47 protein-coding genes, 1 tRNA gene, 1 pseudogene and 1 other annotated feature (1 of these 50 running past the window's edge) are annotated in these 57,671 nt (G+C 65.4%); of the genes and pseudogenes, 14 read left to right on the forward strand and 35 right to left on the reverse strand.

What is annotated here, in order from left to right:
* The 9 genes and pseudogenes from L6Q67_RS15370 to L6Q67_RS15410 form a co-directional block, all read right to left on the reverse strand.
* Window positions 1–422, reverse strand: a pseudogene (locus L6Q67_RS15370) (transposase); the annotation flags it as partial.
* Window positions 28–144, reverse strand: a sequence feature (AL1L pseudoknot). Its footprint overlaps the pseudogene before it by 117 nt.
* 309 nt (window positions 423–731) lie before the next feature.
* Window positions 732–2,411 carry an anti-phage dCTP deaminase gene (locus L6Q67_RS15375; protein ID WP_296571462.1) on the reverse strand — a complete coding sequence of 560 codons (1,680 nt, stop codon included), beginning with the start codon at window positions 2,409–2,411 and terminating at the stop codon, window positions 732–734.
* Window positions 2,412–2,534: 123 nt separating this feature from the next.
* Window positions 2,535–2,610, reverse strand: a tRNA-Thr gene (locus tag L6Q67_RS15380).
* 116 nt (window positions 2,611–2,726) lie between these two features.
* Entirely contained in the window at window positions 2,727–6,536 is a 3,810-nt protein-coding gene (locus tag L6Q67_RS15385) for a PilC/PilY family type IV pilus protein (protein ID WP_296571114.1), read from the reverse strand.
* Window positions 6,537–6,564: 28 nt separating this feature from the next.
* Window positions 6,565–7,233, reverse strand: a complete 669-nt coding sequence (locus tag L6Q67_RS15390; protein WP_296571117.1) for a hypothetical protein — start codon at window positions 7,231–7,233, stop codon at window positions 6,565–6,567.
* Between the two features lie 19 nt (window positions 7,234–7,252).
* Complete coding sequence (locus L6Q67_RS15395) at window positions 7,253–8,479, reverse strand: hypothetical protein (RefSeq protein ID WP_296571118.1); 1,227 nt, start codon at window positions 8,477–8,479, stop codon at window positions 7,253–7,255.
* Window positions 8,454–8,885 (reverse strand): hypothetical protein, encoded by a 432-nt coding sequence (locus L6Q67_RS15400; protein WP_296571121.1) that lies wholly within the window; start codon window positions 8,883–8,885, stop codon window positions 8,454–8,456. Before L6Q67_RS15400 ends, L6Q67_RS15395 begins: the two co-directional genes overlap by 26 nt.
* Before the next feature lie 12 nt (window positions 8,886–8,897).
* Window positions 8,898–9,494: a GspH/FimT family pseudopilin gene (locus tag L6Q67_RS15405; RefSeq protein WP_296571123.1), complete on the reverse strand. Its 597-nt coding sequence runs from the start codon at window positions 9,492–9,494 to the stop codon at window positions 8,898–8,900.
* The gene (locus tag L6Q67_RS15410; protein ID WP_296571126.1) at window positions 9,491–9,916 is read right to left on the reverse strand and encodes a type IV pilin protein; all 426 of its coding nucleotides are present in this window, start codon (window positions 9,914–9,916) and stop codon (window positions 9,491–9,493) included. The genes L6Q67_RS15405 and L6Q67_RS15410 overlap by 4 nt, the downstream gene beginning before the upstream one ends.
* A gap of 490 nt (window positions 9,917–10,406) precedes the next feature.
* Here L6Q67_RS15410 and L6Q67_RS15415 point away from each other — a divergent pair, with 490 nt between their 5' ends.
* Window positions 10,407–10,775, forward strand: coding sequence for a hypothetical protein (locus L6Q67_RS15415; RefSeq protein ID WP_296571129.1), 369 nt, complete (start codon window positions 10,407–10,409; stop codon window positions 10,773–10,775).
* Here the strand turns inward: L6Q67_RS15415 and L6Q67_RS15420 are convergent.
* Window positions 10,728–11,636, reverse strand: coding sequence for a LysR family transcriptional regulator (locus tag L6Q67_RS15420; RefSeq protein ID WP_296571131.1), 909 nt, complete (start codon window positions 11,634–11,636; stop codon window positions 10,728–10,730). The genes L6Q67_RS15415 and L6Q67_RS15420 overlap by 48 nt on opposite strands.
* 186 nt (window positions 11,637–11,822) lie before the next feature.
* Here L6Q67_RS15420 and L6Q67_RS15425 point away from each other — a divergent pair, with 186 nt between their 5' ends.
* Both L6Q67_RS15425 and aceB read left to right on the forward strand, forming a co-directional pair.
* Window positions 11,823–12,515 carry a haloacid dehalogenase type II gene (locus L6Q67_RS15425; RefSeq protein ID WP_296571134.1) on the forward strand — a complete coding sequence of 231 codons (693 nt, stop codon included), beginning with the start codon at window positions 11,823–11,825 and terminating at the stop codon, window positions 12,513–12,515.
* A 40-nt stretch (window positions 12,516–12,555) separates the two neighbouring features.
* Window positions 12,556–14,154 carry a malate synthase A gene (gene aceB / locus L6Q67_RS15430; protein ID WP_296571136.1) on the forward strand — a complete coding sequence of 533 codons (1,599 nt, stop codon included), beginning with the start codon at window positions 12,556–12,558 and terminating at the stop codon, window positions 14,152–14,154.
* A 147-nt stretch (window positions 14,155–14,301) separates the two neighbouring features.
* On the opposite strand, the gene L6Q67_RS15435 is transcribed toward aceB, so the two are convergent.
* The 5 genes from L6Q67_RS15435 to L6Q67_RS15455 form a co-directional block, all read right to left on the reverse strand.
* Window positions 14,302–15,084, reverse strand: a complete 783-nt coding sequence (locus tag L6Q67_RS15435) for a PEP-CTERM sorting domain-containing protein (protein WP_296571139.1) — start codon at window positions 15,082–15,084, stop codon at window positions 14,302–14,304.
* Between the two features lie 272 nt (window positions 15,085–15,356).
* Window positions 15,357–15,653, reverse strand: a complete 297-nt coding sequence (locus L6Q67_RS15440; protein ID WP_296571141.1) for a DUF167 family protein — start codon at window positions 15,651–15,653, stop codon at window positions 15,357–15,359.
* 7 nt (window positions 15,654–15,660) lie between these two features.
* Window positions 15,661–16,233 carry a YggT family protein gene (locus tag L6Q67_RS15445; RefSeq protein ID WP_296571143.1) on the reverse strand — a complete coding sequence of 191 codons (573 nt, stop codon included), beginning with the start codon at window positions 16,231–16,233 and terminating at the stop codon, window positions 15,661–15,663.
* Between the two features lie 12 nt (window positions 16,234–16,245).
* A complete protein-coding gene (gene proC / locus L6Q67_RS15450) occupies window positions 16,246–17,058 on the reverse strand; it encodes a pyrroline-5-carboxylate reductase (protein WP_296571145.1) in 813 nt (270 codons plus the stop codon).
* A 33-nt stretch (window positions 17,059–17,091) separates the two neighbouring features.
* Window positions 17,092–17,787: a YggS family pyridoxal phosphate-dependent enzyme gene (locus L6Q67_RS15455; RefSeq protein WP_296571148.1), complete on the reverse strand. Its 696-nt coding sequence runs from the start codon at window positions 17,785–17,787 to the stop codon at window positions 17,092–17,094.
* A 95-nt stretch (window positions 17,788–17,882) separates the two neighbouring features.
* Here L6Q67_RS15455 and L6Q67_RS15460 point away from each other — a divergent pair, with 95 nt between their 5' ends.
* Complete coding sequence (locus tag L6Q67_RS15460) at window positions 17,883–18,926, forward strand: type IV pilus twitching motility protein PilT (protein WP_296571151.1); 1,044 nt, start codon at window positions 17,883–17,885, stop codon at window positions 18,924–18,926.
* Between the two features lie 61 nt (window positions 18,927–18,987).
* Window positions 18,988–20,121, forward strand: coding sequence for a PilT/PilU family type 4a pilus ATPase (locus L6Q67_RS15465; protein WP_296571153.1), 1,134 nt, complete (start codon window positions 18,988–18,990; stop codon window positions 20,119–20,121).
* Between the two features lie 166 nt (window positions 20,122–20,287).
* On the opposite strand, the gene L6Q67_RS15470 is transcribed toward L6Q67_RS15465, so the two are convergent.
* The 3 genes from L6Q67_RS15470 to L6Q67_RS15480 are packed head-to-tail and all read right to left on the reverse strand — an operon-like array spanning window position 20,288 to window position 22,803.
* Window positions 20,288–21,460 (reverse strand): THUMP domain-containing protein, encoded by a 1,173-nt coding sequence (locus tag L6Q67_RS15470; protein ID WP_296571156.1) that lies wholly within the window; start codon window positions 21,458–21,460, stop codon window positions 20,288–20,290.
* Window positions 21,461–21,482: 22 nt separating this feature from the next.
* Complete coding sequence (locus L6Q67_RS15475; protein ID WP_296571157.1) at window positions 21,483–21,899, reverse strand: CopD family protein; 417 nt, start codon at window positions 21,897–21,899, stop codon at window positions 21,483–21,485.
* A 22-nt stretch (window positions 21,900–21,921) separates the two neighbouring features.
* Window positions 21,922–22,803, reverse strand: coding sequence for an SDR family oxidoreductase (locus tag L6Q67_RS15480; protein ID WP_296571161.1), 882 nt, complete (start codon window positions 22,801–22,803; stop codon window positions 21,922–21,924).
* Between the two features lie 42 nt (window positions 22,804–22,845).
* On the opposite strand from L6Q67_RS15480, the gene L6Q67_RS15485 reads away from it, so the two are divergent.
* The 5 genes from L6Q67_RS15485 to L6Q67_RS15505 all read left to right on the forward strand — a co-directional run bounded on the left by L6Q67_RS15485 (window position 22,846) and on the right by L6Q67_RS15505 (window position 29,892).
* The gene (locus L6Q67_RS15485) at window positions 22,846–23,874 is read left to right on the forward strand and encodes a CDP-6-deoxy-delta-3,4-glucoseen reductase (RefSeq protein ID WP_296571163.1); all 1,029 of its coding nucleotides are present in this window, start codon (window positions 22,846–22,848) and stop codon (window positions 23,872–23,874) included.
* Window positions 23,875–23,898: 24 nt separating this feature from the next.
* The gene (locus L6Q67_RS15490; RefSeq protein ID WP_296571165.1) at window positions 23,899–25,038 is read left to right on the forward strand and encodes an EAL and HDOD domain-containing protein; all 1,140 of its coding nucleotides are present in this window, start codon (window positions 23,899–23,901) and stop codon (window positions 25,036–25,038) included.
* 188 nt (window positions 25,039–25,226) lie between these two features.
* Window positions 25,227–27,326, forward strand: coding sequence for an ATP-binding protein (locus tag L6Q67_RS15495; protein WP_296571174.1), 2,100 nt, complete (start codon window positions 25,227–25,229; stop codon window positions 27,324–27,326).
* 57 nt (window positions 27,327–27,383) lie between these two features.
* Window positions 27,384–29,594: an EAL domain-containing protein gene (locus L6Q67_RS15500; RefSeq protein WP_296571177.1), complete on the forward strand. Its 2,211-nt coding sequence runs from the start codon at window positions 27,384–27,386 to the stop codon at window positions 29,592–29,594.
* A 76-nt stretch (window positions 29,595–29,670) separates the two neighbouring features.
* The gene (locus L6Q67_RS15505) at window positions 29,671–29,892 is read left to right on the forward strand and encodes a hypothetical protein (protein WP_296571179.1); all 222 of its coding nucleotides are present in this window, start codon (window positions 29,671–29,673) and stop codon (window positions 29,890–29,892) included.
* A gap of 20 nt (window positions 29,893–29,912) precedes the next feature.
* Here L6Q67_RS15505 and L6Q67_RS15510 read toward each other — a convergent pair whose 3' ends face one another.
* Together L6Q67_RS15510 and L6Q67_RS15515 are read right to left on the reverse strand one after the other, a co-directional pair.
* Window positions 29,913–30,830 (reverse strand): SPOR domain-containing protein, encoded by a 918-nt coding sequence (locus L6Q67_RS15510; RefSeq protein ID WP_296571182.1) that lies wholly within the window; start codon window positions 30,828–30,830, stop codon window positions 29,913–29,915.
* Window positions 30,827–31,363: a DUF2802 domain-containing protein gene (locus L6Q67_RS15515; protein WP_296571183.1), complete on the reverse strand. Its 537-nt coding sequence runs from the start codon at window positions 31,361–31,363 to the stop codon at window positions 30,827–30,829. The genes L6Q67_RS15510 and L6Q67_RS15515 overlap by 4 nt, the downstream gene beginning before the upstream one ends.
* A gap of 159 nt (window positions 31,364–31,522) precedes the next feature.
* On the opposite strand from L6Q67_RS15515, the gene L6Q67_RS15520 reads away from it, so the two are divergent.
* A complete protein-coding gene (locus L6Q67_RS15520) occupies window positions 31,523–32,272 on the forward strand; it encodes a YdcF family protein (RefSeq protein ID WP_296571186.1) in 750 nt (249 codons plus the stop codon).
* Here L6Q67_RS15520 and L6Q67_RS15525 read toward each other — a convergent pair.
* The 10 genes from L6Q67_RS15525 to L6Q67_RS15570 form a co-directional block, all read right to left on the reverse strand.
* Complete coding sequence (locus tag L6Q67_RS15525) at window positions 32,262–33,059, reverse strand: enoyl-CoA hydratase (protein WP_296571189.1); 798 nt, start codon at window positions 33,057–33,059, stop codon at window positions 32,262–32,264. The genes L6Q67_RS15520 and L6Q67_RS15525 overlap by 11 nt on opposite strands.
* A gap of 140 nt (window positions 33,060–33,199) precedes the next feature.
* On the reverse strand, window positions 33,200–34,396 hold the full coding sequence (locus tag L6Q67_RS15530) for an acetyl-CoA C-acyltransferase (RefSeq protein ID WP_296571192.1): 1,197 nt from the start codon (window positions 34,394–34,396) through the stop codon (window positions 33,200–33,202).
* Window positions 34,397–34,412: 16 nt separating this feature from the next.
* Window positions 34,413–36,797 (reverse strand): 3-hydroxyacyl-CoA dehydrogenase/enoyl-CoA hydratase family protein, encoded by a 2,385-nt coding sequence (locus L6Q67_RS15535; protein ID WP_296571194.1) that lies wholly within the window; start codon window positions 36,795–36,797, stop codon window positions 34,413–34,415.
* Window positions 36,798–36,927: 130 nt separating this feature from the next.
* Window positions 36,928–37,608, reverse strand: a complete 681-nt coding sequence (locus tag L6Q67_RS15540) for a TetR/AcrR family transcriptional regulator (RefSeq protein WP_296571196.1) — start codon at window positions 37,606–37,608, stop codon at window positions 36,928–36,930.
* A 65-nt stretch (window positions 37,609–37,673) separates the two neighbouring features.
* Complete coding sequence (locus tag L6Q67_RS15545; RefSeq protein WP_296571198.1) at window positions 37,674–38,954, reverse strand: OmpP1/FadL family transporter; 1,281 nt, start codon at window positions 38,952–38,954, stop codon at window positions 37,674–37,676.
* Window positions 38,955–39,073: 119 nt separating this feature from the next.
* On the reverse strand, window positions 39,074–39,481 hold the full coding sequence (locus L6Q67_RS15550; RefSeq protein ID WP_296571200.1) for an acyl-CoA thioesterase: 408 nt from the start codon (window positions 39,479–39,481) through the stop codon (window positions 39,074–39,076).
* Between the two features lie 20 nt (window positions 39,482–39,501).
* The gene (locus L6Q67_RS15555) at window positions 39,502–41,436 is read right to left on the reverse strand and encodes a 3-hydroxyacyl-CoA dehydrogenase NAD-binding domain-containing protein (RefSeq protein WP_296571202.1); all 1,935 of its coding nucleotides are present in this window, start codon (window positions 41,434–41,436) and stop codon (window positions 39,502–39,504) included.
* Window positions 41,436–42,719: an acetyl-CoA C-acetyltransferase gene (locus L6Q67_RS15560; RefSeq protein ID WP_296571205.1), complete on the reverse strand. Its 1,284-nt coding sequence runs from the start codon at window positions 42,717–42,719 to the stop codon at window positions 41,436–41,438. Before L6Q67_RS15560 ends, L6Q67_RS15555 begins: the two co-directional genes overlap by 1 nt.
* A gap of 2 nt (window positions 42,720–42,721) precedes the next feature.
* The gene (locus tag L6Q67_RS15565) at window positions 42,722–45,211 is read right to left on the reverse strand and encodes an acyl-CoA dehydrogenase (protein WP_296571208.1); all 2,490 of its coding nucleotides are present in this window, start codon (window positions 45,209–45,211) and stop codon (window positions 42,722–42,724) included.
* A gap of 77 nt (window positions 45,212–45,288) precedes the next feature.
* Window positions 45,289–45,957: a TetR/AcrR family transcriptional regulator gene (locus L6Q67_RS15570; protein WP_296571212.1), complete on the reverse strand. Its 669-nt coding sequence runs from the start codon at window positions 45,955–45,957 to the stop codon at window positions 45,289–45,291.
* A gap of 381 nt (window positions 45,958–46,338) precedes the next feature.
* On the opposite strand from L6Q67_RS15570, the gene L6Q67_RS15575 reads away from it, so the two are divergent.
* The 3 genes from L6Q67_RS15575 (at window position 46,339) to L6Q67_RS15585 (ending at window position 51,034) form a co-directional block, all read left to right on the forward strand.
* Window positions 46,339–48,183, forward strand: a complete 1,845-nt coding sequence (locus L6Q67_RS15575) for a bifunctional diguanylate cyclase/phosphodiesterase (protein WP_296571215.1) — start codon at window positions 46,339–46,341, stop codon at window positions 48,181–48,183.
* 152 nt (window positions 48,184–48,335) lie between these two features.
* On the forward strand, window positions 48,336–49,802 hold the full coding sequence (locus L6Q67_RS15580; protein WP_296571218.1) for an aminoacyl-histidine dipeptidase: 1,467 nt from the start codon (window positions 48,336–48,338) through the stop codon (window positions 49,800–49,802).
* A 44-nt stretch (window positions 49,803–49,846) separates the two neighbouring features.
* Window positions 49,847–51,034, forward strand: coding sequence for a PQQ-dependent sugar dehydrogenase (locus L6Q67_RS15585; protein ID WP_296571221.1), 1,188 nt, complete (start codon window positions 49,847–49,849; stop codon window positions 51,032–51,034).
* Between the two features lie 118 nt (window positions 51,035–51,152).
* On the opposite strand, the gene L6Q67_RS15590 is transcribed toward L6Q67_RS15585, so the two are convergent.
* The 5 genes from L6Q67_RS15590 to L6Q67_RS15610 all read right to left on the reverse strand — a co-directional run.
* On the reverse strand, window positions 51,153–52,655 hold the full coding sequence (locus tag L6Q67_RS15590; protein WP_296571223.1) for an aldehyde dehydrogenase family protein: 1,503 nt from the start codon (window positions 52,653–52,655) through the stop codon (window positions 51,153–51,155).
* Between the two features lie 48 nt (window positions 52,656–52,703).
* Window positions 52,704–53,183, reverse strand: coding sequence for a TerB family tellurite resistance protein (locus L6Q67_RS15595; protein WP_296571225.1), 480 nt, complete (start codon window positions 53,181–53,183; stop codon window positions 52,704–52,706).
* A 16-nt stretch (window positions 53,184–53,199) separates the two neighbouring features.
* The gene (locus L6Q67_RS15600; protein ID WP_296571228.1) at window positions 53,200–54,174 is read right to left on the reverse strand and encodes a YCF48-related protein; all 975 of its coding nucleotides are present in this window, start codon (window positions 54,172–54,174) and stop codon (window positions 53,200–53,202) included.
* Between the two features lie 14 nt (window positions 54,175–54,188).
* Window positions 54,189–56,552 (reverse strand): efflux RND transporter permease subunit, encoded by a 2,364-nt coding sequence (locus L6Q67_RS15605; RefSeq protein ID WP_296571231.1) that lies wholly within the window; start codon window positions 56,550–56,552, stop codon window positions 54,189–54,191.
* A gap of 67 nt (window positions 56,553–56,619) precedes the next feature.
* On the reverse strand, window positions 56,620–57,671 hold the 3' portion of the coding sequence (locus L6Q67_RS15610; RefSeq protein ID WP_296571233.1) for a DUF1302 domain-containing protein. Its footprint extends 727 nt past the window's final position; the window shows 1,052 of its 1,779 coding nt (coding positions 728–1,779); its start codon lies beyond the right edge, outside the window; its stop codon occupies window positions 56,620–56,622.

Below are 57,671 nucleotides of genomic sequence, written 5' to 3' on the forward strand. Positions count from 1 at the left end.
GCGTGCCACCCGACGTCGATACGCCGACGGGGCAACCTGCAAAACCTTGCAGATCGGCTCGACCCCAAGGCGGTCCCGGTGCATGTCGATGAAGTCGTGGGTCACTTGTTGCGGCGGTCGAGCTCCGCCTGCGCGAAATACGCGCTGGCCAGGCGCAGGATCTCGTTGGCCCGCTTCAGCTCCCGGACTTCCCGCTCCAGTTCCTTGATGCGCGCGGTCTCGGCACTGCTGACCCCGTCCCGCTGGCCGGTGTCCCGCTCATGCTGCCGAACCCAGGCATGCAGTGTCTGGGCCGTGCAGCCGATCTTCGCTGCAATCGACTGGATCGCTGCCCATTGCGACGGGTGCTCGCTGCGCTGCTCGAACACCATCCGCACTGAACGCTCGCGCACTTCCGGGGCGTATTTCGTTGTCTTCTTCATGGCTCCATCTTCTCAAGAGTGGGAGCCTCCGCGAAACCCGGGGCGATTCAGTGTGAACAAAACTACTAGGTCAGAAAAACTTCGTGCGCCCGATGAGCCGATCCTCGATCACCGAGACGTCAACTGCTCGATCACAGGAGCGGGGAGCGGGGGCGCCGTGAACGCTGATCACCAAGCGAAGCACTGGCTGGAACCTTACTGGGACTGGTGGCGACATGAACAGAGGAACGCCACCATCCTGAACTGGAGGCTCTCCGAACAGTTGAAGCTGTACAGAGTGATGATCTTGACGCTTGTCCTTAGACATGGCTAGTTTCCAAGTTTAGGTGAGACATCAAGGAGTCGGGTATCTAGCTCTGAAGATTTTAGTTCTCTTAGTGCGAGCCCCTCAAGCGTCGAGACGGCCTCAAGGGTCACAGCCGTGACTGGTGCCACAGATCTGAACTTGAGCATTCTGCCCGTAGAAGGATCCTTACGCCCTCTGGGTCCTTCACTGAAGAGGTCCAGAAATCGAGCTGGCGCAACCCCGTCGAACGGAACGATGCGCACCTTACCCTGGTCGCTCTCCGACTCAGTTATAGCATCTGCATGTAACCGCGTGGCAAGACTTTTTCGGTAAGGTTCTATGAACCGCACTTCAGTGATTCCCGCGGCGATGATGTGTCGGGCGCACGAGTGGCACGGATACGTCGTCACATACAGCTTGCCCCCTTTTACCCGGGCGCCCGCCGAGTGGCCTGCGTTTAAAATCGCATGCATCTCGGCATGAACAGCTCGAGAAAACTCGATCAACCCACGAACTTCGGATGATTTACGCAAGCGCGCGAGAACCTTGCCTCGTTCGGCTTCGGGCACGATGCCTTCCTTGATAAGTGCACTCGTTAGACGGTTAGCGATTTCGGACTTTTCTTCGTCATTGAAGCACTTTCCTCCATCCTTGTTCCAGCACCGGTGATCGACATAATTCTTCTCCTCAGGCCTACCAAACGCTTCGTAGAGCCCTCCGAACGATCGTGGGACATCGTTCCAGCCGACAGCAAGGGTTTCCCCAACGGCATCCGTGATGGCGGCGCCAACTTGTCGAGACAGGCAGGCAGAGTTACGAGCTGCTGAATGTGCCTCATACATCGCTCGTTCATCTGCCGTCGGTGTGATGACTTTTGCACCGAGCAGGAGATCGAGATAGCGGGCCAGGGGCGCCTTAATCTGATCATCTGTGCCATCGCTGATTCGTAAGAAGAAATCCGCCTGAGGAAAGATGTCACGGACACTCTGGCCGTTCGCGATCTCCTCCCCGGAATCTCGGTCGATGAGCTTATAGACCTCGCTCTTCTCCCCCAGTTTTTTCGATAACTCCTGGATTCGCAGCTCGATCGGGGAGTAGACGCTGATTACATGCAGCAACTTTCCATAGACGGATCGGAGAAGTTCCAACTCATCCCGGTTTTTGATCGAGTTTATGATGTGGCAGTGGCGTACAACTGGACTTGGCACCACTGCGTCTTCGGGGGGTAGAACCTCATCAAGAGATAGCTGGGCCTGATCCGGGACGGGGCTACTCTCTTGCAAGCGCACCGTTGCGATGTGCCGGATCGCCAATTGAGCAAGTACAGAGTTGCCGTGATCTCGCCTCATTGCGTTACCGGCCTCGATCAGATCATTGATCGATTGGGGATCACTAGGCTTACCAAGTTTCCGAATGAACTCACTCAGTCGAATCTCAGTTGCGCACTTGTAATCATGTGAACGCGAGAGCAGGTCTATCAGGATTTCAGATACTCGATGGAGAGGGGTGCCCAGAGGGCCGCACAAGGCGATCACAATCTCCGGAGTTACCGCCTTGTCGATTCGGTCTTTCGCTCCAAATCGGCCTTTTTGGCCGGCACTGCCTGCTACCGGCAGCTTTGCAACGTTTGCTGAACTTGCCACCTGATTGCCCCCTCTTCTGTTCCGTTTGTCAGCTACGGCTGTTGCCTCACTAATGCGCATGATCACGTCAACATCTTCACTTGGCCCACGAGCTTTGGCTTGCTCTACATAGCTAACGCTAGCCCAGTGATAGCCCAGCAAAAAGGCCAACCCCGAAGAGTTGGCCTAAGTGCTTGTTTCTGATGGTGCCGCTGACCGGAATCGAACTGGTGACCTTCGCATTACGAATGCGCTGCTCTACCGACTGAGCTACAGCGGCTAACAACAGCCCGCTATGATACAGCCACCACTTTATCCACGCAAGCTTTGGGCGGGTATCCGGAACAAAGGAAAGGCGGCTCCCCGGGTCGTATTCAGGCCGGGAGCCGCCCACGTTTACTGGCCGATAATCCGCCAGTTGAGGACGCGTGGATCGCCAAAACCACCAACCTGGCTACCCACGAAGGCCGGATTTCCGGCATTTCCATAAGAGCCGAGCAGGCGAATCGAGGAACCATAGCGAACCAGCTTGGAGCCCACGATACCGGAGGCTGAGGTGACAAACGGAATGGGCACCCGGACACCGTTCTGCACGGTTCCAAACGCGGTCTTCGCTGATCCATACTTCACGGCATAGGCCGCGCTTTCGCCGCCCGGATTGCACTTATCCTGGTTCATCAGGGTTCCCACCCAGGAGACCAGACCCTCGTTGACCTGCGGATGCTGGACGACCTGCTCGGCGAGGGTGCCGCGCAGCCCAGTGAGGTCATAGAACCACCCCATGGGCTTTGAGGAATCCAGGGTCACGCCATCAACCAGACTCGTCACCTCCACCATCTTGCTTCTTCCTACCGGGAAGGTCACACCGCTGGGGAGCGGATTGGCCGCACCTGGACTCGAGGAATAGGGATCGGAAACAGTCCCGTCCCTGAGAGCATAGAAGGTTTGCTGCTGGGAGTTGGTCCGGTCATTGGTATGCAACAGCTTGCCAGTGCCGACAAACACATAGCGGACGAGATCGGGCGCGATATCCACCCGGGGCTCCGTCGTCACGGGCTGGGGATCTCCGTCGGAATCCCTCAGATTGAGAATCGGCGTGGTGGGATTGGGTACGGAGGCGGTGGCACTGGTGAAGTCAAAACGCCACACGTTGCCCAGCAGGTCACCGGCATAGATCTGATCCACGGTCATGTCTGCATAGTCCGGGATGTAGCCCGTCAGATGCGCCAAGCCAGCGGGATTGGCGGCGGTGCCCTGATTAGTGTAGATCTTCTGCAGGAGTGTCCCTGACTTGGGATCAAGGACGAACAGCACGCCCTTTCCGGGGACACTCGTATTCGAGGTACCCAGGGTGTTGTTGTAACCCGCCGCAATCGCCACAACCCAACCCCACTTGCGGGTCTTCACGATGAAGGGTCGCCCGTAGCTGTACCCCATATCTTCGTGGGTGAACTCCCACAGGACCTTGCTCGCAATGGTCGTTTCGCTGGTGGACGCCGTGGGCACGTCGGTGACATCCAGGGCGACGTAGCTGCGCCCGCCCTTGCCGAGACCGAAAACCAGCAAGGTCCGCCAATCGGAAGAGGCGGGGTCGGTCGTGATGGTGCCACCCGCCCGCTTGAAGTCCACATCCCGGGAGAAGGGCGTGCTGTTGACGTAATAGTGGTGGAGGTAGGCATTGTCGCTCAGGGCTCGGAGACCGCTTTCCGCCGGCTTGGCATCAGGGCCGAGATAGACCGCATTGGGAATCACAGCAAAGAGCTCTCCGCCGCCCGACGTCGTCAGCTGCCCATCAAACGCATGCAGCATGCCGTCATTCGCCCCTACATAGACCACCGGTTTGCGCGATGCCTTGTTGGCCTTGAAGGTGGAATATCCGGGGTTATAGGCGTCGGAGTAATACTGGCTCGGCGGACCGACATAAAGGGCTCCGGAATCCACGATATCGCCAAGGACCGAGGCGCGATAGCGATAGGACTTGCGCAGGGTCAGGGTGGATTGGTTGGTGACATCACCGCGCAGATAGCTCAGCACATTGGCCTGCTCCGTGGAGGAGCCGAGGGCAGCCTTCTGGGCTGCAGAAAGATTGGCCAGGCGGAAGGGAACACCTTTGAGGGTACCGGTCGCATCAGGAGACAGGGTGACCACCTTCCGTGCAGTGTCCCAGCCACTTCCACTGACCAGGGAATCCAGCTTCAAGGCTGCGCTCCAGGCCTGGGAAGTGGTGATCACACCGGTATTGACGTTGATGGAGTCGATCTTCAAGCCCTTCAGATCACCAGACCAATAAAGAGAGTTGTAGGTCGTCTGGAAGAAGCCGTCAGATGCCAGGCTGTCCGAGATCACCGATGCGGTCGTACCGACACCGGAGGCGGAGCCGATCAGCGAGTTGATCTGGCTGAAGGCCGAATTGAGGCCCGAGATAAGGCGATCAGGATCCGAGGCAGGGAAGTAGGTATCCGGAATGGTCGTGCCTTTATAGGTCTGGCCCAAGGCGTTCCATTCGCCGTTGTCAGGTACGCCATTGCCGTTCGTATCGGTAAAGCCACCATACTTCGCTGCCTTGAAGTACTGGTTATTGGCGGTCATTGTGGAATATTCCAGAGCATCCACCCAGAACGTCTTGATACGTGCATCGGGAAAGTCGCTGCGCAGCGGCTTGGTATTGGCGGCGTAGGCCATACCGGCAATGTAATCGTAGGTCAGGCTGTAGCCGCTGAGCTTCTTGGTCCAGGCGTTCACAGTCTCTCCATTGAGCCGCTCCGCAGCCACCAACGGATCCATGCTGTAGCCGCTGCCCGAAAGATTGTTGTCGCAATTGTCGCCGCAGGTGTTCGTATCCCCGATGCCGATGATGAACTGCTTCTGACAACTGCCACCTTGCGAGGCTGGCAGCACAGGGTCGATCCAGTTGGTAATGACGGGAAAGTCATCCTTGATATTGATGCGCTGTGCAGTCGTAACACCCGCCGGTATCGCCGAATAGCTCGCCACATGCCCAATCCCGGATGGTCCGAGCAAATAACGCAGGGCAACCGCATACATCTCGCTGACGTTGTCGTAGCGTTTGTAGCTCTTTGCCTTGTAACCGAAAAGATTCAGGTAGTTGATCGCACCCGTGCGGCTCACTTCCGCATCCCCCTGCCGATCGGCGGGGAACGGATCCTGAAGGAAGGCCCCCGTCTCGAGCACCTCCTCCCGTGTGTCGCGAATCTGGGCCTTTAACACACCGCCGTCCCATGCCTTCAGGAGCGTATCCGAACCATAGGTACTTTCGTTCAGATTGTGATAGCCCGCAGCACCAAAACGCATCTTCTGGATATTCTTCTGGATCAGGCCGACCGGCTTGTAGACGCGCTTTGTCTTGTCGGCGTTCTCGTACTTTTGACAGTAAAACTGGTCGGCGTATTCGTGCTTCGAAGTGTCAGTACCGCTGCATACCTGCACACGCACCTGGTAACTCTTGTACTTGGTACTCGACGAATTGCTATTGCTGTAGCTGAACTCTACGTTGATACCCTTGTTGTAAACAGTGGCGATGAGATTATTGGAGCCACTGGTCGACAAAGCAGTGTATTTAGTGATGTTCCCAGAGGCGAGAGACTTGTCAGGGAAGTTGGACTTTGACCCCTGATCGTTGGACCACGCCTTTTTCAGGATGGTGACTCCCACCGGAGTGCTCGCGGAAAAATCGGCTGGTTCATCCTGATCCCGTGCCCCGCCGGTCATGGCCCAGCGGAACAGGTCGATCACGTGCATGGTCGCCCAGTTCATGTAATTGCCGGACCACTCGCCAGAGCAGGTGTAATTGCTACCCTGGATGCTTGCCGTGGGATAGAAGTAGCCGTTGGTTTCCGACCCCGAATAGGCGTAGCAACGGGTCGGGTCGAAATAGCCCAGGTACTTTCGGGTCGGCTCAAAATAAGGATCGGCAGTAGACGATGCAGCCAACGCGGTAACACCGTAGGCACCCGTACTGAAGTTGGCGTGGCTCTGCGCCGTGGGGAACTCCACCGACAGCGCGAGCATCACGTTGGCCGGAACCGCCTCCGTACTGGCAGAGATGGGTACGTCGGCCAGGGCGGTATCGGCGGCATACACCACCGGCAATGCTGCATTCCAGGCAGCAACCACTAAAAGGGAACGGGCCGCGAGGGATTTCCAGCGGGCTGAAGAAGCCCCGGCCAGACTGTTGGATGCGTTCATGTCGGTATATCCCCAGGTCATTTCAGTATCACTCTTCCAGGAATGTCACGGTCCACTGGGCGTAGGTTTGGCTGTTGCGCACGCCGTCGGTACGCACGGTAACGCGGTAAAGGGGTGATGCCGTTGAACCCGGCTTCTCGGCCCAGCCATCCCCTCCAAGGGGTGAGTCGGTCGAAAGAACACAGCTCACCTTGTTCGACGGCCCGTAGGCTTCACACATGCGCTCGATCAGGAAACGGACCTCATTACCATCTTTGTTCTTGTTTGGACCGACTTCGGTGAGGATGAGGGGTGCAATCTTGAACATCGCATCGAACTGGGTCTTGTTCTTGATGATCAGCGGGATGCCGTTTTCGTCGGACTCCAGCATGCGGGGATAGAAATTGAGTTTGGCCCATTCGCCGGCCGCGGAGCATGCCGTTCCCGTATTGGCAGGCGGCGGGCAACCTACGATGGAGTCCTGATAGCTGCGAAAATTTGCCGACTTCATGGTCTCGAACGCCTTGTTGAGACCGCGTCCTGCACTGTTGATCGAGTCACGCTTGAAACCGATGTTGCCGGACAGCAAGGCCGAGGTATCGACAGAATTCAGCAACGACACCGAACCCAGCATCATGACGACCAGCACCACCAGCACCACAGCCAGAACCACGCCATGCTGCCGTCGGGAAGAGAGGTGTCGCAGTTTCGAGGACATTCGGGATCCAAACGCAAAATCAGATGTTCGGGGGCGTTCTCATGCTGCGCAGAGGAATCACCCATTCGTAGGTCTGGTACTGGTAGCGCTGCTCCTCGGTGGTCAGTGTCCGGCTGAAGCGTCTACTTGATGCCAGATCCTGGAAAAGCTCGATGCTGGTCATGGGCGCAGGAGTCGTGATCGGCTGCGAGGAGCGCACCACCATCGCAATCCGGAGCGCCTTGATGTAGCCGATCCGCTGCTGGGTTGCGCGCTTGCCGTCCATCAGATCAGCAAAAGTCCACCCCGACTCCGACGGGGAAACCCACTCATCCACCGCGTTGTCATTGATGTCGCCCCCCACGCCGTTATCAAGCCCATACCGTGCCTTGATGAGAAAGATGTTCTCGCCGACGATCTGTGGATCGATCCGCTTGAGCAGGTCGTACTGGACGAGTTCGCTATCGCTGCTAACCCCCAGCATGGCGAAGTTCGGGTTATCCCTCAGGCCGAGGTGAAAAGCAGCCGGCGATTTCGTGTAGATTGCCGAATCGACGGTCCCATAAGTCGTGGTGTTGAGGGGAACCAGCTTGGCAAAGGTGGCAACCTTGAGCCCGAGCGATGCATCAGTGGTGAGCACCGGAGCGGTCATGGTCTTGGCGGCCTGCACAACCCGGCAATCCCCCGGATCTTCGGCCAGCTTTCGCGGCACCGTCAGGATCAGGTCGTACGCAAGTGCAGCTGCACTGCTCTTCGGAATCATCCCGATGGTCGGCGTCTGGACAACAAGCGAGTCTCCGGTGGCACTGGAAAAGCTCAGGCCCTGATTGCCGGCCGCCGAATCACCGGCCATCACCATGATCACGTCTGATCCGCTCCCGCCATTGACGATCGCTGCAGGCACGGCCCGCAATGTCTGGGGGACGGAGGAAAAGGGGCTGGGGTAACCGGTGGGGCTGGGCAAAACCACATTGCCGGACTCGGTGACCAACAGCCGGCACCCCCACACCCACGACCCGCGGGCCAGACCAGACCCCGCCTCCTGGATCAGCATGTCAAGCCGCTGGGCAGCAATGGCTGCCGACTGCAGCGCATCCCCCGTTCCGGAAATATTGCGCCGATAGGTTTCGCTGGACGAAAAGCTCTGCATGATCACCAGGCTGGCCACCAGCCCGACGACCATCCCCACCATCATCTCGACGATGCTCAGGCCCGCCTGGCGCTGCCGCCGACCCATGGTCTCAGAACAACATTGTTTCGGTGACATAGCTTCCATGCTCCAACGCTTTTGCCCCGGGCAGATCCCACTGGATCGTCACCTTGACTACAAAGGTGTCGACCGCACTGCCGCTGGCGACCTCAACTTTGGCCTTCGGATTCGGCAGTTTGCTCGCTTCCGTCACCCGCTTGGTGAACCAGGCATGGGCAGCGGCGCCACCGCCGCCGGTCGAGTCATAGGTGTATTCCGACACCACCGACACCCGCTTGGCGACCGCCATCTTGGAGATCAGCTCATCGGCGAGGATTGCGGCCTCCGTACGAAAGCGGCTATCTGTCGCAATCCGCGTGGATGCGGCCTGAAAGCCGATCATGCCGAGCAGGCCCAGCGAAAAGATCAGCAAGGCCACCAATGCCTCCAGCAGTACATAGCCACGCTGTCCACGATTCTTCATGGCATCCACCCCTTACGCAGCCGGACAATCACTTGCGGACAACATGGGCTGACAGGCCCTCGGGTCACCACTGGCCTTCGACGGATCACACATCTTGACCGCCCCGCCGGGTGTCACGAACACACAGTAAGCCACTGTGGCGCTGGTTCTGGATACCCGAAAGATCTGCTTGCTGCCAACTGGGGCGCTGCTCAGATCCAGAACACGCCCGGAGCCATTGAAGCGCACCCCGGCCGGCCCCTGATAAACGACATCGCTGGACATCTGGCTGGTCGAGATACCGTTCACATAGCGATTGGCGGCCGTGCTGTCGGCCATCCGGATGGCCCAGTTATCACCATCAACCTTGGCAGTCAGGCTATTTACCGTGGACACGCTCGGGGTACCGTCGGTGAGGATGAAATCCACCTCGCCATTACGCCGGATCGCTTCGCCCTCGGCCTGCCGCAAGGCGTTCTGGATCACCTCTGCCGCAGCACCCACGGAATTATTGCGAATTACCTGGGTCATGGACGGCACGGCAATGGACAACAAGACGGCACCGACAGCAACAACGACCATCAACTCGAGAATGGTGAAGCCTCGCTGGGCCAGGCGAGAAGTACTCAACACGACGTTTGACCCTTGCTCATCAGCCAGCAGGTTGCCCCCGAGGCCACAGGCGTTGCAGACACCTTCTCGCCACTTTCGTTGATCGAATACCAATACCCACTCATGCCACTGGCGGCCTTGCCGGTGATCCTCAAAGTGAAAGTACTGTCCGTACACGCCGGATTGTGTGCAACAGTAAAGGGCGTCTCCGCAAAGTAAGTGCTCATGTCCGGACAGTTTCCACCCGGCTTGTAGGTTCGCTGGGAATTGAAAACCTGCTCCATCCGCACCTTCGCCTCGGCCAACGCCTCGACGCCTTGAGCAATCTTGCCGCGAGCGATGTGGTCCATATATGCAGGAATGGCAATCGCCGCCAAAATTCCGATGATCACCACCGCAATCAGCAATTCGATCAGCGAGAAGCCGCGCGTCTTTCTCATAATTCCCTCCTTCGATGCTCAATAATCCCGCCTGCCCATGTCAAATGCGAGCCGGGGGCGACAGGCGGAGCCTCCGTGCAGACAAGCGGCACGGGGCTAGCGATGCTCTCCAGCCTATCCTTCAGAGCACCCCTGCCGTACCTGCAAGCTTCGCCCGCGCCCCATGACGCCCGCCTCCCACCTCTCGCTGCCGATCGCCACAGGCCTGTCCATCGCCTTGCATGCGGCCGCGTTGATCAGCTGGCCGCAGCCTCCCGGCCCGGGCGGAGCTCAGTCCGCAGTTCGCCCCCCCCTTGATGTACACCTCGCCCAGACCAGCCATCCTTCGGCGCGTGCGCCGGTCTCGGCAGCGCTGCCCGAAACTCACCCTGTCGCAGCCTCCTCGCCCACGACACCCACATCCACGCCCAAGCCCGCATATCGCCCGGCAGCACCCGCACCCACGCCTGCCCCCATCCCGCCCTCAGAAGCCTCCGAATCCCCCCTACCGGTGTTCCCGATCGAAGCCCTGAGCCGGCTCCCGACCCTCGCCACCGAGATCTCGCCCGAGGACTGGCCATCCACTCCAGGCGCCCCATCCGGCAGTTTCAGGATAGAAGTGGATGTCGGGCCGGACGGCCGGGTGATGCGGGTGAATCCGGTCTGCGCCCCGGAGATGTGTGAGGCCGCCGCAATCTACAGCGGCGCCGTCGTGGGCTGGCGCTTCGTACCCGCAGAGATCCTCGGGCACCGGGTGAGCAGCCGGATTCACGTGGAGTTTGAAATCGGCTCCCCGGAAAGCGCGGGGTTCAGTGCTGCGCCACTGACGCCATCACGCGCCGCCACGCCAGTAGTCCGGCCTGCCGAAGCAGCCCCGTAGGTGATCGATCAGCAAACGAACCCGCAGAGGCAGGCGGCGATTCTGGGGAAACACGGCATAAATCCCCGTCGGCGGAGCGGCAAACGCATCAAGCACCGACACCAGCGTTCCCGCTGCCAGATCCCGTTCGACCTCCCACATCGAGCGCCAGGCCAGCCCGATCCCCCCCACCGCCCATTCGTGCAGCACCGTCCCGTCATTACACTCGAAACGTCCGGAGACCTTGATCGTCCGGGTCTGTCCTGGCACATCCGGATCAGCGAACACCCAGCCCCGCTGGGGATCCAGGGAGAGGCAGTCATGCTCCACCAGCGCATCCGGCGTCTCGGGCGTGCCGCAGCGGGCCAGATAGGCAGGGCTTGCCACCACCACCCGCCGGTTGTCGGCCAGGCGCACCGACACCAGACTGGAATCGCTCAATTCCCCGATACGGATGGAGCAATCCACCCCTTCATTGACCAGATCCACCAAGCGATCGCTCAAATCCAGACTGCAGGTCACTTCGGTGTTGGCCCGCAGGAAATCGCGCACCAGAGGTGCCACATGGCGCCGCCCGAAGCCGGCGGGCGCCGACACCTTGATATGCCCGCTGGCCTTCACGCCACCCAGGCTGACCGATGCCTCCGCGTTGGCAAGGTCGTTCAGAATGCGCTGACAATCCTCCAGAAAGGCGCTCCCCTCGAAGGTCAGACTGAGCTTGCGGGTGGTGCGCACCAGCAACTTCACCCCCAGGCGCTCCTCCAGAGCATCAATGCGTCGCCCCATCATGGCCGGCGTCACACCATCGGCCCGGGCCGCCGCAGACAAGCTCCCCCGCGTAGCCACGCTGACAAAGGCTTCGATTTCCTTGAAATTATTCATCTGATACTAAAAGTAAAAAATCATTTGATTTTATTATGGCTTCTTTTTTCTTTAGTCATTGAATAAACTTCAGTCATCAAGGTGAAGGAGACAGGATCCCGAGCGGTGCCACCCGGCCACGAGCCAGGCAGGAGCACCTCCGAGGAACCCACCACACCCCCAACTTCAAGCATGAGGTCTTAGCGCATGGCCCATCCGCCGCGAATCCAGGCTGTCGCATTCGATGCCTTCGGCACGCTCTTCGACGTCTATTCCGTCGGGCTCCTGGCCGAGCAGCTCTATCCGGGAAAGGGCACCGCGCTGGCCGACCTGTGGCGCAGCAAGCAGATCGAATACAGCTTCATCCGCAGCCTGTCGGGGCGCTACAAGCCCTTCTGGGAGATCACCCGGGATGCCCTGCGCTTCGCCGCTGCCCGACTGGGTCTGGAACTGGACAGCGCGCGCTGTACCCAGCTGATCAACCAGTACGCCTGCTTGTCCCCCTTCCCCGAAAATCTCGGCGCCCTCAAGGCCCTCAAGGAAGCAGGCACCCCCACCGCAATCCTCTCCAATGGCACGCCCGACATGCTGGAAGTGGCCATCAAGAGCGCCGGCATGCACGGTCTCTTCGATCACGTGCTGTCGGTGGATACCGTACAGAAGTACAAGACCAGCCCGGATGCTTACGCGCTCGCTCCCGCAGCCTTCAAGTGCCCCGTCGAGCGTATCCTCTTTGTTTCTTCCAACGGCTGGGATGCCGCCGGCGCGAGCTGGTATGGCTTTCAGACGTTCTGGATCAATCGCAGCGGCCAGCCCCTCGAACAACTGGGCGTCACACCCACCGTCCAGGGCAGCCTGCTCACCGACGTCGTCGATTTCGTGGCGCGCCACCGCGCCTGAGCCTTCAACCGTTTTGCAACCTTCTCAATCAGGAGTCACCATGAGCCTCACCCTCCCCGCCGGCATGCAGATCAACGCCCCGCTCCAACCGGGCTACGAAACCATCCTCACCCCGGAAGCCCTCGAACTGGTCGCCAAGCTGCACCGCGCCTTCGAGCCCCGTCGCCAGGAACTGCTGAAGGCCCGCGTCGAGCGCCAGGCACGTATCGATGCCGGCGAGATGCCCGATTTCCTGCCGGAAACCAAGGCCATCCGCGAAGGAGACTGGAAGATCGCCCCGCTGCCCAAGGCCCTGGAGCGCCGCCGCACCGAGATCACCGGCCCGGTCGAGGCCAAGATGATCATCAACGCCTACAACTCCGGCGCTGATTCCTACATGACCGACTTCGAGGACTCCAACAGCCCGAAGTGGGACAACCAGATCCAGGGCCAGGTCAACATCTACAAGGCCATCCGTCGCGAACTGTCCTTCAAGAACGAAGCCGGCAAGGAATACAAGCTCAACGACAAGATCGCCACCCTGCAGATCCGCCCCCGCGGCTGGCATCTGGACGAGAAGCACGTGCTGGTTGATGGTCAGCGTGTCTCCGGCGGCATCTTCGACTTCGCCCTGGTCTTCTTCCACAACGCCAAGGAGCAGATCGCCCGCGGCGCAGGCCCCTTCTACTACCTGCCCAAGATGGAAAGCCACCTTGAGGCCCGCCTGTGGAACGACATCTTCGTGATGGCCCAGGACCACATCGGTCTGCCCCAGGGCACCATCAAGGCCACCGTGCTGGTCGAGACCATTCTCGCAACTTTCGAGATGGAGGAGATCCTGTACGAACTGCGCAACCACTCCGCCGGTCTCAATGCCGGTCGCTGGGACTACATCTTCTCCTGCATCAAGAAGTTCAAGAAGAACCAGGACTTCTGCCTGGCCCAGCGTAGCGCCATCACCATGGAAGTGCCCTTCATGCGTGGCTACGCCCTGGCGCTCGTCCAGGCCTGCCACAAGCGCGGCGCGCCGGCCATGGGCGGCATGTCGGCCCTGATCCCCATCAAGAATGATCCGGTTGCCAACGAAAAGGCCCTCGCCGGCATCCGTCATGACAAGACCCGCGATGCCAACGACGGCTTCGACGGCGGCTGGGTGGCTCACCCGGGCCTCGTCGCCATCGCCGCGGAAGAGTTCCAGAAGGTGCTCGGCGACAAGCCCAACCAGTGGGAAAAGCAGGTCGATGGCAAGTTCGGCCCCGAGCAGTGGCTCGACTTCCGCCCCACCACCCCGATCACCGAAGCCGGCCTGCGCAACAACATCAACGTCGGCATCCACTACCTGGGTTCCTGGCTCGCCGGCAATGGCTGTGTGCCCATCCACAACCTGATGGAAGATGCGGCCACCGCCGAAATCTCCCGCTCCCAGGTCTGGCAATGGGTGGTCAGCCCGAAGGGCATCCTTGACGACGGCCGCAAGGTCACCGTCGAGATGGTGCGCCCGATGATCGCCGAGGAACTGACCAAGGTGAAGGCCACCGTCACCGCCCAGGGCGAGGACACCGCCAGCTACGACCAGGCCGCCGAGATCTTCGACAAGATGTCCCTGACCCCGGAATATCCGGAATTCCTGACCCTGCCGCTGTACGAGGCGATGGACTGAGCGTTTGCGCACGCCCCTGCCGGAGCATCATGGCCGGGCAGTAGAACAGGAGGCTTCGGCCTCCTTTTTTTACGTCCCTTGAGCAAACACCCAATAAAAAACCTCGCCGAAGCGAGGTTCTTTATTGTCTGCCGAAGCAGGCTGTGCTTACTTGGCAGCCTTGCGACGGACGGCGCCCAGGGCAGCCATACCGATACCCAGCAGCGCCATGCTGGCGGGCTCGGGGACCTGACCGGTGGGCGGGGTCACAACCGGGCCTTGGCCGACGTTGATGATGCTGTTGTCGATGCCACGAGTGAAGTCGTAGAAGTTGTCGTAGGGATCCACGTCCTGAACCTGGAAGGTCAGGGTCGGGGTCGCCACCAGGGTGCCATACAGAGCAGCCAGCAGGACGGAGTCGGTGGAGGTGAACCAGCCGGTATCAACCCGCTCGTCACGGAAACCCTTGTTGGTGCCAGTGCCGATCTGAGCGCCCAGGGAGGTGGTTTCCTGGGTGCTGACCGCAGTCCAGTCACCAAAATTGAGGCCGTTCACCAGCAGATTGTTCTGGCCATCGTCGAAGTCACCGATACCAGTGTCACCGTCATAAAGGGTGAAACGAATCGAGAAGGACTGGAAGCCACCGCCCAGGGCGGACAGCACGCTGGAGCTGAAACCGCTCTGCACACCGATGGTGCCGGGGTTACCACGATAACCGACGGGTGTGCCGGAATCGTAGAAGCCCACATACAGGGACGATGCAGCCAGCTGGCTGATCAGGCGGGCGCCGTTGGTGCCAATGGCCTCGACGACGATACCGCCGACCGTGCTGGCGCCCATGGAGGTGGCGTCAAAACCGGTCGGGGTGGTGGAGGTGAAGACACTCGCAGAGGCGCTGCCGGCGGCAAGGGCAATCGCGCAAGCGGCGGCGATCTTGTTGAAACGAACCATGATGACTCCCTGGAAAGATTGCATCTGAAGTTGGACGACGACACCAGTGATGCCAGGACTAAATCCGCAACACTTATACACAATCAGAGCAAATCTCAGGCCAGGTCACGAGTACGGATAAAAAATTCGTTAAAAAACAGAAATTTGTGTAAATATTTAAATTCAAACCGAGGCTAGAAACACAATTTATCGGCGAATTTGTAAAATATCCCGACATCCGTCATCACGCATGTCACGCCTCGGCACAGCTTCTCCCCCGGCAAGGTCCAGCCTTACCCACCATCCGGGACAAGCCCCTCCAGAGCCGCATCCGCAGCACCAATGATGCGCACGCGCTTGGCTCGCGCGCTCTCTCCACTCACCAGCACGACATCACTCCGCGAAACACCGCAAACCTTGGCGAGATAGGCGATCAACGCAGCGTTGGCCTTCCCGTCTACCGGTGGTGCAGCGAGCCTGATCTTCAAGGCCTCACCATGCAGGCCGACGATTTCGGTCTTCTTCGCGCCCGGCTGGATGTGCAGCGTGAGCATCACGCTGCCATCAGCCGCCCGGCTCAACCACGCCATCGCCGGCTCAGGCCAGACCGATCAGCATGTACTTGCCCATTGCCAGTGCACTGAGGAGAACCTGCAACACCAGCAACAGGGCAATCGGCGTCAGGTCCACCCCGCCCACCAGCGGGATGACCCGCCGGAAGGGCCGCAGGAAGGGCTCGGCCAACGCGTTGATGAGGCCTGCCATGGGCGCATGGGGGTTGACCCACGACAGCACCGCCGACATCAGGACCACCCCCATCAGCAAGTAGAGAGCCACCTTGACCGTCTCAAGGAGGCCCACGCCCCACATCACCACCAGCATGCTCAGAGGGTCGGCGACGCCGATCACCCCTTTTACCCCCAGCGCCACGAACACTACCAGCACCTGCACCACCCAGGCCGGCAGCAGGCTGGCCAGATCCAGCCCACCCAGCCCGGGAATAAACCGCCGCAGCGGCAGCACCAGCCAGTCGGTGGTGGCCACCACGAACTGACCAATGGGATTGCGGAAGGAGATCCGCTGCCACTGCATCACGAAACGGGCAAGAAGCACACCCGACAGCAAGCCACCCAGGGTATCGACGATCGTCAGCAATAGGCTACCGAGCATGTCCATCCTCCGTCAGTCGCGGCCGAGCTGCTCGCCCAGCTCCCGCCCCCGGGCCTCGGCGGCACGCACGGCGCGCTCGACCACGGCCGGAAAGCCATCCGCCGCAAAAGAGGCCAATGCCGCCGCAGTCGTCCCCCCTTTTGAGGTGACCCGCTCCCGCAGCACGCCCGGCGACTCATCACTGCCAGCCGCCAGCCGCGCCGCGCCCAGCACCGTGTCGATCGCCAGCTTGCGGGCGGTGTCGCCATCGAAACCGATGGACTCGCCAGCCGCCTGGAGGGACTCGATGAAATGGAAGACGTAGGCCGGCCCGCTGCCGGAGATGGCGGTCACGCCGTCGATCTGCGCTTCGTCGGCAACCCACACCGTGCTGCCCACCGCCGCCAGCACACGCTCGGCGGCGGTTCGGCCGGCCTCGTCCACCCCGGCGCTGGCAAACAGGCCGGTGATGCCGGCGCCGATCAGGGCCGGCGTATTGGGCATGGCCCGCACCAGTGTGCCGTAGCCACCCAGCCAGCGGCCGATATCCACCAGACGCAGGCCGGCGGCGATGCTCACCACCACCTGGCGCGTCAGCCGGCCAGCCATGGGGGCCACAGCCTCCCGCAGCTGCTGCGGCTTGACCGCCAGCACTAGCACATCGCAGGCCAGGGCCTGCTCGTCTACGCTTTCCACCGCACGCACGCCAAAACTGCCCGCCAGCTTGTCACGGCCCTCGGCAGTGAGCTCGATGGCTTGCAGATCCTCGGCCTTGAAGCCTTGCTTGAGCAGGCCGCCGATCAGGGCGGCCGCCATGTTGCCGCCGCCCAGGAAGGTGATTTTCATCGGTTCATTCCAGTGTTGTGTGAATCGGTTGGGTCAGGCCCGGGACCCGAAGATCGCGGTGCCCACCCGGACTATCGTCGCGCCTTCGGCGATCGCGGCGTCGAGATCGTCCGACATGCCCATGGAGAGGGTATCGAGGGACAGCCCGGAGGCAACGAGGCCGTCCTTCAGCTGTCGCAGAGTCGCAAAACGTGCCCGCTGCACGGCTACATCCGATGTGGCCTCGGGGATGGTCATCAGCCCGCGCAGCTGCAAGCGCGGGAGGGCCGCCACCGCCCGGGCCAGCTCCGGCAGCGCATCGGGGGTGACACCGCTCTTGCTGGCCTCACCACTCACGTTGACCTGGATGCACACCTGCAGGGGTGGCAGATGCACGTCCCGCTGTTCGGACAGGCGCTGGGCAATCCGCAGGCGATCGACGGAATGCACCCATGAAAAAGCATTCGCCACCGGACGGGTCTTGTTGCTCTGCAGCGGGCCGATGAAATGCCATTCGAGCCCCAGGCCCGCCAGCGTATCGAGCTTGTCGATGGCCTCCTGCACATAGCTTTCGCCAAACGCCCGCTGGCCCGCCGCTGCGGCCTCCCGCACGCTTTCGGCCGGCCACGTCTTGCTGACCGCGAGCAGGCGCACTTCCGATGGATCACGGCCAGCGACAATCGCAGCCTGGGCGATGCGCCCAGCGATGTTTTGCAGGCGGGCGGATATGCCTGATTTATAATCTTGCAAAGCTCAATTTCTGGGCAGTCGGGGCTGTTGAGTATAGCATCGGCTCCGAGCCCGACTTCCCGCCCGACAATCCCTGCCCTGCCGCGAGCCCCACGATGGATATCACCGAACTGCTGGCCTTTACGGTCAAGAACAAGGCGTCCGACCTGCACGTTTCAGCCGGCCTGCCGCCGATGATCCGGGTCCACGGCGACGTACGCCGCATCAACCTCCCCGCCCTCGCCCACAAGGACGTCCATGGCATGGTGTACGACATCATGAACGACGCCCAGCGCAAGCAGTACGAAGAGTACTTCGAGACCGACTTTTCCTTCGAGATCCCCAACCTGGCGCGCTTCCGGGTCAATGCCTTCAACCAGAACCGCGGCGCGGCCGCCGTGTTTCGGGTCATTCCCTCCAAGGTCATGACCCTCGAAGAGCTCAACTGTCCGAAGATCTTCAAGGAAATCGCCAACCAGCCCCGGGGCATCGTGCTGGTCACCGGCCCCACCGGCTCGGGCAAATCCACCACCCTCGCAGCGATGGTCGACTACGTCAATGAAAACGAGTACGGCCACATCCTCACCATCGAGGACCCCATCGAATTCGTCCACGAATCCAAGCGCTGCCTGATCAACCAGCGCGAGGTCTCCCGTGACACCCAGTCTTTCAACGCCGCCCTGCGCTCCGCCCTGCGGGAAGACCCGGACGTGGTGCTGGTGGGTGAAATGCGCGACCTGGAAACCATCCGCCTGGCCCTCACCGCCGCCGAAACCGGCCACCTGGTGTTCGGTACCCTGCACACCTCGTCTGCCGCCAAGACCATCGACCGTATCGTCGACGTCTTCCCGGCCAACGAAAAGGACATGGTCCGGGCGATGATGTCCGAATCCCTGCGGGCCGTGATCTCGCAAACCCTGCTCAAAACCAAGGACGGCACCGGCCGGGTGGCTGCCCACGAGATCATGATCGGCACCCCCGCCATCCGCAACCTGATCCGCGAAAACAAGGTGGCGCAGATGTACTCCGCCATCCAGACCGGCCAGAACATTGGCATGCAGACCCTCGACCAGTGTCTGGCCGACATGGTCCGGCGCAACATCGTGTCGGGCTCGGAGGCCCGCCTGCGCGCCCAGAACAAGGACAGCTTCCCCGCCTGAAACCCGGCAAGCCCTGCCGCCTTACCAGACAGCCGGCCCGCCCCGGCAACAGGACCCCACCATGGAACGTGATCAGGCTCTCAAGTTCATGCACGACCTCCTGCGCCTCATGGTGCAGAAGAACGGCTCGGACCTCTTCATCACCACCAACTTCCCGCCGGCCATCAAGATCGACGGGAAGATCATTCCCCAGTCCAACCAGCAGCTCACCCACACCCACACCGCCGAGCTGGCCCGGGTGATCATGAGCGACCGCCAGGCCCAGGAGTTCGAAGCCACCAAGGAGTGCAACTTCGCCATCTCCCCGCCGGGAATCGGCCGCTTCCGGGCCAATGCCTTCATCCAGCAGGGCCAGGTCGGGCTGGTGCTGCGGACCATCCCCCAGAAGATCCCCACCTTCGACTCCCTGGGCCTGCCCCCGGTACTCAAGGACATCACCATGTCCAAGCGAGGCCTGGTCATCTTCGTCGGCGGCACGGGCACCGGCAAGACCACCTCGCTGGCGGCGATGGTCGATTACCGCAACGAGAAATCCTTCGGGCACATCATCACCATCGAAGACCCGATCGAGTTCGTACACAGCCACAAGAACTGCATCGTGACCCAGCGTGAAGTCGGAATCGACACCGACTCCTGGGAGCCCGCGCTCAAGAACACCCTGCGTCAGGCACCGGACGTGATCCTGATGGGCGAGATCCGTGACCGGGAGACCATGGACTACGCCATCGCCTTTGCCGAAACCGGCCACCTCTGCCTGGCCACCCTGCACGCCAACAGCGCCAACCAGGCCATCGACCGGATCGTCAACTTCTTCCCTGAAGAACGCCGCCACCAGCTGTTGATGGACCTCTCCCTCAACCTGCGCGCCCTGATCTCCCAGCGCCTGCTGCCCATGTGCGACCGCAAGGGCCGGGTGCCCGCCGTCGAGGTGATGCTCAACTCGCCGCTGATCTCCGACCTGATCTTCAAGGGCGAGATCCCGGGCATCAAGGAAGTCATGAAACGCTCGGTCGACCTTGGCATGCAGACCTTCGACCAGAGCCTTTTCGACCTCTACGAGAAGGGCATGATCACCTACGAGGATGCCCTGCGCAACGCCGACTCCATGAACGACCTGCGTCTGCAGATCAAGCTCAAGAGCCGCCGGGGCGACAAGGATGTGCTTTCCGGCATCCAGAACCTCGACATCGTCTGAATGGGGGAAGGAAGCTACTGCGCGGTCCAATCTCGCGACTGCGGTGCTCGCCGTACTCAAGTACGGCTGCGCGCCTCATCGCGACCTTGGACCGCTCGCTACGCTTCCTTCCCCCATTCAGCGTGCTCCCGGTAAAAAGACTCTCTGCTGAACTGCCCCAGCAAGGTCAATCGTTCAGCTCTTCGTTGTCCGAAGGTTTGGGTTTGCGGGCTGAACCGGTGACCATCTGGTATTCGAACAGGCGGCATTCGATGGCGCCATTGAACAGCGGGGTGCGCTTGCTGGCCTTGAGGCGGACGCCTTTGGGCAAGGCGGGGTCGCCGCTGAAGAAGTAGCAGCGCCAGCCTGCCCAGTGGGCCTTCAGGGCGTCACCCAGTTTCGGGTAGAAGGCTTCCAGTTCGGCGGTGTCCGACAGGCGCACGCCGTAGGGCGGGTTGGCGATCAGCACGCCGGATGCAGCCGGAGCCTGCAGGTCGAGCAGATCGGCACGCCCCACCTCCACACAGCCCTCCAGCCCGGCACTGCGCAGGTTCACGATGGTCTTGCGCTGCTGTGCTTCGAGGATGTCCGAGCCGTAGATGGCCAGCTTGCGGGGGGCCTGGCGGCGGGCCTCGGCGGCCTGGCGGATGGGCAGCCAGGCATCCCGTTCATACTGTTTGAAGCGCTCGAAGGCGAAGTGCCGCCCCAGGCCCGGCGCCACGTCAAGGGCCATCTGGGCCGCTTCAATGAGGAAAGTCCCGCTACCGCACATGGGATCGCACAGGGCCTCCTCGCCCGGCTTCCAGCCCGTCAGGCGCAGGATGCCGGCCGCCAGGTTTTCTTTCAGGGGGGCCTCCACCGCGGCCTGCTTGAAGCCGCGCTTGTAAAGTGCATCCCCCGAGGTATCCAGGTACAGCGTGACCGTATCAGCCGACAGGAAGGCGTGGATGCGCATGTCAGGCGACTGGGTGTTCACGTCCGGCCGCCGCCCGGCAACCGTGCGGAAGTGGTCGCACACCGCGTCCTTGATGCGCAGGGTGGCGAACTCCAGGCTGCGCAGGGGCGACTTGTGGGCCACCACGAAGACCCGGATGCTCTGGTCGGGCGTAAACCAGCGGGCCCAGGTGGGCGCGTAGGCGATGCGGTAGATGTCCTCCTCGCTGCGGTAGCGACCCATGGTGATCTGCCACAGCACGCGGGTGGCGATACGGCTTTCCAGATTGACCCGATAGCACAGGGACCACTCACCGGCGAAATGCACGCCGCCGGGCACGACCCTGGGGTCGGTGACACCGAGGGCCTTCAGCTCGTCGGCAAGGATCGGCTCGAGGCCGCGGGGACAGGGGGAAAAGAAATTCAAGGCAGGCGTCCGGATAAGAGGATCAGAAAGGCTTCAGCACGACGAGGAAGACCACCACGAACAGCACCAGCACCGGCACTTCATTGAAGAAGCGGTACCAGACGTGGCTGTGGGTGTTGCGGCCCTCGGCAAAGGCACGCATCAGGCGTCCGCAATACAGGTGATAGACGATCAGGAAGGTTACCAGGCTCGTCTTGGCATGGAGCCAGCCGCCGCTCAGATCGAAACCGAACCACATCCACATGCCCAGAGAGACGGCCAGGATGCCCAGGGGTGTCATGAAGCGATAGAGCTTGTGCTCCATCAGGGCCAGACGCTCCAGGGTGGCGGCGTCGGTGACCATGGCGTGATTGACGAACAGGCGCGGCAGGTAGAACAGGCCGGCAAACCAGCTGGTGACGAAGATGATGTGCAGGGCCTTGATGCTGAGATAGAGCATGGTGTCGGACTCGGTTCTGGTTTCAGGAAACAGCGGGCGGCATGGCGGCCAGCGCGTCGGCCACGGTCGGATAGCGCAGCCGGACACGGAGTTCCCGCTTGATGCGGCCGTTCATCAGGCGCCGCGACTCGGCCATGAAGGACAGGGTCATTGGCGACAGACGGCCCGCCAGCTCGGCCCGCGGCAGGCGGGGCGGCCGGGGCAGGCCGCAGGCATCGGCGACCAGGTCGAAGTAATCCCCCATGCGCATCACGCTGTCGTCGGTGGCGTTGTAGGCCCGATTGGGCCGGCCGCGGAACAGGGCCAGGGCCGACAGGCGCGCCAGATCATCTGCATGGATGTGATTGGTGAACACATCGTCCTCAGCCACCAGCACAGGGTCACCCTTGAGCAGCCGGGCCCGCGGCAGGCGCGTGTCCGCATCGTAGATCCCGGGTGCACGCAGGATGCTGACGCGGCAGCCGCTACGCTTGCCGAAGCTGCGCAGACGGGCCTCCGCCGCCACCCGACGTCCGGCCCGGGCCGAGTCCGGACGCAGCGGCCAGGTCTCGTCCAGCCAGGCGCCACCGCAGTCTCCGTAGACGCCGGTGGTACTTATGTAGCTTATCCGTCGTGGTAGACTCCCGCGACGCGTCAGGGCAGCCAGAAGGCGCCGGGTACGCGGATCATCGACGCCCTGCGCGGGCGGCGGCGCGCAGTGCAGCACGTAGTCGGCAATGCCGGCAAGGCGGTGCAGGGTAGCGGGCAGATCGAGGTCGGCAACAAGAGGCGTGGCGCCCAGCGCACGCAGTCCGGCACACTCATCCGCCCGCCTCGTCACCGCCATCACACGAAAGCGCTCGGCCAGCCAGGGAATGATCCGGCGAGCCACGTCACCACTGCCTACAATCAGTACCTGCTTCATTTTTCGACGTTTCATCCTTCGATTATCTCACGGCCATCCACCATGTCGTTCCAGGTCACCCTCCAGCCCAGCGGCCTCCATTTTGAAGCCGGCAGTGAAGAAACCGTTCTCGCCTCCGCCCTGGCCGCTGGCCTGCTCCTCCCCTACAGCTGCCGTGACGGTGCCTGCGGCGTGTGCAAGAGCAAGATTGTCTCCGGGCAGGTGGAGCATGGCCACTATTCCGAATCGACCCTCACCACCGCCGACCGCGATGCCGGCATGGCTCTGCTGTGCTGCGCGTCCCCGCGCTCCAATCTGGTCGTCGAAGTACGCCAGGTCAGCCGCGCCGGGGACATCCCGGTCAAGAAGCTCCCGTGCCGCGTGCAGAAGCTCACGCGCATCGGCGCCGACGTGATCGTTCTCGAAGTCAAGCTCCCTGCCAGCGAGAAGTTCCAGTTCGTGGCCGGCCAATACATCGACTTTCTGCTCGCCGACGGCAAGCGCCGCAGCTTCTCCATCGCCAACGCCCCCACCGGCGCCGATTACCTCGAGCTGCACATCCGCCTGGTTCCCGGCGGGCGCTTCACCACCCACGTCTTCGAGAAGCTCAAGGAGAAGGACATCCTGCGCTTCGAAGGCCCCCTCGGCGGCTTCCGCCTGCGTGAAGACTCCTCCCGACCGATCGTACTGCTGGCCGGCGGCACCGGCTTTGCCCCCATCAAGAGCATCGTCGAGAACGCCATTGCCACCGGTCTCAAGCGCCCCATGACCCTCTACTGGGGCAGCCGCGATGTGGCTGGCCTTTACCAGCTCGACATCGCCCGCGACTGGGAAGCCCGCCTGCCGGGCTTCCGGTTTGTACCGGTGCTGTCAGACGCCCCCGCCAGCGACGCCTGGACGGGCCGCAGCGGTTTCGCCCATCATGCCCTGATGGCCGATCTGCCCGACCTGTCCGGCCACGAGGTGTACGCCTGTGGCTCACCTGCCATGATCGACGCAGCCCGGGCCGATCTCACCTCGCGCTGCGCGCTGCCGTCCGAAGCCTTCTTTGCCGACGCCTTCAGCTACTCGAATGACGCCGGAGCCGCCTGAGCTCCACACCGGAATCCTGCGCCCATGAGCAATGCCGTCCTGATCACCCGCGAACCGGTCATCAACAAACAGCACAAGATCACCGCCAACCGGCTGATCGTCCATGCTGCCTCGGTTTCCCAGGCGGTGGAAACCCTGGACGGCCTTGCCGACGTATGGCCCTCCACCCATCCGGTCTTCGTCAGCCTCTACAAGCTGGTGCCCACACCAGACCTGCTCAACTGGATCGCTCCGGCCAATGCCATGGTCGAGATCCCCGTCCAGTCCATCGCCCATCCCCTCACCCTGTCCCTGATTCCGCAGCTCCAGGCGGCCGGCATCAGCCTCAACCTCACCTGGTACCAGCACGACACCGTGCTGCCTGCCAACGTGCCCTGGCGCTTCGTGATCATCGACGCCAAGCGCCAGAACCTGCCCGCCGACCCGCCGGGCCTGGCCCTGGCCTGGGGGCTGACGGACGTACCCGATTTCCGCAATGCCATCGTCCAGGGCTATGACGGTGCGTCCGGGTGGTTCTTCCTGCGGGGCGTCACCAGCAACGGCAAGCTCGCCCCATCCCACGCCCAGATCGTGCGGCTGATGAACCTGGTGCGCAGAAATGCCGAAGTAAAGGAAATCGAGACGGTCCTAAAGCAGGATGTGGCACTTTCTTACAAACTGCTCAGATATATCAATTCCGCCGGTTTTGGGCTGATGTGCGAGATCCAGTCCTTCCGTCACGCGGTGACCATTCTCGGCTACGAAAAGCTCAACAAATGGCTCTCCGTGCTGCTCGTATCGGCCAGCCGCGACCCCGCCGCCCCTGCCCTGATGCAGACCGCCATCGCCCGCGGACGCTTCATGGAACAGATCGGCGCAGCCTTCTTCGAGAAAGGTGAGCTGGACAACCTGTTCATCACCGGCGCCTTCTCCATGCTGCATCTGCTGCTGGGTGCCAGCCTGCAGTCCGCCCTCGAAGAGATGCACCTGCCCGCCCCCATCGCCGACGCCCTGCTCACCGGAGACGGCGTGTACGCGCCCTTCCTCAAGCTGGCCAGGGCTCTCGAGAGTTTCGACGACAGGAACCTCGCAGCCCTCGCCGGGGATCTCCACATCTCCTGCGAACAGGTCAACCGCGCCCACCTCGAAGCGCTGGCCTTTGCCGACAGCCTTCAGTTCGGCTGACGCCTCCTCCTCCCTGGCACACCCCCACCTGGGGGTTTATCGCCCCCCGAAAACCCTGCCTGCGGTCGCGAACTGAGTCACGTTCGGGCCTCCACGGCCCGATTTCGGCAAACTTATGTCACAGTTGGGCACAGGGGGAGCACGGTTAGAATCGAAAGCACAAAATCTGCGAAAAATGTGCTTCTTTCATGCAAACCTCCCGAATCTCCAAATTGCGACGTCCCGCTGCGGTTCCAACCTTGCGCCTGCCCGGCCTGCGCGAGACCGCCACCGCCCTCCTGCGGGTCCTCTCCGTCGGGGTCCCGGCGTCGAAGGATGCAGCGCGGATCATCCTGCTCGACCCGGTCCTGGTCTTCGAGCTGCTGCAGACCAGCCCCCTGCAGAAGAATGAATCCGCATCCCTGCTGGAAGCCCTTACGCAGAGAGTCGAAAACACCGACGCCGGACTTCTTCAGGCCTGGGCCCTGCGGCACATCGTGCAGCAAGCCCAGCACCGGACCAGCATCGGCTCACACCGCCACCACTGCCTGCACAGCCAGTTCGTGGCCGAACTGGCTGCCCATATCGCCCGGGAAACCGGCTACGCGGCACCCGAGGAAGCCTACGCCGCCGGCCTGCTCCACGACATCGGGCTGTTGTGGCTGAGCGAATACACCGACGACTACATCGCACTGCTGGCCGAGGCCTCCGACGAACGCAGCCTGACTGCCAGCGAATGGGAACGCTACGGCCAGGACCATGCCGAGATCTCCTCCAACCTGGCCGCCCGCTGCGGCCTGCCGGCCGGTGTCGCCGACGCCATCGCCCTGCACCAGGCCGATGCGGACAGTCTGGTGAGCGCCCATCCGCTGGTACGCATCGCCGCCGCCGCCGAAGAACTGGCCACCTACCGGGGCAATCAGGCCCCCCTCAGCCTCGACAATGCCTGCCGCCTCACCCAGCTGGACGGCGCGATCCTGGTCAGCCTGCTGGCCGACACGACGCGCACCATCCAGGAACGCGCCAGCGCCCTCGGCATCCCCGTCGAGACCAGCATGTTCTCCCGCCCCTGGAGCGCCGACGGCAAGGAGAGCAGCGGGCCGGAGATGATCGACGCGGGCATCGCGCGGGCCGCCCTCGGTGCCTTTACCCGCAGCAGCTTCAGCAAGGGCTGCTCGGCATGGACCGACTTCAGCCTGGCCTCTCGCCTGCTGCTCAGCCTTGACGCACCGGTACTGTTCGTCAAGCCGGTGGATGGCGACGAGCTGACCGGCGCGGCCAATCCGGCCCACCCCGGCCTGAGCCAGATCCGCATCGCCGCCGACGACCAGAACAGCGTTATCGCCGAAGCCTACCGCGACAACGTCGAAACCCGTTTCCAGGCTGCCCCCCGGCCCCCCGGCCGCAGCGCCGCCGACTGGCAGCTCGCCCGCTGGCTGGAGAGTGACGGCCTGCTGTGCGTCCCCTGGAGCAATGGTTTCGAATCCGGCGTGGCGGTGTTTCCGTGCCCTAGCGCCGAGGATGCCGGCGAAGAGATCGAACACACCTTGCGTCAGCTCCTCACCGAAGCCGCCACCGTGCGCATCTCCGAACGCAATGCCGAAGAGCGCCTGCGTCACGAGATCGAGGAGAACATCGGGCGCCGCTACGTGGACCACGCCCGGCGTATCGCCCACGAAGCCAGCAACCCGCTCACCGTCATCAAGACCTACCTGGGCATCATCGACGAGAAGGTGGAAGACGCAACGCTGAAGGAGCAGCTCAATCTCCTCAGCGACGAACTCGACCGGGTTGGCGCCCTGATCCGCAAGACCAGCGACTTCACCGGCATCCTCCCGACGGGTCCGGCCCACAGCGGCGTCGCCGAGATCCTCCACGACCTGCGCGCCCTCTACGGCGAAGCTCTGTTCGCCCGCCGTGGCATCCACTTCGAGCTACGCACCTCGCCCAATCTGCCGGCCGCTGCGATCCCGCCAGACGCCCTCAAGCAGGTGCTCCTGAACCTCTTCAAGAACGCCGCCGAAGCGATCCCCGAGGGTGGCAAGCTCACCGTCTCGGCGGTAGCCGGCATCAACGCCAACGGCAGCCCCTGCCTTGAGGTACGGGTGGTGGACAACGGCCCCGGCATGTCGCCGGAGCGGGTCCAGAACCTGTTTGCCGGCGGAGCCCGCAACAGCACCAAGCCCGGTGGCGGCGTCGGCCTGCCGGTAGTGCGCGAGCTGGTCACCAGCAACGGCGGAACCATCCTGTGCCGCAGTCAGCTGGGCTCCGGCACCGTTTTCCAGATCTTCATGCCGCTGGCGGCCTGAGCATGATTTGGTGCATGATTGCAGTGAAAAATAATAGACCCACGTCAGGGAGTCATAATGTTCATCCCCTGGAAAGGGCAGCCCTTCCTGCCGGAGGGGAACCGGCGCGCATCAGCCGAAGCTCTTGTCCGCATCCTGGTCATCGACGATGAACCGTCCCTGGCACGCTCCATCACCGCGCTCCTTCAAAGCGACGACCGGCTGATCGAAGCATGCGGATCGGTCGCAGGGGCGCTGGCACGCCTCAACACCGCCGCCTATGATCTGATCGTGCTCGATTTCCGCCTGCCCGACGCCTCGGGCCTGGCGGTGATGGACTGGCTACTCAGCCACGACCGGCGTGAGTCCGTGATCATGATCAGCGCCGAGCAGTCGATGGACGCCGCCGTGGGTGCCCTGCGCCGGGGCGCCGCCGACTTTCTCCTCAAGCCTTACAGTGCCGAGCAACTGCGCCGCTCCGTCAGCACCGTGCTCGCCAAGCGCCAGCAGGAACGCAGCAGGCGACAGGTCCACCAGCGCCTGGAGTCCTCCGAGCAGATGCACCGCTATCTGGTCGAGAACTCCCTCGACCTGATCTACACGCTCGACGCCGACGGCCGCTTCAGCTACCTCAACCAGCGCATCGAGTCCCTGCTCGGCCACCCCCGCAGCGCCCTTCTCGGCAAGCACTTCTCCGAGATCGTCCATCCCGAGGACCTGGAGCGCGCCCGCTTCTCCTTCAACGAGCGCCGCACCGGCCCGCGGGCCACCAGCAACCTCGCCCTGCGCCTCACCCGCAACCCCTTTGGCGAGACGGAGAGTGAGGAGCACGGCCCGGTCACCATCGTCCTCAACGCCATGGGGATCTACAACCGCACCGACTCTCGCGCCCCCATCCACTACGCCGGCACCTATGGAGCCGCCCGCAGCCTCCCCGGCTACCGGGCCAGCGAGCAGAACGGTGGCTACCAGACCTACCACGACCCGCTCACCCAGCTCCCCAACCGCGATCTGTTCCGTGACCGGCTGAACCTCTCCATCGCCCAGGCCAAGCGGCGCAAGACCCATATCGCCGTACTTTTCATCGACATGGACCGCTTCAAGCTGGTCAATGACACCTACAGCGTCGGTGACGGTGACGCCCTGCTGCGGGCAGTGGCCCTGCGCCTGCGCCAGAGCCTGCGCAAGGGCGACACCTTGACCCGGCACGGCAGTGACGAATTCCTGATCCTGCTGCCGGACATCGGCACCCGGGGCGACGCCCAGGCCATCGCCGAGAAGGTCCTGTACGCCTTCCGCGCACCATTCCAGATTGCCGATGGCGAATTCACCGCCACCATCAGCATGGGCGTGGCCCTGCACCCGGAAGACGGCAACAGCGCCGAAGACCTCATCCAGCATGCCAGCATCGCCATGCACCAGGTCAAGGGCAACGGCGGCAACGCCTGCGGCTTCTTCTCCCCCGAGATGCACGCCAACTACCGGGCGCGCACCTCCCTCGAGAAGGAGCTGCGCCTGGCCCTCTCCCGCAACGAGCTGGAAGTGCATTACCAGCCGCTGATCAGCCTGTCCCGCAGCAGCATCACCGGCATGGAAGCCCTGGTGCGCTGGCGCCATCCGGTACATGGCATGGTCGCGCCATCCCGCTTCATCCAGATGGCCGAGGAAGCCGGGATCATCCACGAGATCACCCGCTGGGTCCTCGACACCGCCTGCGCCCAGTTATCCTCCTGGCGTCATCGCTATCCGGAGCTGCGCCTGTCCACCAACCTGTCGTCCCGGGACTTCGACCACACCGATCTCAACAGTACGGTATCCCGTGTGCTGACCCGCCACGGCCTGCCGGCCGACAGTCTCGAACTGGAGATCACGGAGAGGCTGCTCCTCGAGGACAGCGACAAGGTGTCCCTGCGCATGCAAAGCCTGCGGGAGCTCGGCATCGGCATCGCCATTGACGACTTCGGTACGGGCTACTCGTCCCTCGCCTACCTTCAGCGCTGCGGAGTGACCCGCCTCAAGATCGACCGGAGCTTCGTCAAGAACATCAAGACCACCGAGGATCACCCCATCGTCAGCGCCATCGCCGGCATCGCCCGCGGGTTCGACATCCGCCTCGCCGCCGAAGGCGTGGAGCGCGACGAGCAGATGAATGCCCTGGAAATCCTGGGCTGCGACGAGATGCAGGGCTTCCTGTTTTCGCGGCCGGTGAATGTGGACGAAGCCACCCGCATCCTGCAGGAATTCCGTCTTCCGGGCCTCACCTTGCCCGAGGCGGATGTCGCCCCCTGAGCCGTCCGGCGCCACCAACAACCGTCACACTTCAGCGCTAGATTGGGAGCCCAGTCGAATCCAACTGGAGATCGCCATGGGAATCTTCCGACTCGTCCTGGCCCACCCCCAACAACCGGAAACGCCGCGCCTGGTTGCCGAGCATCTCGACCCGGCCTTGCTGAAGCAACGCGGCTACGAAATCGCCAGAAATCTGGGAGACCAGGCCGCCATCTGGGCCGCCGCGCCGGGCGGACAGCAGGCGGTGCTGGCCCTGCGTTGCCGCACCGGCCACGCCTTGGTCATCATGACCGCCTGAGGTTTCGGCTACGCAGGGGCTCAACGCCCCAGCGGCAGCAGCACCCCCACATCGACCCCCTTCTCGCGCAGGCGCGCCTGGGCCGCAAGGGCATCCTTGCGATCCGCAAAGGGCCCGACGATCAGGCGGGTCTCGATCTGTGAGGGAACACCGGCCTGGGCGAGTCGTGCCTTGAGTTCTTCAGCCGATGCCACGCTGGAGAAGAACCCGAACTGCAGGACATAACCCCGCCCCGTCTCGGCCGGCACGGACGCCTGGGGCTGCGACTGGGGGGCAGCCGGCTTTTGCGCGACCGCCGGAGCAGCCACCGCGGCGACCTGGGGTACCGACGGCGGTACGGGTGCAGCAAGCGCCGGAGGGCGGACCGAAGGCACCGCAGGCGCAGCCACCGGCGCCGCTACGCCCGCTTGGTTGGATGAACGTGGGGCCGGCGCCACCGGTGCGGTCGGCATCGCCTGCGCCGTCGCAGCCGGCTTCACCGGGGTCGCCTCGCGGGCGGGCGCCCTGGGTGTTGCAGCCTCCCCATGCGACGGGGCCGCGGCAGCCGGCCGCGCCTGCGGCCGGGTAGTTTCCACCAATCGATCCGACTTGTCGGCAGCGGGCCCAGCCTCGCTGTCCGGCAGACTCGGCGGCGCCGAGCCCTCGGGGGCCAGAGCCGGCGGAGCCTCACCCGCCACAGCGGCCTCACCGCCGGCCCGGACCACATCGGGCGGCGCATCGCGCCCGGCTTCCGGAGTGATCTGGGCAGGGGCAATGGGTCTCGTAGGCAGGGCGACCTCTTCAGGCTGAGGCGGCCGCGACAGGTGGTCGAACAGGGCCAGCCCACCCAGCAGCAGGGCGATCAGGCCTCCCGCCACCCCCGCCCGAATCAACAACTGGCGGCGGGCTTCATCCTCACCGGTCGCATCCTGCTCGGGTGTCCTGGTGTGTTCGCTCATCGGCCCTCCTCCGCCCGTGCCAGGGCACAGACCAGCTCCGCCTCTGCCACGGAAATACCGCAATGCTCGGCAATCCGTGCCGCGTCTATCCCCCTGCCCGCCAGCAGCATGGCTTCGGAATGCTGCGGTGACACCGGTCGGGCGTACTGCACCGGCTCCCGGGCGGTCTGCTGGGCGTCCTTCAGCTCGTCCCGAAGTTCGTCCACATCACGGCGGGTGGCGGCCAGCTCACGCCGCAGGAAATCGCTCTCGGTACGCAGTTGAGCCACGTCCCGGCGCAGCTGCTGGATCTCGAGTTCGTTGAGGAGATCCCGCGACACGGCCTCTTCCTCAGGGCTGGGAGGCGGAACGGGCTGGGGCTCCGGCGCGGCTGCGGCGGGCTCATCGACCAGCAGGGTATTCGGGGCTCCGGGCTTTTCGCCGGAGTCGGCAGGCTTCCGCGGGCTGGCCAGACGGAAGAGGATCACCGCAAGGTAGAGGACGAGTACGGCAACCAGTGCCCACACCCCCTCGTGCACGCCAATGTCAATCACTGCGCAAGCTCCCCGGCGGCCGTGCTGCGGCGGCGTGACTCAAACCCTTTGCTGACGATGATGATTCCCCTGGTGGCTGGCGTTCAATTGACGCTGCGATAATAGCCGTGCGCCACTCCACCGACAATGCGGCACCCCGCCAGGCCGCGCCTTTTCGTCATGTTCATACTCAAAAAGATCCTTGCAGGCCTGATTCTTCCCCCCCTGGGGCCGCTGATCCTCATTGCCCTGGGCCTTCTCCTGGGCATCCGGCGTCCCCGGGCCGGGCGCATCGTCGCTGCGCTGGGGCTGCTCGCGGCGCTGGCCCTGTGCACACCCGTCACCGTCAAACTATTGCTCGAAGGGCTCGAGAACGCCCCCCCGGTGGACGAGCAAGCCCTTGCCAAAGCCGACGCCATCGTGATTCTGGCAGGTGGCAGGCGGAGCTACGCGCCGGAGTTCGACGGCGAGACGGTGAACGCCCTGAGCCTCGAACGCATCCGCTACGGCGCCCGCCTGGCCCGTCAGACCGGGCTGCCGGTGATGGTGACCGGCGGTGCCCCGAAGGGCGGCACTGCCGAGGGCGAGCTGATGAAAACGAGCCTGGAAGAGGACTTCGGCATCACCCCGCGCTGGGTCGAATCCCGCTCCCGGGATACCCGGGAGAACGCCGAATACTGTGCCGCGGTAATGCTGCCCGGCGGGCACCGACGCATCGTCCTGGTAACCCATGCCGCCCACATGCGGCGCTCGGTCGAAGCCTTCGAGGCCGCAGGCTTCAGTGTGGTGCCGGCCCCCACAGCCCACCTGCTCAACCGCAATCCCGACGACAGCGCCATCCCCTCCCTTCCGGGGATGAGCAGCGCCTATGCCGGCTGGTACGCCAGCCACGAATGGCTCGGCCTGCTGGCCTATCGGCTCAGCCGTTGAAGCGGGCCTTGCGCTTGCCAAGGAAGGCGTTGATGCCCTCGTCGAAATCCGGCCGGGCGGAACACCGGGCAAAAGCCTCGGCCTCCAGCTGCAGCTGGGCGCCCAGCGACTGATCCGGTGACGCATTGAGCAGGTGCTTGATCTCACCGTAGCAGCGGCCCGGCCCGCGCCGGATGCGCGCCACCAGATCGGCCACAGCAGCATCGAGCTCGGCCGCGGGCACCACCCGATTCACCACGCCCAGGCGCTGGGCCTCGGCAGCGTCGAAGCGGTCGGCCAGCATAAGCAGCTCGAAGGCCCTGCGTCGCCCTAGAACCCGGGGCAGCAGCCACGACACACCCCCGTCGCCAGACAGGGCAATGCTGGAATAGGCCGTGGTGAAATAGGCAGTGTCGGTGGCCACCGCCATGTCGCAACCCAGCACCAGGGACATCCCGAAACCCGCGCAGGCCCCCTGAACCCGGGCAATCACCGGCACCGGCAGGCCCTGCAGGGCCTCCACACTGGGATTGATGTACTGCTCGATCATGGCCCGGAACGTGGCCAGGCGGCTCTCGGGCGACAGGTGCAGGTGGGCGGCAAAATCCTTGAGGTCGCCCCCGGCCATGAAGTGATCGCCGGCGCCCTCCACCACCACGACCCGCAGGTCATCCCGGTGGGCCAGCCGGGCGGTGGCTTCCGCCAGGGCTTTCATCATGTCCACCGACAGGGCGTTGAGGGCCGCCGGGCGGTTGAGGGTCAGGGTCGCGACGCCGTCGGTGACGTCAAGCAGGACGGGGGAAGTCATGGGGGATTCCTTCTCGTTCAATATCTCAAGGCAATCCCGTCATTTCACCCCTAAGGCCCGCCTGCGGGAAGAGCCCGAACGTAAAAAAGCCCATCGTGCGCAGGAAAGCACACGATGGGCTGGAGCGGACACGAGGCCGTTCAGAGGCGCTCGAACACCCCCGCCGCCCCCATGCCCGTGCCGATGCACATGGAGATCAGGCCGTAGCGGGCCTGGGTGCGCTGGAAGGCGCTCATCAGGGTCGCCGCGCGGATCACGCCGGTGGCACCAAGAGGATGCCCGAGGGCGATCGCACCGCCCTGGGGATTGACCTTGGCCGGATCGAGGCCCAGCTGCTTCATCACCGCGATGGCCTGGGCTGCGAAGGCTTCATTGAGTTCGATCCAGTCCAGGGCATCCTGGCCTATGCCGGCCGCCTTGAGTGCCCGGGGGATCGCCTCCACCGGGCCGATGCCCATGATCTCGGGCGGCACGCCGGCTACCGAGTAGCTGCAGAAGCGGGCGATCGGGGTCACGCCGTAGCGCTTCACCGCGGCTTCGGACATCAGCAGCACCGCGCCGGCACCATCCGACATCTGCGAGCTGTTGCCCGCCGTCACCGAACCCCGGGCAGCAAACACCGGCTTGAGCTTGCCCAGGCTCTGCAGCGTGGCGTCGCCCCGCGGGCCTTCATCGGTATCGCAGACACGCTCGCTGACGCGCACCGTACCGCCCTCGCCGGGCACGTGGGTACGCACGGTGTAGGGCGTGATCTCGTCGCGGAAGGCCCCGGCTGCGATGGCTGCCGCGGCGCGCTGGTTGGACTGCACCGCAAAGGCGTCCTGCTCCTCGCGGCTCACCTGCCACTGCTGGGCCACCTTCTCGGCGGTCAGGCCCATGCCGAAGGCGATGCCCAGGTTCTGGTCCTTCTCGAAGATGGCCGGGTTGAGGGAGATCTTGTTGCCCATGATCTGGGGCATCACGCTCATGCTCTCGGTGCCGGCGGCGATCATCACGTCGGCCTCACCCAGGCGGATGCGCGCCGCCGCGTCGGCCACGGCCTGCAGGCCCGATGAGCAGAAGCGGTTGATGGTGATGCCCGGCACGGTGTTGGGCAGACCGGCCAGCAGCACGCCGATGCGCGCCACGTTCATGCCCTGCTCCGCCTCGGGCATGGCACAGCCCACGACCACGTCGGCGATGTCGGTAGCGTCCAGCCCCGGCACCTTGTTCACCACCGCCCGCAGCACGTGGGCCAGCATGTCGTCGGGGCGCACGTTGCGGAACATGCCGTTGCGCTTGGCCACCGGGGTGCGCGTGGCGGCGACGATGTAGGCTTCCTGAATCTGTTTGCTCATCTTGATCTGTCTCCGTTCAGTTGCGCAGGGGCTTGCCGGTTTCGAGCATGTGCACGATGCGCTGCTGGGTCTTCTCGGTCTTCAGCAGGTCCACGAACTGGGCGCGCTCCACGTCGAGGATCCACTGCTCGGACACCTTCGCATTGGTCTCCACCTCGCCGCCGCACAGGGCGGTGGCGGCGGCCCTGGCCACCCGGTAGTCCCAGGCGGAGATGAAGCCGCCCTCCTTCATGTTGATCAGCATCATCTCGCAGGTGGCGATGCCGTTCCGCCCCGCCACCGTCACGGCGCGCTGGACCAGGGGCGGCTGGTAGCCCGCCTCGGCCAGGGCGCGGGCCCGGTGCAGCGCCACATGCAGCAGTTCGCTCGGATTGAAGACGATGTCGTCCGACGCCCTGGCGAAGCCCAGCTCCACCGCCTGCAGGGCGCTCTTGGAGACGTTGGCCATGGCGATGGTCTGGAACATGTTCTGGATGAAGGGGAAGACGTCGCTCCCCGCCGCCCGGCTGGCCATGGACGCCGCCTGCAGGGCGAACTCCTTGCAGCCGCCGCCGGCCGGGATCAGGCCCACGCCGGCCTCCACCAGGCCAACGTAGCTCTCCAGGGCCAGCACCCGGTGGGTGGCGTGCATCACGAACTCACAGCCACCGCCCAGGGCCATGCCCTGCACGGCAGCCACCGTCGGCACCATGGCGTGCTTGAGGGCCATGGACGCCTGCTGGAACTTGGCCACGGTCTTTTCGAGCATGTCGAACTGGCCCGCCTTGCAGGCCTCGGCCACCTGGGCCAGGTTGGCACCCACGGCAAAGGGTGCCTCGTGCCAGATTACCAGACCGTCCAGGTCGCGTTCGGCCCGGGCCACGGCTTCGAGCACGCCGTCCAGCACCTCGTCGCCGATGGCGTGCATCTTGGACTTGAAGGACAGGATGCCGATGCGGGCATCCTTCGCCGGCAGGTTCCACAGGCGCACGCCGTCGTTTTCCCACAGGGTGGTGCCCATGTCCCGGGCCGCCTCGCCGAGCACCTGCTCGGGGTAGAGCTGGCGGCCATACACCGGCAGGGTGGAACGGGGCTTGAGGGCGGCGTCGGTGGCGCTCCAGGAGCCCTCCGGCGCATGCACACCCTGGCGCCCGTCAAACACCCAGGCGGGCAGCGCTGCGGCAATCATGGCCTCACCAGCCTGGATGTCGGCCTGCACGGCGGCGGCGATCGCCTGCCAGCCGGCGGCCTGCCAGGTCTCGAAGGGGCCCATGGCCCAGCCGAAACCCCAGCGCATCGCAAAGTCCACGTCCCGGGCGTTGTCGGCGATGTCGGCCAGGTGGAAGGCGCAGTAATGGAAGACGTCGCGGAAGATGGCCCACAGGAAGCGGGCCTGGGGGTGGCTGCTGGCGCGCAGCTGGGCAAACTTCTCGGCCGGGTTGCGGTTCTTCAGGATGGCCAGCACCTCGGGCGCCACTTCGCCGGCGCTGGGGCGGTAGTCCTGTTTGGCCACGTCGAGCACGACGATGGCCTTGCCGTCCTTGCGGAAGATGCCGCCCTTGGTCTTTTGCCCCAGCACGCCCTTGGCGATCAGGGCGGTGAGCCACTCGGGGCTCTGGTAGAAGGCATGCCAGGGGTCGCCCGGCAGGGTCGCCTGCATGGTGCCGATCACATGGGCCAGGGTGTCGAGGCCCACCACGTCGGCGGTGCGATAGGTGGCGCTCTTGGGCCGGCCGATCAGCGGGCCGGTGAGGGCATCCACCTCGTCGAAGCCCAGGCCCAGGCGGGCGGTGTGGTGCATCACCGCAAGGATCGAGAACACCCCCACCCGGTTGGCGACGAAGTTGGGGGTGTCCTTGGCGCGGACGATGCTCTTGCCCAGCCGGGTGGTGAGCCAGGCCTCCAGTGCGTCCAGGGTGGCCGGATCGGTTGTGCGGGTGGCAATCAGCTCCACCAGCGCCATGTAGCGCGGCGGGTTGAAGAAGTGGATGCCGCAGAAGCGGGCGCGGGCCTCGGCCGGCATGCCTTCCGACAGGCTGTTGATGGACAGGCCCGAGGTGTTGGACGCAAAGATCGCGTCAGCCCGCAGATAGGGCGCAACCTTGGCGTAGAGGTCCAGCTTCCACTCCATCTTCTCGGCGATGGCCTCGATGATGAGGTCGCAGTCGCGGAGCTTCTCCAGGTCGCTGCCGTAGTTGGCCACGTCGATGAACTGGGCCCGGTCGCGGGTGGCCAGGGGGGCCGGTTCGAGTTTCTTCAGCCCATCCACGGCCTTGCTGGCGATGGCGTTGGCGGGGCCTTCCTTGGCCGGAAGGTCGAAGAGGATGACCGGCACGCCAGCGTTGGCGCAATGGGCCGCGATCTGCGCCCCCATCACGCCGGCACCCAGCACGGCCACCTTGCGAATGATCAGTCTGCTCACATGTGCCTCCTTTGACTCGGCCCTGACAGGGCCTTTTTATTGACTACGGACCACGCAACTGCATGGCGGTTTTGAACAACTGTTCAAATCTTAGCGCAATGCTGCCCATGGATACAACATGGTTTAAAAATCAGGCCTTTGCCAGGCCCGTCGGTGACACGCCCGGCGGCGCCATGAAGCCGGCCACGACGAAGGGCCGCAGCCTGGCCATGACGGCTTCCGGGTCACCTGCATCGGTGAGGGCGTAGGTTTCGGTCATCCGCATCACGTCCTTTCCGGCCATCGCGTAGGCGACGATGCCAACGAAGAAATACATGCGCCAGACCACGTCGTCCTGACTCAGATCGGGGAGCGCACGCATGAAGGCCTGACGGTAACGATCCACCGCCTCCCGGTATTCCGCCGGGAAGAAGGCCTCGGTGCCCGGCCCGGGTTCGTAGAAGGCCCGCCCGATGAGCTGCTTGAAGACCTCGCCGGGAATGCTGTCCTTGCGGGTCAGGCGCAGGGCCGACGACAGGAAGGCATCCACCAGCACGTCCACGGCGATCGGCTGCCCGCCGGCATCGGCCTCCAGCCTGTCGAGGTAGCTCACCCGGCTGCCGCCCCGGCTGCCCAGGGCACGTTCGTACACCGCCTCCATCAAGCCCTGCTTGGAGCCGAAGTGATAGCTCACCAGGGCCACCGGCACGCCCGCCGCACCGGTGATCATGCGCACCGACGTAGCGGCGTAGCCGTTTTCCATGAACAGGCGCTCGGCGGCGTCGAGGATGCGCGTCTTGGCGTCGGGAAGTGGGGGATCGGAGCGGGCCATGGAAAAAACCGGGAGAAGCAAAAAACAGCGGGGCCGCCAGAGCGACCCCGCGCACAGGACAGGAATCAGAAGGCCATGGAATACTGGGCACCCATGATCCACACCCGGGCGTCGTAGGCGCCGGTCACCCGGCCACGGCCCAGAGAGGTCTGATTATTGTCCACCTTGGACTCGGGCACGTTGAGGTAGGACGCCCCCAGATCCAGCACCGAGCCCTTGGCGAGCTTGATCTGCGCCCCCGCCGAGAACCAGGTGCGGTTGTTGTCGGGCAGGGACACCAGGCGATGCTGGGCGTCAGGCACCGGGGTCTGGTCGTAGGCCACGCCAAACTTGAGCTTGACCATGTCGTTCAGGCGGTAGTTGGCCCCCAGGGCATAACGCCAGGTGTCGCGGAAGTGGGTGTCGAGGGTCTGCACGGTGGCCCCGCTGAGGCTGCCGGAGGTGCGCACGATATCCACCTTCGGAATGCTGCTCCAGCCCGTCCAGGAGATGTCACCGAGCATCTCCCACTTGTCGTTGAGGTTCTGCACCACCGACAGGATGAAGGTATCGGGCAGATCGACACTGGCCATGGCGCTGCCAGTGGTCAGGGCCGGCGAGGCACCCGCCGCGGGGCCGCTGACGGCCAGGCTGCCCTTCAGCTCATGCTTGATCTTGGAGCGGTAGGACACCCCCACCTTGGTGTTGGGGCTGAGGGTGAACAGGGCCCCCACGTTCCAGCCCCAACTATTGTCACCGGCATCCAGGGTGGCCCGGGTGGCCGACAGGGCCGCGGAGGTGACGGTGGCCAGGCGCACATATTCGGCTTCCATGCGCTGGTAGTTGAGGCCGGCCCCCAGCGAGACCATGTCGTTCACGCGGTAGGCCACGCTGGGATTGACGTTGTAGGTCTTGATGTCGAACTTGATGGCCTGGGCACCGCCCAGCCAGGGGTTGTCGTACTCGGTGACCAGGCCGAATGGGGCGCCGAAGCCCACGCCCACGTACAGGTCCTTGCTCAGGCCCCAGGACAGGTAGCCGTTGGGAATCGCAGCCCAGCTGCCGGCGTCATTGCCGGTGCCACTGCCGTTCAGCACGCCGGTGCTGGAGCCCTGGTTGCTGAACTTGAAGGTGGGACGCACCAGGGACATGCCCACCGAAGCCTCGCGGGACTGCAGCTGGGTCATGCCGGCCGGGTTGTAATAGATGGTGCTGGCGTTCTCGGCCACCGCGGCCGAACCCGCATAGGCGTTACCGATCCCGCTGGCATTCTGCTCCAGCAACTGGAAGCCGGCGGCGCTGGCCTGCCCGGCGGCCAGACCGAGGGCGACCAGGGGCATCAAACGGGCGATCATTTTCATTTTCATGGGTGCGTCTCCTCACAGATGGGCGTTTTATCGACTGACCATGGGTTTGCCCGACCCCACGGCGATTCTAGGGCTGCACAAGCCTTTAACTTTGTAACATTCGTTTAAAACTGTTGTTTTTATGCAGCAATCTCCGGCGGGATGTCACGCTTGACCCCGCTGGCACTCACCGCCACGTAGGTCAGGGTTGCCTCCGTCACTTTCACCACCACCGGGTCCTCGGGGTTGCGCTCGGCATAGACCTCCACATCCACGGTGATCGAGCTCTTGCCCACCCGCACGATGTCCACGTAGAAGCTGACGATGTCTCCCACCGACACGGGCTGCTTGAAGACGAAGGAATTCACCGAGATCGTGGCCACCCGGCCGCGGGCCCGCTGGCGCGCCGGCACCGCGCCGGCAATATCCACCTGGGACATGATCCAGCCACCGAATACATCCCCCGCGGGGTTGAGATCCCGGGGCATGGGCATGACCCGCAGCACGGGCATACGGTCGGCAGGCAGTTGAACGGGGGCATCGGACATGGCGAACTCCTGGCAATGGTTCAGGCTGCGGCCCGGGGGCCGCGGGCAAAGTTGAGGGGACCGCCCGTAAAGGGGGCAAAGCCGGTGCCGAATATAACCCCCGCATCCGCCAGATCGGCATCGGCCACCACACCGCGGTCAACACAGGCCTGGCTGGCAGCCAGCAACGGGGCGATGATGCGGGCTGCCAACCCCTCGGGGATGGCCCCCGCGGCCGGCCGGCTGACCTTGCCGCCGGGCCAGGCGTAAAAGCCCTGCCCGCTCTTCTTGCCCAACTGGCCCGCCGCCACCCGCTCGGCCAGGCTGCGGGGCAGCACCGCGTCGGCACCGGCCAGGGCCTTGCCCGCCGCCACGGCGATGTCCAGCCCCACCGTATCCACCAGCTCGATGGGGCCCATGGGCATGCCGAAGGCGGTCATGGCCGCGTCGATGGTGGCCGGGGCGATGCCCTCATCCACACAGCGCAGGGCCTCGTACATGTAGGGGCCGAGCACCGCATTCACCAGGAAACCCGGCTCGTCCTTCACCGGCAGGGGCAGCTTGTCGAGCTTGCGCACAAAGGCCGCCGCGCGGCGGAAGCCGTCCTCAGCCGTGGCCCCGGTACGCACCACTTCCACCAGGGGCATCATCGCCACCGGGTTGAAGAAGTGGATGCCCACCAGCCGGGCCGGGTCGGCCAGCGCACTGGCGATGTCGCTGATGCGCAGGCTGGAGGTGTTGGAGGCCAGCACAGCGTCGGGCCGAGCCCGCCGCTCGATGTCTGCCAGCAGGCTGCGCTTGGCGTCCAGGCTTTCAAAGATGGCCTCAATGATCACGTCGGCCTGGGCCACCCCATGGCCGGCCGGATCGGGGATCAGCCGGTCGAGGGCGAAGCGGGCCTCCCGCGGCTTGCCCCGGAACTTGCGCGCGAAGCGCTTGCCGGCCCGGGCAATGGCCGGCGCGATGCGCTCCACCGACTGATCCTGCAGGGTCACGATCATGCCGCGCAGGGCGCACTCGGTGGCGATATCGCCCCCCATCACGCCCGCCCCCACCACATGAACACGGCGGGGCCGGAAATCCGCATCCTTGCCGAAGCCCTTGAGGCGCTCCTGCAGAAAGAAAACGCGGATCAGGTTGCCCGCCGTGGGCGAGCGCAGGATGGCCTCCAGGGACGAGGGCGAGCTAGCCGGCACATCGAGGGCGTTGCCCCCGTAGTTGGACCACACATCCAGGATGGCGTAGGGCGCCGGGTAGTGCTCGGGGCGAGCCTTGGCGGCCACCTGGGCCCGGGCCTTGCGGGCCACGATGCCGCGCAGGGGGCCATTGAGGAGACGCTGCATGAAGGGCAGCGGGTGCGGTGCCTGGCCGGAGAGCAGCAGCATGCGCGCCGCGTTGTCCATGACCCGGGGAGGCACGCAGGCGTCCGCCATCCCGAGCCGCCTGGCTTTCGCAGCATCCACGCCCTTGCCGGTGAGCATCAGGTCCAGGGCTGCGGCCGGACCGATCAGGGCGGGCAGGCGCAGCATCCCGCCCCAGGCCGGATAGATGCCCAGCATCACCTCGGGCAGGGCCAGGCGGGTGCCGGGCTCATCCACCGTGATGCGATAGCGGCAGGCCAGGGCCAGCTCCAGCCCGCCCCCCATGCAGTGACCGCGGATCAGGGCCAGGGTCGGATACTTGACTGCAGTCAGCCGGTCGAAAAGGCTCCACCCCCGGCTCACCAGGGCACGGGCCGCCTCGGCGGAGTCGATGCGGGTGAACTCCTCGATGTTGGCACCGGCGATGAAACCCGCCGGCTTGCCGGAGCGGATCACCAGGCCGGTAGGCGGCTGACGGTCCAGTTCGTCGAGGATGTCACCCAGCTCGGTCATCACTGCAAGACCCAGGGTGTTGGCACCGGCGTCGGCCACATCCAGGGTCGCCCAGGCGATGCCCTCGGCATCGCGTTCGAGTGTCCAGTTTGCGTAACGCATCACAGGGCCTCCACCAGCATGGCACCACCCTGCCCACCGCCAATGCAGATGCTGGCAAGCCCCCGCCTTCCGCCCCGCCGACGCAGGGCATGGAGCAGATGCAGGACGATGCGCGCGCCGCTGGCCCCCACCGGGTGGCCCAGGGCCACGGCACCGCCATCCACATTGAGCCGTGCCGGATCGACGGCCCCCAGGGCGCCCTCCAGCCCCAGGCGGTGGCGACAGTAATCGTCATCCTGCCAGGCGCGCAGGCAGGCGATCACCTGGGCGGCGAAGGCCTCGTTGATTTCGATCAGGTCCAGGTCATCCAGACCCAGCCCGTGCCGCCGCAGGATGGGCGTGGCGGCATGCACGGGCCCCAGGCCCATCTCTTCGGGCTCGAGCCCTGCCCACTGGCTGTCCACGATGCGCCCCAAGGGCGTCAGGCCAAATTGTTCCACGGCAGCCTCCGAAGCCAGCACCAGCCAGGTGGCACCGTCGGTGATCTGGGAGCTGTTGGCCGGCGTGACCCGGCCGTATTTCTTGTCGAAGAAGGGCTTGAGCTTGGCCATGCCGGCCAGGGACGCATCCCGGCGCAGGCCGTCATCGGCAGCATGCACCGTGCCGTCAGCCTCGATCAGCGGTACCAGCTCGTCGGCAAAATGGCCGGCATCCTGGGCGGCAGCCACCCGCAGGTGGCTTTCCACCGCGTAGGCGTCCATGTCGTAGCGGCTGATGCCGTACTTCCAGGCCAGGTTCTCGGCGGTCTGGCCCATCAGCTGCCCGACGATCGGGTCGGTCAGCCCCTTCATGATGCCGATGACCGGCGCCAGGTAAGCAGGCCGGAACTTCTTCAGCGCCGCCAGCTTGTCACCCAGGCTGCGCGCGCCCATCCAGCCGGCGAACCAGCGCACCATCGGGTCGGAGAACAGCAGCGGCGCCCGCGAGAGGGCATCCACGCCCCCCGCCAGCACCAGCTGCGAGCGCCCGCAGCGGATGTTGGCGATGGCCGAATCCAGGGCCTGCATGCCCGAGGCACAGTTGCGCATCACCGTCCAGCCCGGCACCTTGAGCCCACACCCCATGCGCAGGGCCACCACCCGGCCGATATTCACCTCGTCGGGCGACGGGCTGGCGCAGCCAAGGATGACCTCGTCCAGTTGCTCCGGCAGAAAGCGCTGGCGAGCCAGCAGGGCGCTGCCGGCGGCGGTGGCCAGATCCGACGCCGCAAAGGGGCCGGGGGCGTTGTGCGCCTTGAGGAAGGGCGTACGCGCGCCGTCGATGATGTAGATGGGCTCGGTCATGCTCAGGCCGCTTTCCGCTGCTCGTCCGCCAGCCCCGCCAGGGCCTTGCGCAGACCGAAGTCGTAGGGGAAGTCATCCACGCGGATGACCTTGTCGCGCAGCTCGCCGCGCCGGACGATCAGCGCAAATTCATCACGGCTGATGATCCCGGCCGCCAGGGCGACTTCGTAGAGGGCATCGACCCCGCCGCCCACCAGCAGGCCCGGCTTGAACTGGCCGGACTTGATCGCCTTGCGCACCTTGGCCTCCACGGGCTCCGCCTCGATGGTGGCGGTGAGGGCCGCTTCGAGCGCGCCCACCGGCTCGTCCACATCGGTGGGCAGGTAGACGTCGGAGGTCAGACGGTCGCGGGTCGCCGAGGGGTTGATGAGCAGGGTCGCCACCTCGTGCCCCAGCTGGTCGGAAGGGACGAAATAGGGCCGGCCCAGGGGGAAGACCACGATGCGACGCAGCAGGGTGGCAAACAGGCGGTTGGGGAAGTTGGCGATCACGCCCTCAAAGGCATTCTGGGCCTTGAACATGCAGTCCCAGATCACCCAGTGGAGCAGCGGCGCGTCGGCTGCCTGGCGGCCTTCATCCTCGAAGCGCTTGAGGGCGGCGGAGGCCAGGTACATCAGGGAGAGGATGTCGCCAAGGCGGGCGGAGAGCTTCTCCTTGCGCTTCAGCGCGCCCCCCAGGGTCCCCATGGAGATATCCGCCAGGAAGGCGAAGGCGGCCGAGAAGCGGGTGAGCTGCTGGTAGTAGCGGCGGGTCTCCGGCGCCACGCCCTTGCCGCCGGCGTCGGGGACGCCCACGAAGTGCGACCCGGTGAGGCCCATCACCAGGGCCCGGGCGGCGTTCGAGACGGTGTAGCCCACATGCCCCCAGAAGGCTTCGTCGAAGGCCACCAGATCGCCGCTGCGGGCGGCCTCCATCTCCTTGAGCACATAGGGGTGGCAGCGGATCGCCCCCTGACCGAAGAGGATCAAGCTGCGGGTGAGGATGTTGGCGCCTTCCACAGTGATGCCCACCGGGATCTGCTGATAAGCGCGGCCCAGGAAGTTCTGCGGCCCCAAGCAGATGCCCTTACCGCCGATCACGTCCATGCCGTCGTTCACCGTCTGGCGGGCCCGCTCGGTGACGTGGAACTTGACGATGGCCGACACCACCGAGGGCTTCTCGCCCAGGTCGATGGCCCCGGCGGTCATGACCCGCGCAGCGTCGCTGAGCCAGGTGTTGGCACCGATGCGGGTCAGGGCCTCTTCGACGCCCTCGAACTTGCCCACCGCCGTCTTGAACTGGTAGCGCACCCGGGCATAGGCCCCCACCGCCCGGGCGGTCATCTTCTGCATGCCGGTGTTGGAGCCCGGCAGCGAGATGGAGCGCCCTGCCGCCAGGCACTCCATGAGCATGCGCCAGCCCTGCCCCGCCATCGCCGGCCCGCCGATGATGAAATCCAGCGGCATGAACACGTCTGTGCCACGGATCGGCCCGTTCATCCACACGGCGTTGAGGGGAAAGTGGCGACGGCCGATATCCACGCCCGGGTGGTCATGGGGCACCAGGGCACAGGTAATACCCAGGTCTTCCACGTCCCCCAGCAGGTGCTGCGGATCGAACAGACGGAAAGCCAGGCCGAACACGGTGCACACCGGCGCCAGGGTGATGTAGCGCTTGTCGAAGCTGACCCGCATGCCCAGCACCTCGCGGCCCTGGTAGGTGCCCATGCAGATCACCCCGGCGTCGGGGATGGAGGCCGCATCCGAACCCGCCCACGGGCTGGTCAGGGCAAAGGCCGGGATCTCCTGGCCGCGGGCCAGACGGGGCAGGTAATGCTGCTTCTGCTCCGGCGTGCCGTAGTGCAGCAACAGCTCGGCCGGGCCGAGGGAGTTGGGCACCATCACCGTCACGGCGGGCGCCGATGAGCGGGTGGACAGCTTGGTGATGACCTGCGAGTGAGCATAGGCCGAGAAGCCCTTGCCGCCATATTCCCGGGGAATGATCATGCCCAGGAAGCCCTTCTCGCGGATGTACTTCCACACCCCCTCGGGCATGTCCTGGGCCTGGGTGCATTCCCAGTCCTTGGTCAGACGGCACAGCTCGGTGGTCTCCACGTCGAGAAAACGCTGCTCCTCGGGCGTGAGGCGCGGCGCGGGGTAGGCCAGCAGGGTGTTCCAGGCCGGCTTCCCGCCAAACAGCTCGCCCTCCCACCATACGGTTCCGGCCTCCAGGGCGTCCTTCTCGGTCTGGGACATGGACGGCAGTGCCTTGCGGAAGGCGCGGAAGATACCCGCCGTGACCAGGCTGCGCCGGATGCCCGGCACCACGAACACCGCACCCGCCAACGCCAGGGCACCGACCGCCACCCCAGCTGCAGCCGCCGACCAGCCGGCCAGCCAGGCCAGCGCCACGAGCCACGCCAGCCCCACCCCATACCAGGCAAAAAATGGCGCTCGCCCGTAGGCGAGCGCGACCACCAGGGGAGGGAGGGAAACCAGAAACCAGTACGACATGAGCTATCTCCTTTTACTCGGCGCCGTCTTTGCAGCGCGCTTTTATGAATGTGTTGCCTGATCCGTGTCCGGCAGCGCTACTTGAGGCCGCCAAACTCCGCCAGCGGCGCACGCAGCCCGCCGAGCAGGAAGCTCATCAGGCGCGGCGCCAGCTGCGAGGGGTTCTCGTCGTCGAATTTGCCGGTGACCAGTTGCAGCGCGTCGGTACCGGCGATGGCGTAGGACATCGCCCCCATCATGAAATGGAAGCGCCACAGGATCTCCTTGCGATCCACCTCCGGCAGCGCCCGGTAGAGGGCCGCCAGAAAACGCTCGACGCACTCGGCGTATTCCTCGGCCAGAAACTGCCGCACAAACTCATTGGGCTCGGTGTAGGTGCGGCCGAGCAGGCACATGAAGGTATGCCCGCCCCCCTCCACGTCCGCCGCCATGCGCAGGGCCGTGCCGAAGAAGGCATCCACGATGCGGCTGGGTTTGAGGGATGCGCCGGCCGCCTCAAGCTCCAGGGCCTCGAGGGCCGCCAGGCGGGCGCGGTTGAGATCGGTGAGGCGGCGCCGGAAGACCTCCTGGATCAACAGCTCCTTGGTGCCGAAGTGGTAATTGACTGCCGCAAGATTGACCCCGGCCTGGCTGGTGATCATGCGCATCGACGTCCCGTCGAAGCCGTTCTCCATGAACAGACGCTCAGCCGCATCGAGGATGCGACTGCGGGTGTCACCTGCGGCCTTGCCCGGCACTTCGGTCATGGGAATCTCCTTGGGGTGGATGCCCGCAGCTCGGACGACGAATCTCTCCGGCCACGGTTTCATTAAAACGTTTGTTTGAATCATACATTGGATTGATACGCTGTCAACGTGTCCATTGCGCATTTGTACCCCGTTCCGGCCGCGTCAGAACCCCGGCCGGAACGGGGTCACACTGCCCCTTACCTGCCCCTGAGCCAACCTTTACCCACTCCGACTAAGCACCCTCCGCGGCGCTGGCACGACCGTTCAAGACGGAAGGTTGCGGGCCGATAAGGCAGCATCGCCAGATCCGCCATCCTCGCCCCGCCGCCCATGCCGCCCCCACACGAGCACGACACCTCCGTCGCCCCACCTTCCCGGCTGTCCGGACGGCGGTGCCGCGTGCTCCTGCTGCTTACATCGGCCAGCCTGGCGCTGAGCCTCGCCGGGGTGCTGGCCTTTGTGTCGCGGAACAGCGATCTGCCGCCCTACACGCTGCTCACGGGGGCCGGCCTGGGCCTGGCGCTGCTCATCTGCATCTGCGAGATCCTGCGCCTTCGGCGCATCACCCGGGCCCACGCCCTGGCCATGGAAGGCACCAATGACGGCATGTGGGAATGGGACCCCCTCAGCAAGGAGCTGCGGGTCGGGCGCCGCCTGCTGAGCATCCTGGGTTACGCCGACAATTTTCTGGTGGACACCCACCGCTGGCTGAAGCTGGTTCATCCCGATGACCGCGCCGGCTACAACGAAGCAGTATCGAGCCACCTGAAGGGCGAGACGCCCCACTTCTACCATGAGTACCGGGTCCGCGCGGCCGATGGCGCCTACCGCTGGCTGGCCGCCCGGGGCGTGGCCCAGCGGGACGGGCGCGGCGTGGGCCGCCTGATGGCCGGCTCCATCACCGACATCACCGAGCGCCGCGCCGACGAGGCCCGCATCCGCTACCTCGCCCACCACGACGCCCTCACCGGCCTGCCCAACCGGACCCAGCTGATGGACCAGGTGCCGCGCCTGATCGCCCGGGCCACCGGGCGGGGCACCATGCTGGGCGTGCTTTTCGTGGACCTGGATCGCTTCAAGACCATCAACGACGCCATGGGCCACTCGGTGGGCGACATCCTGCTGAAAGGTGTGGCACGCCGGATCGCGGAGGCCCTGCGCCCCCTCGACCAGGTCTATCGCCAGGGCGGCGACGAGTTCATCGCCGTGCTGCCGGAAATTGCCGGGGCCGGCGACGCGGGCCATGTCGCCGAGCGCATCCTCGAGGCCATCACCCGCCCGATGCGCGAGGCCGGGCTGGAGTTGCATACCACCGCCACCATCGGCATCGCCCTCTTCCCCGGTGACGGGGGCGACACCGAAACCCTGCTGCGCAATGCCGACACCGCCATGTACGCCGCCAAGGCCCGGGGCGGGGCAAGCTGCCACTTCTTCTCGGAGCAGATGAACGAGCGCCTGCAGCGCCGGGTCTCCCTGGAGGCGGCCCTGCGCAACGCCATTGCCACCGGCGAACTGGAGCTGCACTACCAGCCCCAGGTCAATGTCAGCGACGGCCGCGTGGTGGGGGCGGAAGCCCTGCTGCGCTGGCACCACGACGGGCGCTTCATTCCCCCCGACCACTTCATCCCGGTGGCCGAGGAGACCGGCATGATCCACGCCATCGGCAACTGGGTGCTGGACACCGCCATCGCCCAGGCCGCCCGCTGGCACGCGGAATGCGCCTCGCCGCCGCGCATCGCCATCAACCTGTCACCGCGCCAGTTCTGGCACAGCGGCCTGGCGCGGGGCATCCTCCAGCGCCTGAACGCCCACCAGCTCCCCCCCGACAGCATCGAGCTGGAGGTCACCGAGTCGGTGCTGATCCAGCCCGAGGGGCCGGCCATCGGCGAGCTGCGGACCCTGCGTCAACATGGGCTGCACCTGGCCCTGGACGACTTCGGTACCGGCTACTCGTCCCTGTCCTACCTGCGCAACCTGCCGGTAAACCGCCTGAAGATCGACAAGTCTTTCATCTTCCCCCTCGCCGGCAGCCACAGCGAAAACCCCGAAGACGCCGCAGCCATCGTCCGCGCCATCATCGCCATGGCCCACAGCCTGTCCCTCTCGGTGGTGGCCGAAGGGGTCGAGACCGCCGGGCACCTGCATGCCCTGCAGCGCATGGGCTGCAACCTCTACCAGGGCTACCTGCTGAGCCCGGCCCTGCCCGCCGGGCAGTTCGCCGAGACCTTCCTGCGGCCCGCCTGACACCGCACGGCATGTCCCGATACGGGTGAAATGCCAGCCTGCCTTTGATCGGAGTCCGCAGTCGGATAAATTCGACCCCACGGGCCTCCAGCCGCCCGTGACGCGGTACGCTCCCCGCCGGAACCCACTCACCTGCCCTTCGCACTGCCACCATGTTCCAACCCGACCCCGTCTTCACCGGGCTTCAGCCCGCCGCCGTGTGGCAGCACTTTGCCACCCTGTGCCGTATCCCCCGCCCCTCCAAGGCCGAAGGCCGGGTGCGGGACGCCTTACAAACCTGGGCCCATGGCCGCGGACTGGCCACGCAAGTAGACGCCGCAGGCAACCTGATCATCCGCAAACCCGCCCGCCCCGGCCACGAACACGCGCCCGGCGTGGTGCTGCAGGGCCACCTCGACATGGTGTGCCAGGCCAACAGCGGCACCGCCCACGACTTCACCCGCGACCCGATCCACCCGACCCTGCGCGAGGGCTGGCTGGTGGCCGACGACACCACCCTGGGGGCCGACAACGGCATCGGCGTGGCCCTGATCCTCGCCGCCCTGGACGACGACACCCTGCCCCATGGCCCCCTCGAGGCGCTGCTCACCGTCGACGAGGAGGCCGGCATGGGCGGCGCCCAGGGGCTGCAGCCCGGCACCCTCGAAGGGCGGCTGATGCTCAATCTGGATACCGAAGACTGGGGCGAGTTCTATCTCGGCTGTGCCGGCGGCGTGGACGTGAACGTGAGCCGCCCCGGTACGCCGACGCCGCTGCCCGCAGGCTGGGAGAGCTGGACGCTGACCCTCGCCGGCCTGCGCGGCGGGCATTCGGGGGTGGATATCCACGAAGAACGGGGCAATGCCATCAAACTCTTGGTACGGGTTCTGCGCACGCTGGAGCGCGCCCTGCCCCTGCGCCTCGCCAGCCTGGCCGGTGGCACGGCGCGCAATGCCCTGCCCCGCGAAGCCCGCGCCACCGTGGCCCTGCCGGCAGGTCAGCGCAGCGCCCTGGAGGCCGCCCTGGCCGCCGCCCAGGCCGAACTGCGTGAGGCCCTGCGCGGCGTGGACGAGGGCCTGAACCTGAGCCTTGCCACCGCCACCGCCAGCGAACTGATGAGCAGCGCCGACCAGGCCCTGTGGCTGGCCTCCCTGCATGCCGCGCCCCACGGCGTGCGCCGACGCAGCCTGAGCGTGCCGGGCGTGGTGGAAACCTCCAACAACCTCGGCGTGGTGGATCTCGGCCCGCAGGCAGGCAGCTGCAACTTCATGGTCCGCTCCCTGCTCGACAGCGGCAGCGCTGCCCTGGCCGACGAGATCGTCAGCCTGTTCGCCCTGTCCGGCACCGCGGCCGAGCTGTCCGGCCACTACCCGGGCTGGGCCCCCAACCCGGACTCGCCGCTGCTGGCCCGCTGCCAGCGGGTGTTCGCCCGGGACTTCGGCCAGGCCTCCTGCGTCAAGGTGATCCACGCCGGCCTGGAGTGCGGCATCCTCGGCGCCAGCCATCCGGGCATGGACATCGTCTCCTTCGGCCCCACCATCCGCGGCGCCCACGCCCCGGGGGAGCGGGTGGAGATTGCCTCGGTGGACAAGGCCTGGCGGCTCCTCCGCGCCATCCTCGCCGACATCACCAGGGGCTGAGCCCCGATCGATCTGCGCCGCGGCCCGACTCGACCCCGCCCACCATGCACCGCCCTGCCCACCTCCTCGCCCTGCTGATCGCCCTTGCCGGCACCAGCGCGGGTGACGCCCTCGCCACCCGGGGCAGCCGCTATGTCACCTCCGGCCAGTGCGCCGGCCTGCCGGGCGTGCAGCTCAAGATGGCGAAGGGCTTTTGCATCGGACTCGCCGCCAGCGGGCTGGGCCTGCCGCGGGGCGTGCTGCCCCTGGCCGATGGCCGCGTGCTGGTCACCGACCTGGGCCGCTGGGATGCCAAAGCCGGAAGGCTGCTGATGCTCAGCCCCAGGCCAGGCGGCTTCGAGGTGCGCCCGCTGCTCAAGGGGCTGGACCGACCCCACGGTCTGCAGACCGGGCCGGACGGAAAGATCTACCTGGCCGAAGCCGGCCGCATCCTGCGGGTGGACCTCGAACGCACGCCGCCCACCACCCCGGTGATCACCGGGCTGCCCGCGGAGGGCCGGCACCCGCTCAAGCAGTTCGTGTTCGGGCCCGACGGGGCCCTCTACATCAGCGTGGGTGCCAGCAGCGACCACTGTGAGGACGCCCCCGCCCCCCGCGGCATGCGCTGCCCCGAAGCCGAGCGCGACACCCCCGCCGCGGCCATCTGGCGCTACGCGCAGGTGGACGGCCGCTGGGTGGGCAAGCCCTTTGCCCGCGGCCTGCGCAACGCCATGGCCCTGGCCTTCGCCCCCGACGGCAACCTGTGGCAGGCCGAGAACAGCCGCGACACCCTGCCCGGCGGCGGCGATGCCGAGACCCTGCCCCACGACGAACTCAACCGGATTCGCCCGGGCGCCCACTACGGCTGGCCCTACTGCACCGACATGGGCCGCTTCGACCCGGCCTTCGCGCCGGGCGACTGCAGCCGCTATACAAAACCCGAGCGCCTGCTGCCCGCCCATTCGGCGCCCCTGGGCATGGCCTTCTACACTCACGCCGACGCGCCGGCGGCCTGGCGCGGCAGCCTGGTGATCGGCCTGCATGGCTACCGCCGCGAGGGCCACCGCATCATCGCCTGGCCCTTCGACACCACCGGCCGACCCGCGCAGAAGTTCAAGGTGCTGGTGGACGGCTGGCAGGCCAGCGCCCACCATCCCCTCGGCGCCCCCACCGACATCAAGGCCGACCCCCGCGGCCGCCTGTGGGTCACGGAAGACCGCAACGGCACCCTGCTGGTAATCAGCCCGTTGTAAGGCGACTTGTAGGGGCGACTTCAGTCGCCCAGCGCACGCTAAATCACCGGCATGCCCTTGATCGAAGTCCGCGGGCGACTGAAGTCGCCCCCACAGGGCAGCGGGGGGCTCTCCGACCTCAGAGCATCATCACCACCGACTTCGACTCGGTATACAGATCCAGCACCGCCCGGCCCATCTCGCGGCCGATGCCCGACTGCTTGTAGCCGCCGAAGGGCATGGCGTTGTCGAGGATGTTGTGGCAGTTCACCCACACGGTGCCGGCCTTGATCTTGGGGATCAGGCGATGCACCCGCGACAGGTCATTGGACCAGATGCTGGCAGCCAGGCCGTAGGGGGTGTCGTTGGCGCGCCGGGCCACTTCGTCAAGATCGGCGTAGGGCATGGCCACCACCACGGGCCCGAAGATCTCCTCCCGCACCACGCGCATGTCGTCGCGGGTATCCACCAGCACCGTCGGCCTGACGAAATAGCCCATGTTGCCATCGACCGTGCCACCCACCGCCGCCCGCGCGCCCTCGCCCAGGCCGCTGTCGATATAGCCGAGCACGCGCTGCTGCTGCACCGCCGACACCAGCGGGCCGATCTGGGTGCCGGGGTCGATGCCCGGACCGATCTTCATGCCGGCGGCAATGCCCGACAGCTGCTCCACCACCTCATCAAAGCGGCTGCGATGCACGTAGAGGCGCGAGCCCGCGGTGCACACCTGGCCCTGGTTGAAGAAGATCGCCTGGGCCGCGCCGGCCGCCGCCACCGCCGGGTCGGCATCGTCGAGCACGATCACCGGGCTCTTGCCGCCCAGTTCCAGGGACACCCGGGTCATGTTGTCGAGGGCGGCCTTGCCCACCAGCTTGCCGATCTCCGTCGAGCCGGTGAAGGCCACCTTCTCGATACCCTTGTGGGCGGCCAGCGCCGCACCGGCCGTGTGGCCCAGGCCGGTGACCACGTTGAGCACACCCGGCGGGTAGCCGGCTTCCTGCACCAGCTCGGCAAAGCGCAGGGCCGTCAGCGGGGTTTCCTCGGCAGGCTTGAGCACCATGGTGCAGCCCGAGGCCAGGGCCGGGCCCACCTTCCAGGCGGCCATCAGCAGCGGGAAGTTCCACGGGATGATCGCCCCCACCACGCCCACCGGCTCGCGCCGGGTAAAGCCGAAGAACTCCCGCTCGCGCACCAGGGGCACCGACAGCTCCATGGTGGAACCCTCGATCTTGGTGGCCCAGCCGGCCATGTAGCGCAGGAAGTCGATGGACAGGGCCACGTCCACATGGCGCGCCATGGTCACCGGCTTGCCGTTGTCGATGGCCTCCAGCTCGGCCATCTCCTGGGCATTGGCCTCGAGCAGGTCGGCGAGGCGCAGCAGCAGGCGCTCCCGGTCCACCGGGCGCATCCGCGACCACTCGCCCGCCTCGAAGGCGTGGCGGGCGGCGCTCACGGCCCGGTCGATGTCGGCCGCGTCACCGGCCGGCACGCGGCAGAACACCTCGCCGCTGGCCGGGTCGATGACCGGCAGGGTTTCACCGCTCACCGCCTCCACCCGCTGGCCCCCGATCATCATGCGCTGGGGGCCGTCCAGGAAGGCCGCGGTGCCCGCGCCCAGTTCAATGCCGTGCAGTTTCTTCATCTGTGTCTCCTCTTCGTCGGTCTTATGGTGGGGTAAAACAAGATCGGATCAGGTATCGCCCGGCGTGCCGCGCAGGATGCCGGCGCGGGAGCCGGCGGTGGCGCGGGCCACCTCGGCGGCCCCCTCGCCCAGATCCAGCTGGCGCGCCAGGCGGCGCATCAGTTCGCCCTCGAGTTTTTCCAGGCCGTCGGCATAGGCCACCTCCCAGAGCATGGTGAGGATCTCCTGACGCTCGCCCGGGCCGAAGCCGACCCGCACCGCCTCGGCAAACTCCCAGTCGTCGAGAGCCTCGGCGTAGCGCACCTCGGCAAGCGCCACCAGCTCCTCGACGCGCTCGGGGGGCAGGTGGAAGCGCGCCATCAGCAGGCGCTTCACGGCCAGGTGCTCGGCCTCGGAGGCCACCCGGTCCACGTACATCGTTTCCAGCAGCAGGGCCGCCACGGCGATCAGGCGCCGTTCGAAGGGGCCGCGCTCGGCCGCCTCCGCCTGCACTTCGCCGCGGAGCAGGCCGATCAGTCTTTCCAGCATGGGTGTGTCCTCGATGTCATTGGGTGGCAGCTTCACGCAGCACGCCGTTCTGGGCCAGCAGCACCAGGGCCTTGCCGCCCTCGGCAACGGCAGTCACGGCGGCCAGGTTCTGACGGTCTTCACGGATGCGCGTGACGAGCCGCCCGTCCTTCGACGTGACCACCGCCCCGCCCGTCCCCACCAGCACCAGCTCGCCGTCCGGCGCCTCGACGCCGCCGGTCAGGGCCTGGCTGGTGCCGGTGTCCAGGGCTTTCCAGTGCCTGCCGCCGTCGCTGCTCTCCAGCACCCGCCCGCTCATGCCGAGGAGCAGCAGGCGGCCGTCACGCCGCTGCAGGCCGGACCACAGGGAACCGCTCACCCCCGTGTCGAGACGCGTCCAGTGCCCGCCCCCATCCTGCGAGCTGAAGGCGGCCCCGCTCTCGCCGGCGGCAAACAGGGCCCCGTCGGCGGCGGCAAAAATGTGGTTGAGGTGCAGGTCGGCATCGCGCCCCTGCCCCACGGCCATCGGCGCCCAGGTCTTGCCGCCGTCGGTGGTGCGCAGGGCCGTGCCATAGGCGCCGACCACGTAGCCGTGTTCGGCGTCACTGAAATGCACCCCCAGCAGCACCGGCCGGCCTTCGGCCTCGTGCTGGATCTGCCAGGTGTCACCGCCATCGGTGGTGGCCAGGATGACGCCCCCGTGGCCCACCGCCCAGCCCGTGCGGGCGTCGGCAAAGCTCACCGCGGTGAGCAGGCCGCTGACCGGCACGCTGCGGGCCTGGGTCCAGCTCTGGCCGCCATCCAGCGAGCGCACCACGGTGCCGAAATCGCCCACCGCCACCAGACCGGGGCCGGCAGCGGCCACCGCCACCAGACCGGCCCGGGTGGCCAGGCGGGCCTGCATGGCCGGGGCCTCGCCGGCCGGCGCGGTGCCGCCACCGGCCGTCGCCATCACCACGCCGGCGGCCAGGGTGGCCACCAGGGCGAGGCTTGCTGTCACTTTGAGTTTCATGGACGGGGTCTCCATCAGTGCATCATCAGCGGCGCGCGCACGGGGCCGCGCCGGGGGATCAGGACGTCGATCATCACCGCCAGGGCGGGCAGCAGGGTAATGGCCATGATCATGTTCACCATGAACATGAAGGTCAGCAGCATGCCCATGTCGGCCTGGAACTTGAGGGCCGAGAAGGACCAGGTGGCCACACCGATGGACAGGGTCACGGCGGTGAACACGGTGGCCACGCCCACCTCGCGCAGGGCCTGCTTGAAGGCGGTGACGATGTCCTCGCCGTGGGACAGGTGCATCTGCAGGCGGTTGTAGATGTAGAAGGCGTAATCCACGCCGATGCCCACCGCCAGCACCATCACCGGCAGGGTTGCCACGGTGAGGCCGATGTCCAGGGACTTCATGAACCAGTAGCCCAGGAAGGTGGCCAGGGTGAGGGGCACGCAGCAGGCGATCATGGCGCGCCAGTCGCGATACACCAGGAACACCAGCACCAGGATGGTGGCGTACACATAGAGCATCATCGGCAGCTCGGAGTGCTCCACCACCTCGTTGGTGGCGGCCTGCACGCCGGCGTTGCCGCTGGCCAGGCGCACCGTGACGCCGGGGAAGGGGTTGCCGTCGCGATACACCTTCACCGCCTCCACCACCTGCTTGATGGTGCTGGCCTTGTGGTCGGCCAGGTAGAGGTTGACCGGCAGCAGGGTGCACTCGGCGTTGTAGAGGCGCAGGCCTTCGGGCACCTGGCGCACGGCCTCGCCGAGGGTCAGCTCCTCCTGGGGCAGCGACGCCCATTTGGGGTTGCCTTCATTGACGCCGGAGGCCGCCAGCTTGGTGAGGGTCGGCAGCGACTGGGCGGAGAGCACGCCGGGTACGTTGGTGAGATACCAGGTGAGGCGATCCACGTAGGCCATCACCTCATGCTTGTAGCAGCCGTCCTTGGGCGTCTCCACCACCACGGTGAGCATGTCCAGGCCCAAGCCGAAACGGCTGACCACGGCCTCCACGTCCTGGTTGTAGCGGGAGTCGTTGTGCAGCTCGGGGGCGCCCGGCAGCACGTGGCCCACGTGGCGGCCCTGGCTCTGCCACACCGCCACCCCCAGCAGCGCCAGGCCGACCAGGGTGCCCAGCAGGGCGTTGCGGGGGTTGGCGATGTGCACGCCCAGGCTGGCCATCATGCGGTTGCGCATGGCCTCCATCTTGCCGGCGCGGGCCACAAAGGCAGCGTCGAAGCTGAAGAAGCTGGCCAGCACCGGCAGCATGATCAGGTTGGTGACGATCTTGTAGGCCACGCCCACCGAGGCGGTGATGGCCAGCTCGCGGATCATCGGGATGGGCACCAGCACCAGGGTGGCAAAACCCACGAAGGCGGTGATCAGGGCCAGGGTGCCGGGCACCAGCAGGCCGGTGAAGCTGCGCGTGGCGGCGGTGAAGCCGTCGGCGCCGTTGATGACCTCCTTGGCGATGTAGTTCACCTGCTGGATGCCGTGGGACACGCCGATGGCAAACACCAGGAAAGGCACCAGCACGGCCAGGGGGTCGAGCCCGAAACCCAGCAGGGTGATGGTGCCGAACTGCCACACCACCGACACCAGGGAGCTGGCCAGGGGCAGGAAGGTGAGCACCCAGGAGCGGGTGTACCAGTACACCGCCGCGGCGGTCAGCAGGAAGGCCAGGGCGAAGAACTCGACGACGCTGGTCGCGCCTTCGGAGATGTCGCCCATCTGCTTGGCAAAGCCGATGATGCGCACCTGGGTGTCGGCGTCGGAGAACTTGTCGCGCAGCTCGGCCTCCAGGCGCTGGCTGAACTCGAAGTAGTCCAGGCGCTTGCCGGTGGCGGGGTCGGGGTCGGCCAGCTCGGCCACCACCATCGCGCCGGAGCCGTCATTGGCCACCAGGCTGCCGACGAAGCCGCCGATGATGGTGCGCTCGCGGATGCCGGCGATGTTGTCGGGGGTGAGGGATTTCACCGTCACGTCGCCGCCGATCACGTCCTCGGCCTTCATCCCCTCCTCGGTGATCTGCACCGCCCGGGTGTTGGGCGTCCACAGGGAGGTGACGGTGCGCCGGTCCACCCCGGGCATGAAGAACAGGGCCTGGGTGACGTCGTACAGTTTGGTGAGGGCCTTCTCGTTCCAGATGTCGCCCTTCTTCGCCTCCACCACCACGATGATGCGGTTGGCACCGAAGAGGACATCCCGGTACTGGTTGAAGGTCTGGATGTATTCGTGGTCCTGCGGCAGCTGCTTGTCGAAGCCGGCCGACATCCTGAGCTGTGCGGCAAACACCCCCATGAGGGCGGTGAAAGCCAGCAGCACGCCCAGGGTCAGCAGCCGGTGCCCGAAGAAGAAGCGCTGCAGGCCGATGACCAGTTTCTCGATCATGTTGGGGATTCCTGTCTGTGCCGGGGGGCCGGGCGCATGCTGCTGCCGGCGCCCCCGGGGCTGCGGGTCAGAACGCGTAGGAGATGCTGGCGGCCAGGAAGTCCCGGTCGCGCATCAGGTTGTTGTCGCCGCCACCGGAGAAGTTGGCGTACTGCAGGGCGCCTTTCCAGCGGTCGCGGTAGTTGGCGAAGACCGACAGGGTCACCGCCTTGCGGCCTTCCACGAAGGGCAGCGCATTGGGCGCGGTGCCCTTCACGTCGTGGGCAAAGTCGATCTGCGGCGTGAGGGTGATGCCGCTGCCGGCCACGTTGGGGTAGTTGATGCCGATCTCGGCGACATAACCCCAGGAAGTGCGGTTGGGGATGCCGTAGTTGGGCAGGAAGTAGGGAATGCTGCCGCTGCGGTCCAGATCCGGGTAATGGGCCACGGCGGCCTCGGCGAGGATGAAGCCGTCGGTGGCACCAAGGGCGGTGGCCAGCCCACCGAGGGGGTCGTTGCGGGAGAAGGTGTAGAAGGCGGTGGTATGGAACTGCCACTTCTTGTGCTCGACAAAGCCGGGGTGGCGGCCCACGTCATAGACGCTGTTCTTGTCGAACTTGCCGCCGAAGACCGAGCCGAAGGGCACCGTCGGGTCCACCCCCACGCTGTCCCGCGGGCGGAAGGACAGTTCCATGCCCACGGCCACATCGCCCACCTTGGTGTTGCCGGAGACGGCGAACAGGTCGCGGTCCTGACCGTAGGCCAGGAAGTAGCCGGTGACCGCCCCCGTGTCGCTGCCGGTGAAGCCCAGGAAGGGCAGCTTGTCGTGGTAGCGCTGGTAGGTGAAGGCGAACTCGGTATCGATGGATTCGGCGTTGTAGCGGAAGTTGACCCCGTACTGCCCGCCCTGCTTGGGCTTGGCCTGGCCCAGGTAGGGCAGCGCCGTGCCGTTGAGGACCATCTGCCGGTCGGTCAGGCCGGAGCGGTCGCCGCAGGGCGTCGGCAGGGCAAAGTCGTTGCAGATGGAGGTGGGGTAATAGGCCACCCGGTTGCCCTGGCCGATCACGTCGGCCCCCGAGAAGAAGGTGCCCACCGGGTCGAACTTGAAGCTGTTCCAGGCGAACTGGTAGTAGGCCTCCA

The sequence above is a fragment of the Zoogloea sp. genome (genome assembly GCF_023150065.1).
In the GTDB taxonomy this organism is placed as follows: Bacteria; Pseudomonadota; Gammaproteobacteria; order Burkholderiales; family Rhodocyclaceae; genus Zoogloea.

Coding starts and splice junctions, on each gene's coding strand:
- L6Q67_RS15375 (WP_296571462.1), bottom strand. CDS start 2,411: ATGCGCATTAGTGAGGCAACAGCCGTAGCTGACAAACGGAACAGAAGA.
- L6Q67_RS15385 (WP_296571114.1), bottom strand. CDS start 6,536: ATGAACGCATCCAACAGTCTGGCCGGGGCTTCTTCAGCCCGCTGGAAA.
- L6Q67_RS15390 (WP_296571117.1), bottom strand. CDS start 7,233: ATGTCCTCGAAACTGCGACACCTCTCTTCCCGACGGCAGCATGGCGTG.
- L6Q67_RS15395 (WP_296571118.1), bottom strand. CDS start 8,479: ATGTCACCGAAACAATGTTGTTCTGAGACCATGGGTCGGCGGCAGCGC.
- L6Q67_RS15400 (WP_296571121.1), bottom strand. CDS start 8,885: ATGAAGAATCGTGGACAGCGTGGCTATGTACTGCTGGAGGCATTGGTG.
- L6Q67_RS15410 (WP_296571126.1), bottom strand. CDS start 9,916: ATGAGAAAGACGCGCGGCTTCTCGCTGATCGAATTGCTGATTGCGGTG.
- L6Q67_RS15420 (WP_296571131.1), bottom strand. CDS start 11,636: ATGAATAATTTCAAGGAAATCGAAGCCTTTGTCAGCGTGGCTACGCGG.
- L6Q67_RS15425 (WP_296571134.1), top strand. CDS start 11,823: ATGGCCCATCCGCCGCGAATCCAGGCTGTCGCATTCGATGCCTTCGGC.
- aceB (WP_296571136.1), top strand. CDS start 12,556: ATGAGCCTCACCCTCCCCGCCGGCATGCAGATCAACGCCCCGCTCCAA.
- L6Q67_RS15435 (WP_296571139.1), bottom strand. CDS start 15,084: ATGGTTCGTTTCAACAAGATCGCCGCCGCTTGCGCGATTGCCCTTGCC.
- L6Q67_RS15440 (WP_296571141.1), bottom strand. CDS start 15,653: ATGGCGTGGTTGAGCCGGGCGGCTGATGGCAGCGTGATGCTCACGCTG.
- L6Q67_RS15445 (WP_296571143.1), bottom strand. CDS start 16,233: ATGCTCGGTAGCCTATTGCTGACGATCGTCGATACCCTGGGTGGCTTG.
- proC (WP_296571145.1), bottom strand. CDS start 17,058: ATGAAAATCACCTTCCTGGGCGGCGGCAACATGGCGGCCGCCCTGATC.
- L6Q67_RS15460 (WP_296571151.1), top strand. CDS start 17,883: ATGGATATCACCGAACTGCTGGCCTTTACGGTCAAGAACAAGGCGTCC.
- L6Q67_RS15465 (WP_296571153.1), top strand. CDS start 18,988: ATGGAACGTGATCAGGCTCTCAAGTTCATGCACGACCTCCTGCGCCTC.
- L6Q67_RS15475 (WP_296571157.1), bottom strand. CDS start 21,899: ATGCTCTATCTCAGCATCAAGGCCCTGCACATCATCTTCGTCACCAGC.
- L6Q67_RS15480 (WP_296571161.1), bottom strand. CDS start 22,803: ATGAAGCAGGTACTGATTGTAGGCAGTGGTGACGTGGCTCGCCGGATC.
- L6Q67_RS15485 (WP_296571163.1), top strand. CDS start 22,846: ATGTCGTTCCAGGTCACCCTCCAGCCCAGCGGCCTCCATTTTGAAGCC.
- L6Q67_RS15490 (WP_296571165.1), top strand. CDS start 23,899: ATGAGCAATGCCGTCCTGATCACCCGCGAACCGGTCATCAACAAACAG.
- L6Q67_RS15495 (WP_296571174.1), top strand. CDS start 25,227: ATGCAAACCTCCCGAATCTCCAAATTGCGACGTCCCGCTGCGGTTCCA.
- L6Q67_RS15500 (WP_296571177.1), top strand. CDS start 27,384: ATGTTCATCCCCTGGAAAGGGCAGCCCTTCCTGCCGGAGGGGAACCGG.
- L6Q67_RS15505 (WP_296571179.1), top strand. CDS start 29,671: ATGGGAATCTTCCGACTCGTCCTGGCCCACCCCCAACAACCGGAAACG.
- L6Q67_RS15510 (WP_296571182.1), bottom strand. CDS start 30,830: ATGAGCGAACACACCAGGACACCCGAGCAGGATGCGACCGGTGAGGAT.
- L6Q67_RS15520 (WP_296571186.1), top strand. CDS start 31,523: ATGTTCATACTCAAAAAGATCCTTGCAGGCCTGATTCTTCCCCCCCTG.
- L6Q67_RS15525 (WP_296571189.1), bottom strand. CDS start 33,059: ATGACTTCCCCCGTCCTGCTTGACGTCACCGACGGCGTCGCGACCCTG.
- L6Q67_RS15530 (WP_296571192.1), bottom strand. CDS start 34,396: ATGAGCAAACAGATTCAGGAAGCCTACATCGTCGCCGCCACGCGCACC.
- L6Q67_RS15540 (WP_296571196.1), bottom strand. CDS start 37,608: ATGGCCCGCTCCGATCCCCCACTTCCCGACGCCAAGACGCGCATCCTC.
- L6Q67_RS15545 (WP_296571198.1), bottom strand. CDS start 38,954: ATGAAAATGAAAATGATCGCCCGTTTGATGCCCCTGGTCGCCCTCGGT.
- L6Q67_RS15550 (WP_296571200.1), bottom strand. CDS start 39,481: ATGTCCGATGCCCCCGTTCAACTGCCTGCCGACCGTATGCCCGTGCTG.
- L6Q67_RS15555 (WP_296571202.1), bottom strand. CDS start 41,436: ATGCGTTACGCAAACTGGACACTCGAACGCGATGCCGAGGGCATCGCC.
- L6Q67_RS15560 (WP_296571205.1), bottom strand. CDS start 42,719: ATGACCGAGCCCATCTACATCATCGACGGCGCGCGTACGCCCTTCCTC.
- L6Q67_RS15565 (WP_296571208.1), bottom strand. CDS start 45,211: ATGTCGTACTGGTTTCTGGTTTCCCTCCCTCCCCTGGTGGTCGCGCTC.
- L6Q67_RS15570 (WP_296571212.1), bottom strand. CDS start 45,957: ATGACCGAAGTGCCGGGCAAGGCCGCAGGTGACACCCGCAGTCGCATC.
- L6Q67_RS15580 (WP_296571218.1), top strand. CDS start 48,336: ATGTTCCAACCCGACCCCGTCTTCACCGGGCTTCAGCCCGCCGCCGTG.
- L6Q67_RS15585 (WP_296571221.1), top strand. CDS start 49,847: ATGCACCGCCCTGCCCACCTCCTCGCCCTGCTGATCGCCCTTGCCGGC.
- L6Q67_RS15590 (WP_296571223.1), bottom strand. CDS start 52,655: ATGAAGAAACTGCACGGCATTGAACTGGGCGCGGGCACCGCGGCCTTC.
- L6Q67_RS15595 (WP_296571225.1), bottom strand. CDS start 53,183: ATGCTGGAAAGACTGATCGGCCTGCTCCGCGGCGAAGTGCAGGCGGAG.
- L6Q67_RS15600 (WP_296571228.1), bottom strand. CDS start 54,174: ATGAAACTCAAAGTGACAGCAAGCCTCGCCCTGGTGGCCACCCTGGCC.
- L6Q67_RS15605 (WP_296571231.1), bottom strand. CDS start 56,552: ATGATCGAGAAACTGGTCATCGGCCTGCAGCGCTTCTTCTTCGGGCAC.